Source organism: Bacillus sp. FSL K6-0994 (genome assembly GCF_038630815.1).
Lineage (GTDB): Bacteria > Bacillota > Bacilli > Bacillales > Bacillaceae > Bacillus > Bacillus safensis.
The window spans coordinates 1,666,763-1,723,781 of sequence record NZ_CP152043.1; the positions used below are offsets into that span (position 1 = coordinate 1,666,763).

65 protein-coding genes and 2 pseudogenes (2 of these 67 cut by a window edge) are annotated in these 57,019 nt (G+C 40.1%); 50 read left to right on the top strand and 17 right to left on the bottom strand.

Annotated elements, in window-relative coordinates; translation table 11 throughout:
• The 4 genes from hflX to glnA all read left to right on the top strand — a co-directional run.
• On the top strand, positions 1-607 hold the 3' portion of the coding sequence (hflX, locus tag MHB69_RS08465; protein ID WP_342489990.1) for a GTPase HflX. It extends 665 nt beyond the left edge of the window; 607 of the gene's 1,272 nt are visible here — the last part of the coding sequence; the start codon falls outside the window, past its left edge; the stop codon is at positions 605-607.
• A gap of 6 nt (positions 608-613) precedes the next feature.
• A complete protein-coding gene (locus tag MHB69_RS08470) occupies positions 614-1,894 on the top strand; it encodes an aminotransferase class I/II-fold pyridoxal phosphate-dependent enzyme (protein WP_342496165.1) in 1,281 nt (426 codons plus the stop codon).
• Positions 1,895-1,985: 91 nt separating this feature from the next.
• Positions 1,986-2,396 carry a MerR family transcriptional regulator gene (locus MHB69_RS08475; RefSeq protein ID WP_267586338.1) on the top strand — a complete coding sequence of 137 codons (411 nt, stop codon included), beginning with the start codon at positions 1,986-1,988 and terminating at the stop codon, positions 2,394-2,396.
• Positions 2,397-2,456: 60 nt separating this feature from the next.
• Complete coding sequence (glnA, locus tag MHB69_RS08480) at positions 2,457-3,791, top strand: type I glutamate--ammonia ligase (RefSeq protein ID WP_024427046.1); 1,335 nt, start codon at positions 2,457-2,459, stop codon at positions 3,789-3,791.
• 342 nt (positions 3,792-4,133) lie between these two features.
• Here the strand turns inward: glnA and MHB69_RS08485 are convergent, their stop codons facing one another.
• Positions 4,134-4,631 carry a GNAT family N-acetyltransferase gene (locus MHB69_RS08485; RefSeq protein ID WP_041117472.1) on the bottom strand — a complete coding sequence of 166 codons (498 nt, stop codon included), beginning with the start codon at positions 4,629-4,631 and terminating at the stop codon, positions 4,134-4,136.
• A 196-nt stretch (positions 4,632-4,827) separates the two neighbouring features.
• Here MHB69_RS08485 and MHB69_RS08490 point away from each other — a divergent pair.
• Positions 4,828-4,926, top strand: a pseudogene (locus tag MHB69_RS08490) (hypothetical protein); the annotation flags it as partial.
• A gap of 36 nt (positions 4,927-4,962) precedes the next feature.
• On the opposite strand, the gene MHB69_RS08495 reads toward MHB69_RS08490, so the two are convergent.
• Positions 4,963-5,208, bottom strand: coding sequence for a hypothetical protein (locus tag MHB69_RS08495; protein WP_241770687.1), 246 nt, complete (start codon positions 5,206-5,208; stop codon positions 4,963-4,965).
• 211 nt (positions 5,209-5,419) lie between these two features.
• Between MHB69_RS08495 and MHB69_RS08500 the strand changes: the two genes are divergently transcribed.
• From MHB69_RS08500 to MHB69_RS08530, 7 genes and pseudogenes are all read left to right on the top strand, one after another.
• Positions 5,420-6,259, top strand: a complete 840-nt coding sequence (locus MHB69_RS08500) for an SMI1/KNR4 family protein (RefSeq protein WP_342496166.1) — start codon at positions 5,420-5,422, stop codon at positions 6,257-6,259.
• A 557-nt stretch (positions 6,260-6,816) separates the two neighbouring features.
• Positions 6,817-7,926 (top strand): hypothetical protein, encoded by a 1,110-nt coding sequence (locus tag MHB69_RS08505; protein WP_342496167.1) that lies wholly within the window; start codon positions 6,817-6,819, stop codon positions 7,924-7,926.
• Positions 7,927-8,061 (top strand): hypothetical protein, encoded by a 135-nt coding sequence (locus MHB69_RS08510; RefSeq protein ID WP_254966822.1) that lies wholly within the window; start codon positions 7,927-7,929, stop codon positions 8,059-8,061.
• Positions 8,062-8,150: 89 nt separating this feature from the next.
• Positions 8,151-10,076, top strand: a complete 1,926-nt coding sequence (locus tag MHB69_RS08515; protein ID WP_342496168.1) for a T7SS effector LXG polymorphic toxin — start codon at positions 8,151-8,153, stop codon at positions 10,074-10,076.
• Positions 10,077-10,081: 5 nt separating this feature from the next.
• The gene (locus MHB69_RS08520; protein WP_342496169.1) at positions 10,082-10,564 is read left to right on the top strand and encodes an antitoxin YezG family protein; all 483 of its coding nucleotides are present in this window, start codon (positions 10,082-10,084) and stop codon (positions 10,562-10,564) included.
• A 170-nt stretch (positions 10,565-10,734) separates the two neighbouring features.
• Positions 10,735-11,461, top strand: a pseudogene (locus MHB69_RS08525) (DNA/RNA non-specific endonuclease); the annotation flags it as partial.
• A 3-nt stretch (positions 11,462-11,464) separates the two neighbouring features.
• On the top strand, positions 11,465-11,941 hold the full coding sequence (locus MHB69_RS08530) for an immunity protein YezG family protein (protein ID WP_268436442.1): 477 nt from the start codon (positions 11,465-11,467) through the stop codon (positions 11,939-11,941).
• A 63-nt stretch (positions 11,942-12,004) separates the two neighbouring features.
• Here MHB69_RS08530 and MHB69_RS08535 read toward each other — a convergent pair whose 3' ends face one another.
• Complete coding sequence (locus MHB69_RS08535) at positions 12,005-12,466, bottom strand: macro domain-containing protein (RefSeq protein WP_034283365.1); 462 nt, start codon at positions 12,464-12,466, stop codon at positions 12,005-12,007.
• Positions 12,467-12,694: 228 nt separating this feature from the next.
• On the opposite strand from MHB69_RS08535, the gene MHB69_RS08540 reads away from it, so the two are divergent.
• Positions 12,695-13,276, top strand: a complete 582-nt coding sequence (locus MHB69_RS08540; RefSeq protein WP_034283366.1) for an undecaprenyl-diphosphatase — start codon at positions 12,695-12,697, stop codon at positions 13,274-13,276.
• Positions 13,277-13,329: 53 nt separating this feature from the next.
• On the opposite strand, the gene MHB69_RS08545 is transcribed toward MHB69_RS08540, so the two are convergent.
• A complete protein-coding gene (locus MHB69_RS08545; protein WP_034621969.1) occupies positions 13,330-13,701 on the bottom strand; it encodes an iron chaperone in 372 nt (123 codons plus the stop codon).
• A 543-nt stretch (positions 13,702-14,244) separates the two neighbouring features.
• Between MHB69_RS08545 and MHB69_RS08550 the strand changes: the two genes are divergently transcribed.
• Positions 14,245-15,357: a tetratricopeptide repeat protein gene (locus MHB69_RS08550; protein WP_342496170.1), complete on the top strand. Its 1,113-nt coding sequence runs from the start codon at positions 14,245-14,247 to the stop codon at positions 15,355-15,357.
• Between the two features lie 455 nt (positions 15,358-15,812).
• Entirely contained in the window at positions 15,813-16,046 is a 234-nt protein-coding gene (locus MHB69_RS08555; RefSeq protein WP_041117487.1) for a hypothetical protein, read from the top strand.
• Positions 16,047-16,080: 34 nt separating this feature from the next.
• Here the strand turns inward: MHB69_RS08555 and MHB69_RS08560 are convergent, their stop codons facing one another.
• Positions 16,081-16,776 carry a YoaK family protein gene (locus MHB69_RS08560; RefSeq protein ID WP_061109901.1) on the bottom strand — a complete coding sequence of 232 codons (696 nt, stop codon included), beginning with the start codon at positions 16,774-16,776 and terminating at the stop codon, positions 16,081-16,083.
• A gap of 67 nt (positions 16,777-16,843) precedes the next feature.
• A complete protein-coding gene (locus MHB69_RS08565) occupies positions 16,844-18,676 on the bottom strand; it encodes a DNA ligase D (RefSeq protein ID WP_061109902.1) in 1,833 nt (610 codons plus the stop codon).
• 115 nt (positions 18,677-18,791) lie between these two features.
• Here MHB69_RS08565 and MHB69_RS08570 point away from each other — a divergent pair, with 115 nt between their 5' ends.
• Positions 18,792-19,640: a Ku protein gene (locus tag MHB69_RS08570; protein ID WP_342496171.1), complete on the top strand. Its 849-nt coding sequence runs from the start codon at positions 18,792-18,794 to the stop codon at positions 19,638-19,640.
• A 217-nt stretch (positions 19,641-19,857) separates the two neighbouring features.
• On the opposite strand, the gene MHB69_RS08575 is transcribed toward MHB69_RS08570, so the two are convergent.
• Positions 19,858-20,301, bottom strand: coding sequence for a DUF2188 domain-containing protein (locus MHB69_RS08575; RefSeq protein WP_342496172.1), 444 nt, complete (start codon positions 20,299-20,301; stop codon positions 19,858-19,860).
• Between the two features lie 160 nt (positions 20,302-20,461).
• On the opposite strand from MHB69_RS08575, the gene MHB69_RS08580 reads away from it, so the two are divergent.
• The 7 genes from MHB69_RS08580 to MHB69_RS08610 all read left to right on the top strand — a co-directional run bounded on the left by MHB69_RS08580 (position 20,462) and on the right by MHB69_RS08610 (position 26,476).
• Positions 20,462-20,935, top strand: a complete 474-nt coding sequence (locus tag MHB69_RS08580) for a VOC family protein (RefSeq protein WP_342496173.1) — start codon at positions 20,462-20,464, stop codon at positions 20,933-20,935.
• A gap of 48 nt (positions 20,936-20,983) precedes the next feature.
• Entirely contained in the window at positions 20,984-21,397 is a 414-nt protein-coding gene (locus MHB69_RS08585; protein WP_034283385.1) for an Rrf2 family transcriptional regulator, read from the top strand.
• A gap of 101 nt (positions 21,398-21,498) precedes the next feature.
• Positions 21,499-22,350 (top strand): SDR family oxidoreductase, encoded by an 852-nt coding sequence (locus MHB69_RS08590; RefSeq protein ID WP_327827753.1) that lies wholly within the window; start codon positions 21,499-21,501, stop codon positions 22,348-22,350.
• A gap of 189 nt (positions 22,351-22,539) precedes the next feature.
• Complete coding sequence (locus tag MHB69_RS08595) at positions 22,540-23,262, top strand: (Fe-S)-binding protein (protein ID WP_342496174.1); 723 nt, start codon at positions 22,540-22,542, stop codon at positions 23,260-23,262.
• Positions 23,263-23,277: 15 nt separating this feature from the next.
• Complete coding sequence (locus tag MHB69_RS08600) at positions 23,278-24,699, top strand: LutB/LldF family L-lactate oxidation iron-sulfur protein (protein ID WP_342496175.1); 1,422 nt, start codon at positions 23,278-23,280, stop codon at positions 24,697-24,699.
• Positions 24,699-25,421: a lactate utilization protein C gene (locus MHB69_RS08605; RefSeq protein WP_342496176.1), complete on the top strand. Its 723-nt coding sequence runs from the start codon at positions 24,699-24,701 to the stop codon at positions 25,419-25,421. Before MHB69_RS08600 ends, MHB69_RS08605 begins: the two co-directional genes overlap by 1 nt.
• A gap of 146 nt (positions 25,422-25,567) precedes the next feature.
• Positions 25,568-26,476, top strand: coding sequence for a DMT family transporter (locus tag MHB69_RS08610; RefSeq protein WP_034283398.1), 909 nt, complete (start codon positions 25,568-25,570; stop codon positions 26,474-26,476).
• A 12-nt stretch (positions 26,477-26,488) separates the two neighbouring features.
• On the opposite strand, the gene MHB69_RS08615 is transcribed toward MHB69_RS08610, so the two are convergent.
• Positions 26,489-26,680: a hypothetical protein gene (locus MHB69_RS08615; protein WP_081124440.1), complete on the bottom strand. Its 192-nt coding sequence runs from the start codon at positions 26,678-26,680 to the stop codon at positions 26,489-26,491.
• 110 nt (positions 26,681-26,790) lie between these two features.
• Between MHB69_RS08615 and MHB69_RS08620 the strand changes: the two genes are divergently transcribed.
• From MHB69_RS08620 to MHB69_RS08650, 7 genes are all read left to right on the top strand, one after another.
• Positions 26,791-29,007, top strand: a complete 2,217-nt coding sequence (locus MHB69_RS08620) for an RNA ligase (RefSeq protein ID WP_342496177.1) — start codon at positions 26,791-26,793, stop codon at positions 29,005-29,007.
• Between the two features lie 64 nt (positions 29,008-29,071).
• Entirely contained in the window at positions 29,072-29,782 is a 711-nt protein-coding gene (locus MHB69_RS08625; protein WP_342496178.1) for a DUF421 domain-containing protein, read from the top strand.
• A 228-nt stretch (positions 29,783-30,010) separates the two neighbouring features.
• Positions 30,011-30,589 carry a TetR/AcrR family transcriptional regulator gene (locus tag MHB69_RS08630; RefSeq protein ID WP_034283407.1) on the top strand — a complete coding sequence of 193 codons (579 nt, stop codon included), beginning with the start codon at positions 30,011-30,013 and terminating at the stop codon, positions 30,587-30,589.
• A 21-nt stretch (positions 30,590-30,610) separates the two neighbouring features.
• Positions 30,611-33,754, top strand: coding sequence for a bifunctional cytochrome P450/NADPH--P450 reductase (locus MHB69_RS08635; protein ID WP_342496179.1), 3,144 nt, complete (start codon positions 30,611-30,613; stop codon positions 33,752-33,754).
• 193 nt (positions 33,755-33,947) lie between these two features.
• The gene (locus MHB69_RS08640) at positions 33,948-34,856 is read left to right on the top strand and encodes a trypsin-like serine protease (RefSeq protein ID WP_024425124.1); all 909 of its coding nucleotides are present in this window, start codon (positions 33,948-33,950) and stop codon (positions 34,854-34,856) included.
• A gap of 258 nt (positions 34,857-35,114) precedes the next feature.
• Entirely contained in the window at positions 35,115-35,495 is a 381-nt protein-coding gene (locus MHB69_RS08645) for a NucA/NucB deoxyribonuclease domain-containing protein (RefSeq protein ID WP_051149980.1), read from the top strand.
• Between the two features lie 145 nt (positions 35,496-35,640).
• On the top strand, positions 35,641-36,489 hold the full coding sequence (locus MHB69_RS08650; RefSeq protein ID WP_342496180.1) for an STAS domain-containing protein: 849 nt from the start codon (positions 35,641-35,643) through the stop codon (positions 36,487-36,489).
• Between the two features lie 32 nt (positions 36,490-36,521).
• Here MHB69_RS08650 and MHB69_RS08655 read toward each other — a convergent pair whose 3' ends face one another.
• Positions 36,522-37,064: an IseA DL-endopeptidase inhibitor family protein gene (locus tag MHB69_RS08655; RefSeq protein WP_024425127.1), complete on the bottom strand. Its 543-nt coding sequence runs from the start codon at positions 37,062-37,064 to the stop codon at positions 36,522-36,524.
• 295 nt (positions 37,065-37,359) lie between these two features.
• Here MHB69_RS08655 and MHB69_RS08660 point away from each other — a divergent pair, with 295 nt between their 5' ends.
• On the top strand, positions 37,360-37,803 hold the full coding sequence (locus MHB69_RS08660; protein WP_034283419.1) for a hypothetical protein: 444 nt from the start codon (positions 37,360-37,362) through the stop codon (positions 37,801-37,803).
• Positions 37,804-37,848: 45 nt separating this feature from the next.
• On the opposite strand, the gene lexA is transcribed toward MHB69_RS08660, so the two are convergent.
• Complete coding sequence (lexA, locus tag MHB69_RS08665; RefSeq protein WP_034283422.1) at positions 37,849-38,469, bottom strand: transcriptional repressor LexA; 621 nt, start codon at positions 38,467-38,469, stop codon at positions 37,849-37,851.
• 158 nt (positions 38,470-38,627) lie between these two features.
• Here lexA and yneA point away from each other — a divergent pair, with 158 nt between their 5' ends.
• The 6 genes from yneA (at position 38,628) to MHB69_RS08695 (ending at position 43,043) form a co-directional block, all read left to right on the top strand.
• Positions 38,628-38,939, top strand: coding sequence for a cell division suppressor protein YneA (yneA, locus tag MHB69_RS08670; RefSeq protein ID WP_024425130.1), 312 nt, complete (start codon positions 38,628-38,630; stop codon positions 38,937-38,939).
• Positions 38,940-38,956: 17 nt separating this feature from the next.
• Positions 38,957-39,604: a recombinase family protein gene (locus MHB69_RS08675; protein ID WP_034283427.1), complete on the top strand. Its 648-nt coding sequence runs from the start codon at positions 38,957-38,959 to the stop codon at positions 39,602-39,604.
• Between the two features lie 69 nt (positions 39,605-39,673).
• A complete protein-coding gene (locus tag MHB69_RS08680) occupies positions 39,674-39,904 on the top strand; it encodes a DUF896 domain-containing protein (RefSeq protein WP_024425132.1) in 231 nt (76 codons plus the stop codon).
• Positions 39,905-40,091: 187 nt separating this feature from the next.
• Positions 40,092-42,095 carry a transketolase gene (gene tkt, locus MHB69_RS08685; protein WP_024427083.1) on the top strand — a complete coding sequence of 668 codons (2,004 nt, stop codon included), beginning with the start codon at positions 40,092-40,094 and terminating at the stop codon, positions 42,093-42,095.
• Between the two features lie 198 nt (positions 42,096-42,293).
• The gene (gene sirA / locus MHB69_RS08690) at positions 42,294-42,740 is read left to right on the top strand and encodes a sporulation inhibitor of replication protein SirA (RefSeq protein WP_024425134.1); all 447 of its coding nucleotides are present in this window, start codon (positions 42,294-42,296) and stop codon (positions 42,738-42,740) included.
• An 84-nt stretch (positions 42,741-42,824) separates the two neighbouring features.
• Positions 42,825-43,043 carry a YneF family protein gene (locus MHB69_RS08695; RefSeq protein ID WP_003212379.1) on the top strand — a complete coding sequence of 73 codons (219 nt, stop codon included), beginning with the start codon at positions 42,825-42,827 and terminating at the stop codon, positions 43,041-43,043.
• 261 nt (positions 43,044-43,304) lie between these two features.
• Here the strand turns inward: MHB69_RS08695 and MHB69_RS08700 are convergent, their stop codons facing one another.
• A complete protein-coding gene (locus MHB69_RS08700) occupies positions 43,305-43,472 on the bottom strand; it encodes an aspartyl-phosphate phosphatase Spo0E family protein (RefSeq protein ID WP_008343814.1) in 168 nt (55 codons plus the stop codon).
• A 214-nt stretch (positions 43,473-43,686) separates the two neighbouring features.
• On the opposite strand from MHB69_RS08700, the gene MHB69_RS08705 reads away from it, so the two are divergent.
• Entirely contained in the window at positions 43,687-44,394 is a 708-nt protein-coding gene (locus tag MHB69_RS08705) for a cytochrome c biogenesis protein CcdA (RefSeq protein ID WP_024427084.1), read from the top strand.
• A 94-nt stretch (positions 44,395-44,488) separates the two neighbouring features.
• Positions 44,489-44,971: a CcdC protein domain-containing protein gene (locus tag MHB69_RS08710; RefSeq protein ID WP_024425136.1), complete on the top strand. Its 483-nt coding sequence runs from the start codon at positions 44,489-44,491 to the stop codon at positions 44,969-44,971.
• A 222-nt stretch (positions 44,972-45,193) separates the two neighbouring features.
• Here the strand turns inward: MHB69_RS08710 and MHB69_RS08715 are convergent, their stop codons facing one another.
• The 4 genes from MHB69_RS08715 to sspO form a co-directional block, all read right to left on the bottom strand.
• Positions 45,194-45,622, bottom strand: coding sequence for a DUF2621 domain-containing protein (locus MHB69_RS08715; RefSeq protein WP_024427086.1), 429 nt, complete (start codon positions 45,620-45,622; stop codon positions 45,194-45,196).
• Between the two features lie 262 nt (positions 45,623-45,884).
• Entirely contained in the window at positions 45,885-46,286 is a 402-nt protein-coding gene (locus MHB69_RS08720) for an Hsp20/alpha crystallin family protein (protein ID WP_041117524.1), read from the bottom strand.
• A 102-nt stretch (positions 46,287-46,388) separates the two neighbouring features.
• A complete protein-coding gene (locus tag MHB69_RS08725; RefSeq protein WP_003211331.1) occupies positions 46,389-46,535 on the bottom strand; it encodes a small acid-soluble spore protein P in 147 nt (48 codons plus the stop codon).
• A 16-nt stretch (positions 46,536-46,551) separates the two neighbouring features.
• Entirely contained in the window at positions 46,552-46,698 is a 147-nt protein-coding gene (gene sspO / locus MHB69_RS08730) for a small acid-soluble spore protein O (protein WP_034283440.1), read from the bottom strand.
• Between the two features lie 220 nt (positions 46,699-46,918).
• Here sspO and acnA point away from each other — a divergent pair, with 220 nt between their 5' ends.
• From acnA to MHB69_RS08765, 7 genes are all read left to right on the top strand, one after another.
• The gene (gene acnA, locus MHB69_RS08735) at positions 46,919-49,648 is read left to right on the top strand and encodes an aconitate hydratase AcnA (protein ID WP_120206952.1); all 2,730 of its coding nucleotides are present in this window, start codon (positions 46,919-46,921) and stop codon (positions 49,646-49,648) included.
• A 66-nt stretch (positions 49,649-49,714) separates the two neighbouring features.
• Complete coding sequence (locus MHB69_RS08740; RefSeq protein WP_024425141.1) at positions 49,715-50,218, top strand: TlpA disulfide reductase family protein; 504 nt, start codon at positions 49,715-49,717, stop codon at positions 50,216-50,218.
• Positions 50,219-50,291: 73 nt separating this feature from the next.
• Positions 50,292-50,417 carry an FbpB family small basic protein gene (locus MHB69_RS08745; protein WP_003211002.1) on the top strand — a complete coding sequence of 42 codons (126 nt, stop codon included), beginning with the start codon at positions 50,292-50,294 and terminating at the stop codon, positions 50,415-50,417.
• Positions 50,418-50,467: 50 nt separating this feature from the next.
• Positions 50,468-50,611, top strand: a complete 144-nt coding sequence (locus MHB69_RS08750) for an acid-soluble spore protein N (RefSeq protein WP_008357830.1) — start codon at positions 50,468-50,470, stop codon at positions 50,609-50,611.
• Positions 50,612-50,624: 13 nt separating this feature from the next.
• Positions 50,625-50,867 carry a small acid-soluble spore protein Tlp gene (tlp, locus tag MHB69_RS08755; RefSeq protein WP_024425142.1) on the top strand — a complete coding sequence of 81 codons (243 nt, stop codon included), beginning with the start codon at positions 50,625-50,627 and terminating at the stop codon, positions 50,865-50,867.
• Between the two features lie 107 nt (positions 50,868-50,974).
• Positions 50,975-51,400: a thioesterase family protein gene (locus tag MHB69_RS08760; protein ID WP_065214407.1), complete on the top strand. Its 426-nt coding sequence runs from the start codon at positions 50,975-50,977 to the stop codon at positions 51,398-51,400.
• 3 nt (positions 51,401-51,403) lie between these two features.
• Positions 51,404-51,715: a hypothetical protein gene (locus tag MHB69_RS08765; protein WP_101677141.1), complete on the top strand. Its 312-nt coding sequence runs from the start codon at positions 51,404-51,406 to the stop codon at positions 51,713-51,715.
• Positions 51,716-51,754: 39 nt separating this feature from the next.
• Here MHB69_RS08765 and MHB69_RS08770 read toward each other — a convergent pair whose 3' ends face one another.
• Positions 51,755-52,042, bottom strand: coding sequence for a HesB/YadR/YfhF family protein (locus MHB69_RS08770; protein ID WP_342496181.1), 288 nt, complete (start codon positions 52,040-52,042; stop codon positions 51,755-51,757).
• Between the two features lie 97 nt (positions 52,043-52,139).
• Positions 52,140-52,721 (bottom strand): glycerol-3-phosphate 1-O-acyltransferase PlsY, encoded by a 582-nt coding sequence (plsY, locus tag MHB69_RS08775; protein WP_024425146.1) that lies wholly within the window; start codon positions 52,719-52,721, stop codon positions 52,140-52,142.
• 75 nt (positions 52,722-52,796) lie between these two features.
• Here plsY and MHB69_RS08780 point away from each other — a divergent pair, with 75 nt between their 5' ends.
• The 4 genes from MHB69_RS08780 to parC form a co-directional block, all read left to right on the top strand.
• A complete protein-coding gene (locus MHB69_RS08780; RefSeq protein ID WP_257995200.1) occupies positions 52,797-52,925 on the top strand; it encodes a hypothetical protein in 129 nt (42 codons plus the stop codon).
• Positions 52,876-53,289 carry a CoA-binding protein gene (locus MHB69_RS08785; RefSeq protein WP_034283453.1) on the top strand — a complete coding sequence of 138 codons (414 nt, stop codon included), beginning with the start codon at positions 52,876-52,878 and terminating at the stop codon, positions 53,287-53,289. The genes MHB69_RS08780 and MHB69_RS08785 overlap by 50 nt, the downstream gene beginning before the upstream one ends.
• Before the next feature lie 417 nt (positions 53,290-53,706).
• The gene (gene parE, locus MHB69_RS08790) at positions 53,707-55,674 is read left to right on the top strand and encodes a DNA topoisomerase IV subunit B (protein ID WP_034283454.1); all 1,968 of its coding nucleotides are present in this window, start codon (positions 53,707-53,709) and stop codon (positions 55,672-55,674) included.
• 2 nt (positions 55,675-55,676) lie between these two features.
• Positions 55,677-57,019: the 5' portion of a DNA topoisomerase IV subunit A gene (parC, locus tag MHB69_RS08795; RefSeq protein WP_342496182.1), read on the top strand. Its footprint extends 1,096 nt past the window's final position; the window shows 1,343 of its 2,439 coding nt (coding positions 1-1,343); the start codon lies at positions 55,677-55,679; its stop codon lies beyond the right edge, outside the window.

Genomic DNA, 57,019 nt, shown 5'->3' on the forward strand with positions numbered 1-57,019 from the left:
GGATAGTCATGAAGAGGACCTGCTGTTTGCGACACTTGATCCAATGACACGTAAGATGACATTAGAATCTGGCTACAGTGTGCTGATTTCAGATACGGTTGGCTTTATCCAAGACCTTCCGACCACACTGATTGCCGCATTTCGTTCCACCCTTGAAGAAGTGAAGGAAGCCGATTATTTGCTTCATGTCATCGACTCTTCTAATGAGGATTATGAAGGACATGAACGAACGGTTCATGAGCTTTTAGAAGAATTAGAAGCGGACCGAATTCCGATGCTGACTGTTTATAACAAAGAAGATCAAATTAGACCAGATTTCATCCCATCTTCAAAACATCGCCACATCTTAATCAGTGCTAAGCGCAAAGAAGATGTAAAAAGGTTAAAAGCGGATATTATGGCCGAGCTGAAAAAAGCCTTTTTAAAGCCATATCATGTAAAGATTCCAGCGCATGAAGGCAAGCTCATCTCCGCATTAAAATCAGAAACGCTTGTGGAATCACTAGAATTTCAAAAAGAAGCAGAGATATATGACATCACCGGATATAGTGGTGAGGATCAGACCATTTTAGGTCAAATCAAGAAGTATATGTTGGAAAGGAATTAAATCAAGATGTTTCACACATTAAAACACGGCAGTATTTTAGAAAAAGCAGCAGCAGAAACAGAACAAGAGATTTTACACGTGCATCAGCAAATTGATCAAACGAGTGAACAAAATGAGTGGCGGGTGCTTGAAAGCTATCGAAAGCACAAAGTCAGTGACTCTCACTTTAATCCGACGACTGGATATGGCTACGATGATATGGGGAGAGACACATTAGAAAAGATTTATGCGGATGTCTTCGGCGGAGAAAGCGGGCTTGTGCGTCCGCAAATTATTTCTGGTACACACGCAATTTCCATTGCCTTATTTGGTGTGCTGAGACCTGGCGATGAATTGATCTATATGACGGGAAAACCATACGATACGCTAGAAGAAATTGTCGGGATTCGCGGGAAAGAAGGGACAGGCTCATTAAAAGACTTCCAGATTGACTACAAAGCCATTGATTTACGACAAGATGGATCCGTTGATTATGAGAAAGTTAAAGAGTCAATTTCCTCTAAAACAAAAGTCATCGGCATTCAGCGTTCGAAAGGCTATGCGTCAAGACCATCCTTTACAATAGAAGAAATTGAGCAAATGATTTCATTTGTGAAAGAGATGAATGAAGAAATCATTGTGTTTGTAGATAACTGTTATGGTGAATTTACTGAATTGCAAGAGCCGTGTCATGTCGGAGCTGATCTCATGGCCGGTTCACTCATTAAAAACCCAGGCGGAGGCCTTGCCAAAACAGGCGGCTACATCGTTGGAAAAGAAAAATGGGTAGAAGCTTGCTCTTATCGAATGACTTCTCCAGGCATCGGCAGTGAAGCGGGTGCATCGCTGTATGCGCTTCAGGAAATGTATCAAGGCTTTTTCTTGGCGCCGCATGTTGTAGCTCAAAGTTTAAAAGGCGCAGTATTTACGGCTCGTTTTCTTGAGAAGCTCGGATTCCAAACAAACCCAGCGTGGAATGCGAAAAGAACGGATTTGATTCAATCAGTCGAATTTGGGGATCCTAAAAAAATGATTGCGTTCTGTCAGGCAATCCAGTATGCATCTCCGATTAACAGTCACGTCACACCACATGCAAGCTATATGCCGGGCTACGAGGACGATGTCATTATGGCAGCGGGCACCTTTGTACAAGGGGCCAGTATCGAATTATCAGCCGATGGTCCGATCAGACCGCCTTATACTGCCTATGTTCAAGGCGGACTCACGTATGCCCATGTGAAAAATGCGATTTGCAGTGCTGTCGATGCCTTATTGGAACAAGGTTTTATTGAAGTACCTGCTCAATAAAAAAATCCATGTTAATATTCCTAACATCTTGTTGACACATAATATAACATGACATATAATAAATTTAAGCAAAGAGGAGGAGACAGTTGAGATGAGTGATAACATTCGCCGCTCAATGCCTTTATTCCCAATTGGGATTGTCATGCAGCTAACAGAATTATCTGCAAGACAAATTCGCTATTATGAGGAAAATGGTTTAGTATTTCCAGCAAGAAGTGATGGAAACCGCCGATTATTTTCTTTTCATGATGTTGATAAATTACTAGAAATTAAAAACCTCATCGAACAAGGTGTAAACATGGCAGGAATCAAAAAGCTTTTTGCCAAAGCTGAGGCAGAAAATCCATCGTCTGATACAAAGACGGAGGAAAAAACCACAGCGAAGCACAACTTGACAGATGATGAACTCAGGAAGCTACTGAAGAAGGAACTCATTCAGGCTGGACGTTTCCAACAAGGAACGACCTTTAGGCAGGGGGATATGTCAAGGTTCTTCCGTTAACCAATTAGCAAAAGCATTGCTATACACATTTTACCTTTTGTAGGGGAGGAGTTTTACGAAATGGCAAAGTACACAAGAGAAGATATCGTAAAATTAGTAAATGAGGAAAACGTAAAGTACATCCGTCTGCAATTTACAGACATTCTCGGAACGATTAAAAATGTTGAGATTCCTGTGAGCCAGTTAGAAAAAGCTCTCGATAACAAATGTATGTTTGACGGTTCATCTATTGAAGGATTCGTACGTATCGAAGAATCAGATATGTATCTATACCCAGATCTAAACACATTTGTTATTTTCCCTTGGACAGCAGAAAAAGGTAAAGTTGCACGCTTTATTTGTGACATTTATAAGCCAGACGGGACACCATTTGATGGAGACCCGCGTAACAACTTAAAGCGTATCTTAAAGGAAATGGAAGAACTAGGATTTAGTGATTTCAACCTTGGACCTGAGCCAGAATTCTTCTTATTTAAATTAGATGAAAAAGGCGAGCCAACGCTTGAACTAAACGATAAAGGCGGATACTTTGACCTTGCACCAACAGATCTAGGCGAAAACTGCCGACGCGACATCGTGCTTGAGCTTGAAGAAATGGGCTTTGAAATTGAAGCATCTCACCACGAAGTAGCACCAGGGCAGCACGAAATTGATTTCAAATATGCAGGCGCAATCCGTTCTTGTGACGACATTCAAACGTTTAAACTTGTAGTTAAAACCATTGCGAGAAAGCATGGTCTTCATGCGACATTCATGCCAAAACCATTGTTCGGTGTAAACGGATCTGGAATGCACTGTAACCTATCATTATTCAAAAATGGTAAAAACGCATTCTTTGATGAAAAAGCAGATTTACAATTAAGCGAGACGGCTAGACACTTTATCGCAGGTATCGTCAAGCACGCAACAAGCTTTACAGCGGTCACAAACCCAACGGTTAACTCTTACAAGCGTCTTGTACCTGGCTATGAAGCACCTTGCTATGTGGCATGGAGTGCACAAAACCGCAGCCCATTGATCCGTATCCCGGCATCACGCGGCATCAGCACACGCGTAGAAGTGCGCAGCGTAGACCCATCTGCAAACCCATACCTTGCACTAAGTGTATTACTTGCAGCAGGTCTAGACGGAATCAAAAACAAACTAGAAGCACCAGCACCAATCGACAGAAACATCTATGTCATGGACAAAGAAGAGCGTCTTGAAAACGGCATCTCTGACCTTCCTGCAACACTTGCAGAAGCACTCGAGCTGCTGAAATCAAACGAAGTCATGATCAACGCACTAGGCGATCACCTATTCGAGCACTTCATCGAATCAAAAGAAATCGAATGGGATATGTTCCGCACCCAAGTACACCCATGGGAACGCGATCAGTATATGTCTCAGTATTAATAATAAAAACCCCTTGGAGCCATTGGCTTCAGGGGTTTTTATTTTGGTCAAAAAATAACGGAATAATATTTTTGGTCTTTGACCAAAATATGAACAAGAAAATTTGAAGTTATGAATTTAGGCTCACACTGCGAAGCAGAGTGGGTTTGATTTTATTAAATGGTGCGTTTTATCTTAGCGCTATAGCTTTAGGTGGTCTAATTATTGCTGTAATTAAAATAATAAAGAGCCTCTGTCATTTTTGAGAGGCTCTTTATTTTAACCGTAGTACTTTCTAAATTTAAGGGAACCTATACAGCTCCTTTTTTATAATGAAATAAAGCGTATTGTAGATTGAAAACTTCAAGTCATATCTTTTCTTAATTTAAGTAGATTGTACCAAGTGAATCCACCGTGTTGCGAGTGTGATCTTCCATGATTTTTAAAACCAAGTTTTTCATAAAAGGGAATCAATTCTTTCTTACAAGTTAAAGTAATTCCTTCTCTCCTATTTTCTTTAACTAGTTCTTCCATTTTCTCTACTAATAATTTTGCTATCCTTTGGTTTCTAGCTGATTTTGAGACGACCAATCCTAAGATGCTTTGGTATCCACCTTTTGAGGTATTTTCCTTAATTTCTTCAAAAAGATCATCTGTAATATAAGGTTGATTAATAACAGGTCCATTAATATAGCCGACAATATTACCTTCTTTTTCTGCGACAATAAAAGTATCATTTATTAATCGAATCCTCTCAATTATAGCTTCTTTTGTAGCGGCCTCTTCTGTGGAAAAACCCTCATTTTCAATAACTAATAACTCATCTAAATCATCAAGTTGAACATTCCTTAAAATAACCATAATAGTTAGGACTCCTTTATATAATAAAAAATGTTTAAACTATAAAATTTTAGAACCCAAACAATAATTTGTCAAGAAAATCTTATACATTCGTTGTATCCAATAAGCATACTCTTTCATAATTTTATAAAATAAATCAATTTCACTTTCAGTAAAACTGTTACGTAGTAAATTATTTGCCTGTGTAAGTGCTCTAATTATCTTAGTCTTTATAGTTGTGAAAATAAATGAATGGTATAAAATGATTTGGCAATTCAGCGTTCCAGACGCAGAGATTTTGAAAGCGGAAGTTGAATGAGAAATAGATAGATTGGAAGAGGATCAAGATCTTCTAATCTATTATCAATTCATTTCCGAATTTAAAAATCCTTCCACCAGCATTTTCACCTAAGGAAGGAATAAGAATTCTTTTTCCATCTTCTCTTATATTTCCAAACTCTTTTTGTTTAAGAGCAGATGGTTTTTCTTCTGCTTCAAGGCCAGCATTTTTAAAAGCTTCAATAATATTGGCTGTCGTGAGCTGTTTTTCATTAGATGCTGCGCTACTGCAAGGCAAGCTGTTAGCATAATGAGACAAGTAAAAATGAATACAAAGAATTTCTTCATCATTGATCCTCCTGATTTTTAGGTGCAAAGGAAATTTTAGATGAAGTACCTTCTTTTTACTATTGTTTCGACAAAAATAGACAGCGTGAATAACTAATTAATTCTTTTATTTTGACTAAATTGTTAAAAATAATCATCTGGATGGTATACTTATGTGCATATTGTACTAGGAGGTATTCACCTTGAAACCATTTTGGGAAATAGACGAGGAAGGTTACTATACGTTAAAAAAGATCAACGAAGCAGAAATATCTAAGGCTGAAAAGAAACTTGGAGTCAATTTGCCAGATACATATAAAAAGCTCATTTTAGAACAAAATGGTGGTTATATATTTCATAATGCTTTTCCAACCCATCACTCTAATTCATGGGCTGAGGATCACATTCAATTTAATCACTTGCTGGGAATTGCTGAAGATGAAGGAATTATGGATAGTGCCTATTTAATAAAAGAGTGGGAGTTGTCAGAAGGGCTTGTTCTAATTAGCGGGGATGGCCATACTTGGGTAGCGATGGATTATCGAAAAACGAAAAAGAATCCTCCAATTCATTATTTTGATGTTGAGATGGAAGAAGACTTTAAGTTAGCAGATTCTTTTGACGAGTTTATTGAAGGTCTTTATACAGCTGAGTACACTGTTGATGAGGAAGCAGCAGAGGGTGAATATGAACTTCATGAAGATCATTTAAGTAAAGAAGAACTTGAAGCCATATTAGAGTTGGACGTTCTTGATGAAGGAAATCTGCATAAAATTCAATATTACCCAATGGTTGATTTGAACGAAATTGAATGGTTTTTTAAAAAGATGCAATATCATATTGAAAAAACAAAAGATGAAGATGCGCTTTATCAAGTAGCTGATACGATTCTCTGCATTTTCTTATTAAATCAAAATATGCCGATTAACGAAAAAATTAGTGAGATTCTGGATCAAATTGTTAAATTTTTAGAAAAAAATGATAACCCACTACTAGTGAATCTCGGAGAAAATATTGCGATTGAAACAGAATTTCTATCTTAGTAGAACGATCTTAAGTTGTCCTTTCTAGAGAAATTATCGGAAATGGCTAAAGAAGAAAAAGTGAAAAAGCTGATGAATTTAAATTTTGTATTTTTTTCTATAAATATCTGTTAATTTATGCCGAATTCCACGCCTCTTTTTCCGTTAATAGGATTGTGAAACTTTGAATCTCTATCTATATGTAGGTCTAATTTTAGATGTACGATTAAACCAATCGGCAAATAAAATAAGGGGGCTGAGCTTTTTGTAGTTGAGAACAAATGTTTAATTATCTACTTTGATTTCATTATGATAAGAATATGATTGACCCCTTCATGAACCTGGCTGAAACTCAGTCAGGTCTTTTTTATATCAATTTTAAAACATGAAGGCGGTCATTCTAAAAGAAATAAGTAGGCAGCTCCTCTCTTATAACCAACTCTTCTAATTACACACCATTCAATTATTATCATATTTGCGGGATACCGAAAATTTCTATTATGAGTAGACTCACTTTACATATGTTGTAAATCACGTGTTAGAATATACAAGGGATTTGTTTTGAAGGGGGTAAAGGGATGACAGAATTAATTGCCTCTCAGGAGGTAGGAAACATGTTAAACACCTGGAATCTTGCCATACAAAAAGGGGATTTGTCGACAGCTATTGAAATGCAAGATGACATAGACAAGGCAATCGAACAAATGGAAGAAAATCAAGATATTCTTTTGTATTATCAACTATTAAGCTTTAGACTTAAGCTGAAACTTCAGAATATTAGCAAAAACCTAGATAAGCCATTCTTTGAGAGGAATGCACCAGACGAAAAAGAAGAGAAGACAAACAAACTCATGTCCTATTACTTCTATTTCTATAATGGGATCTATCATGACTACTTACAAGATTATGATAAGGCGCTAAGTTATTTCAGAATAGCTGAAAAGAAGTTGGCCTATGTTGATGATGAAATAGAAAAAGCAGAATTTCATTATAAATTAGCTGTTCTATTTTATGATTTGAAAATGACTTTCTTATCTAAATATCATGCTCAAATTGCTTGTGACACATTTAATGCACATGAATCATATATCAAAAGACAAATTAACTGTAGAATGCTGCATGCGCTGAACTTAATTGATCAATTTGAATATGAGAAAGCAAGTGAACTTTTTAACGAAGCAGAGAACATGATCCGAAGTATCAATGATAATCATTTAATTATTCATCTCTATTACAGCATGGGTTTTTTGGAAAGCAAAAGAGAGAATGCTGAGAAAGCATCTGCATTTTTTAGACGCACACTGAGTTATGAAGAAATTGAGCAACAAATGTTATTAAAAATGAGATGTTTATATGAACTAGCCAGAATAGAAGTATCAAATCAAAGCAATGAAGTGATTGAGTGGGTTGATCTAGGCATTTCTTTGTCGGAACAAGTGAACCATCACATTTTTCAAATTAAATTTAAATTGTTAAAAGAACTATTATATGAAACAAATGACACTCAACAAGCCAATATCAGTAATTTGTGTGCAGAGCTTGAAGAAAGAAGAGTTTGGGTTGATTTAGAGGAAATCTTGGTTGATGTGGCGAAATATTTAGAGGAAAAAGGCTTGTTGCAACAATCATTGAGTTATTATAAAAGAGCCTTACAAGCAAGTCAATTTGTAGGAAAAGGAGTGAATTAAATGAAAAAGTCTTTTTTTATTCCATTATCAATAGCTGTAGTAGCATTAGGTACACTTTTCTTTACAAATGGTTTCATTCAACCTCAACATGATGATGTCCAAACCGTCGCATCAAGAGGGAGCTCTGGAGGATAATTGGTTAAAAAACGATAAAGTGGATTAAAGTGTCAGACTCCTTATGGTATTCTAGTAAAAGAATATTCCATAAAAGGAGTCTTTTTTATATGAAAATATTAGATGCTCCATCTTTACTGTCAGCTGTCGAACAAAGATCAAAAGTCTATCAGGAGCTTCGAGACGAAATGCAGCATGTGAAAAAAGCATTAAAAAGTGTGTCAGGATTAGGTGATGAATTTACTGGAAAAGGTGCAGACAATATCAAAGCCTTTTATGAGGATCTTGCGCTTTACACGGACACTTATCTTGATTTTATCGATATGCAAAAAGCTTTTTTAGATGGGGTAAAAGGAAAGCTTGATGATGAATCGTTAGGCGGGAGTACATTTATTGATGAGCATTTCTTAGACGCTCAACTGAAACAAGGGATTCAGAATAATAAAGATATGGTCAAGGAACAAAAAGAAGCCCTATCCACTATTTTTGATGACATCAGTGATCTCATAGAACTGAATGTATTTTCAAGTAAAGAGGTCAATGAACATTTAGACGATGCAAACAAAAAAAGAAAAGAGGCAATTGATGCTGTACATAAATTAGATCATGCCCTAAAAACAGAGTACGAAAAATCAGAAGCGATTGAGAAACATCTTGCAACCTTTTATGCAAAAATGATGGCTGCTACAGGAAAAGGGAAAAATGCGCAGCCCATGTATTATGATGCAAAAGCATTTCATGAGACAGATGTGTACAAGAATCATGATAAAATCGATTCACAGGTGAAAGCATATTTAAAGGTGAAAAAAGAAGAAAAAGAGAAACGAAGAATCAAAGAATTAAAAGAAAAACTCAACGATCCTTCGTGTATATCAGAAGAAAAATACTTTGAGATTGTAGACGAAATTGGATATGAAAATCTTTCTTACGATCAAAAAATGTATTACAGCCAGCTTCTCCAGATCAAAGCGCAGGAAGAAGCATCAGAGGGATTCGTTGATGTTGTAAAAGGTGCAGCAGTTGGTCTATATGATGTGGCCAAAGATACAGTAGTTGGCATCTACGATCTTGTGACAGACCCTGGGGGTGCCGTTGAATCGGTCGTAACGGCTGTTTCACATCCAATTGAAACGTCGAAAGCGATTGGAAAGTCGATTTCAGACTCATTCCAAAAAGAAGTCGTCAATGGTGATGCATATTCTCGATCACACTGGTTCGCCTATGCGACTGGCTCTCTAGCAGAAATCGTCTTTGGTTCTAAAGGGGCAGGTGCCATCACAAAAACGGGGACAACAGCGGCCAAAACAACGGTGAAGAAAGGACTTGAACAAGGAGCAAAATCATTAGACAGAGTCTCTATTCCGAATCTATTGCCATACTCACCAAAGTTTCAAATGGCTGGCGGCCCGAAGCTGCCGTATAACGTGTTTGACGGAGAAAATCTCAAAAATAAACTCCTCTCCATGGCGAAGCGTCTAGACAACAATTCAGGATACGGCATCTCTAAGACAGGCAGACGCTTACCAGCACCAAAATCACCACCAACCGTTGTCAGTTACGGAGACCACTATGTGAGATGGAAACGTAAGAAAGTATTAAAACCGAATGTCGTTTATTCAACAAAGCAAGGCTACACCTACACAACCGATCACTACGGACGTATTGTCAAAGTCGAAGCAAGTGATTTAAAATACGGAGAGGTCAAAAGAAACCAATATGCCCAATCCAATTCAGGGAAGCCGGATCGATTACTAGATGATGATGGAGGTCACTTGATTGCAACTATTTTTAAAGGTTCAGGGGATATTGATAACCTACTTCCGATGAATTCACAAATTAATCGTAGTGGTGGGAAATGGTATCAGATGGAGCAGGAATGGTTGTCTGCACTCAAGGAGGTTCCGCCTGAAAAAGTCTCTGTCTATATTGAGGCAGTCTACCATTCAGACTCCTTAAGGCCTTCAGCTTTCGAAGTGAAATATAAAATAGGGGAAAGCACAGATTATATTTATATAAAAAATGAGTATGGAGGTTAACCTTAGTGGAAACAAATAAAATGTCAGAACTCTATAAAGAAATTGCCGAGAATATACACGAAATCATACCAACTGAATGGCATAAAGTTTGGCTTTACTCCGAAGTGTTAAATGATTCATCAGAGGTTGCTTTTTATTTTTGCACTGATGAAGAGAAATATTTCTATGGCCATAATATTCCTGACGACTTTCAAGTTAGTGAACGAGTATACGTTAATATTTTAATTAGAATGCAAGAGTTATTCATACAATTGAGAGAAGAATTTATAAAACATAATGAACAGGTATGGACAACAGCTACCCTTGAACTAGATCACACAGGAAAGCTATCAATTGAATTTGGTTATGATGATGTCTTAAATTCAGGTTTAAATGGATCACAAAGAAAAGCCATATGGGCATATGAGAATTTAGGAATATACCCAAAAAGAAAATCGGTTAGGGAATTTCTCGAAGATTATATAAAAAATAAAGAAGAAAACAACTAACACATTGCCCTCCAAATTTAAGGAGGGTTATTTATTGTTGAAGAAGATGTTGAAAGTGATACAGGAGCTTTTGGAATCTTACTTAGTGACGTTTTCTTGAAAGTGTTTAAGGAGAGAGGTTAAAAAACACCCTCTATTGGGGTGTCTTATTTTTATTGGCTATTTTCTGTACGATGAAGAAAGGCCTTGAACAAGGAGCAAAATCATTAGACAGAGTCTCTATTCCGAATCTATTGCCATACTCACCAAAGTTTCAAATGGCTGGCGGCCCGAAGCTGCCGTATAACGTGTTTGACGGAGAAAATCTCAAAAATAAACTCCTCTATGGCAAAGCGTCTAGACAACAATTCAGGATACGGCATCTCTAAGACAGGTAGACGCTTACCAGCACCAAAATCACCACCAACCGTTGTCAGTTACGGAGATCACTATGTGAGATGGAAACGTAAAAAAGTATTAAAACCAAATGTTGTTTATTCAACAAAGCAAGGCTACACTTACACAACCGATCACTACGGAAGAATTGTCAAAGTCGAAGCAAGTGATTTAAAATACGGAGAGGTCAAAAGAAACCAATATGCCCAATCCAATTCAGGGAAGCCGGATCGATTACTAGATGATGATGGAGGTCACTTGATTGCAACTATTTTTAAAGGTTCAGGGGATATTGATAACCTACTTCCGATGAATTCACAAATTAATCGTAGTGGTGGAAAATGGTATGAGATGGAGCAGAAGTGGAAAAAAGCATTAACGGCTGACCCTCCAAAGCATGTAGAGGTTAAAATTGAACCTGTCTATATGAATGATTCATTAAGACCTGCAGAGTTTCTTGTAGAATATAAAATCGGAGACCAAAAGAGATTTAGAACTATTAAAAATAAGCCAGGAGGTTGAAGTATGGAAAAAATAGAAGAAAACTATAAAGAAATAGCGGAAATAATAAATGAAATGATTCCTGTAGAATGGGATAAAGTTTGGATGTATGCAGAAATCGTGGATGATTCGTCAGAAGTGAATTTTTATTTCTGCAACCCAGGCAATGAAGAATTAATATATGGTCATAATATTCCTGAAAAGTATAGTGTTAGCAACTCTATTTATAAAGAGTTATTATTAAAACTTCTCCATTCTTTTGAAGACTTAAAAAAGGAATATGTAAAAAATGGATTTGGAGATTGGTCGACAGCAATTTTAAAAATGGAGCAACCAGGGAAATTCTCGATTGAGTATGGGTACGAAGATATTTATTCATTAGGCATTGATGGTGATCAAAGAATTGCAGTTTGGGAATATGAAACGTTCGGATTTTTACCCGACGATGAAGAAGATAAAGAAGCCGTATTAAATTATATAAAAAATAAAGACGATAACTAACGCACAATACCCTCCGATTAAGGAGGGTATTTGTCATATATGTTTCATAAAACCTCATTTCCATTATCTAAACCGATAAACCGTCACTTCACAATCACCCAGCACCTCTTCAATCATCTCTTCCACAATCGTCCAATCGCCACCAGCCAATCCGCAGCCGATCCCGTATGGAATGGCGATGGATGTTTGGTTTTTCTCAGCAGGTGATTGTGTCACTGTATCCTTTAGGTGTTGAAAGCAGCTGCGTAAGGCATCGTAGTCTGTTTGCTTTCTTGTTCTTCCGTATCCAGCTTGGGCAAATAAGTTGGCAATTGTTTTTCCGTCTTTTGTTGTGATGAGTTGAACGGAGCTTAACAAGTCATCTCCTTGTTCTGTACATAACTGTTTATAATCTTTGTACACATTCGGATATTTGCTTTTGATCTGTTTTGCTAATCCAGCGCCCATGACTCCTTTACAGTTCACCTGGTGACAGATGATGTCTTCGCTTGCCTCTAAAATGTTGCCATCCACCGTTTTGATCATATGATGTAACCCCTTTTTGATAAAATGCAAACTTATGTTCTATTATAACAGTTTTGTTCCTGTGATTTAATAGCTTTTGATGAGTTTTTAGTTAGTACACGATGTTCAGGTGACAGCAAAGTGACAAACATGTCATATGATTCCATAGTTTGTTCGTTCGATCGATGGAGGCAGACATCTCATTTCAATTATCTTTATCATAAATCAAGTAAAAAGGGATGAAATGAGATGCAGAGACTTAATGAAGATTTATTTAGGTGGGTGAATCAGTTCAGTATCGATCATGGTTACTTGAATCCGATATTTATTGGACTAGCTGAATATACAGTGCTGCTGGCAGCGCTCATGTGTCTGTTCGTATGGTTTCAAAATCGCAGCAGGTACAATAGGGCGATGGTCGTATCTGCCGGAGTGACCTTCATATTGGCAGAGTTACTTGGGAAAATCGCAGGGCTCCTTTATTTCAATCAGCAGCCCTTTGCAGAAATGAGCCACGTCAATCTTTTGATTCAAAAGGAAGTGAATAACTCGTTTCCAAGTGATCATACCATCTTTATTTTTTCAATTTGCCTGATCTTTTGGCTGTTTCACAAACGCCATATGTATTGGCTGATCATTGCGTGTGCTGTTGGTTTTTCAAGGATTTGGGTAGGTGTTCATTATCCATTAGATGTCTTAGCAGGAGCTGCTATAGCGTGTTTAACAGCCGCCGCCGTTGTATATTTGCCGCTATGCCAAAAGAGCGTAGATGCCCTCTTGTCATGTTATGAATGGCTTGAACAAAAATTGGTAGGGAAGAGAACAAAATAACATTGTTGCAGCAAAATACCCCGATCTGTTTATGGCTCAGATCGGGGTACTGTTTATTTTCGCCAAAACGTTGAACAATCCGCTTTGTCTTCTATATTAAATTCGATGATTTTTTTTAGGAGAGGATAATCAACTGGCAAGCTTTCTTTCATGCGAAACAGATTTTTCCCATGATCGTACCCAGCTTGTACAATGTCAGCTGAAAATTGATCAATTCCTTTTGCTTCTGGTGCGACAGAAATGTGATGTTTTGCCACGCTAAACCCAATAATAAATGTGCCGTGATCTGTGAACATGGGCTGATTCCAAGCAATTCGTGGCTCTAATTGAGGGAATGTGTCTTCTACCCATTGTAAGATGTCTTGAGTGCGCTGCTTCAGCTCTGGGTTACCGATTTTGCTGATATATTCTTCAAACACATGCATGATATTTTATCCTCCCAATCCATCTACCTCATAAGCCTCAGACGGGATTCGAACCCGCACTCCTTTCGTAAGCATAGGCTAGGGGCAACACGCTTCCCTACGGAATTTCACCGACAGGAATTTCACCTGTCTCAGCTCATGTGCTTTTCGGTGCTTCTGAAACCCTTGCCTTGCGACCCGCCAGCTACAATTTGTTTTACGGCGCTCTTCCCTTCTAGAGCTACTGAGGCGTGTAAGTGATTGATCATATTATATAAAGAAATTGGATAAATGAAAAGCTGCTATGAACCATCATAAGATTAGAAAGCCTCGACATTGGGCTTTTTTCATTTCATCTCGAGATGTTTATTTTAAAAAAAGGCGGAATTTTTTCGCAAATATCATTGACTAGGAGAAAGAAACGCACTTTCAATGGAAACGGTTATTGAAGATTCAAGTGATTCATATTAAAATGATGTCAAATGGACTAATTAGCAATTGCTAATAGAAGTTCCATATTTAGTGAAATCATGTGTTTTAGCTGAAGGTGATTGGGGGTGTAGAATGAGCAAAGTTCCTGTTGCGGAATTGGCATCACTATTAAATGACTGGAACATGGAAATCAAAAAAGATCATGCAGATGAGGCAGAACGGTTATTTGCCAAAGCGAAACAAGCGGTAGAGGAAATTGACGATGCGGATATTCTCATTTACTATTCTCTTCTTGAGAAGAGGCATCACATTCTTATGTACAATTTAAGAGGGCAAAAGGGCAATGTTTCAACGAAAAGCATAGAGGGTAATTATGGAAAAAAAGAAGATGACCTGTCTAACCGTCTTGCCTATTATTTTGATTTTTATGAGGGTGTGTATGAGCAGCATCAAGGTAATTATGAGGTTGCATTGCAAATGTATCAAAGTGCTGAAAAGCTCTTAGATAAAATTCCAAGTGAGATCGAACGTGCTGATTTCGATTTTAAAGTGGCATGGCTTTATTACCGGCTCAGTCATATCATGCTCTCATTAACCTATATCCGCAGAGCGCTGCACGTCTATAAGCGGCACAAGCAGTATGAAAGAAGAACGGCCCTTTCATACTCCCTCATAGCAGCGAATCTAACAGAGATCGGCCGGTATGAAGAGGCGCTTGAGAATTATCGTTTGGCAGAAGAGGTTTTGACAAGCGAGCAGGATGATTTTATGCTGGCTCAGCATCATCACAATGTGGCCATTTTATATTCATTTTGGAACAAACCGAAGGAATCGATACGTCATCTTGAAAAAGCACTGTCCCATCAAGAGTATTATGATTCAGATTTCTTTTTCCATTCTACGTATCTGATCAGCCGGGAACTCTGTGTGATTGGTGAAAAGCAGCGTGCAAGCCAATATATAGAGGCTGCATATGCCAGAATGAAAGATGCTTCTCATGAAGTGTTTCAGCTAAAAATAGGCATCGTACATGATCTTTACTTAACGCATGCACCGCAAAGATTTCAGCAAATTGATGAGAAATTAAGAAAGTTAGAAGAGAAGAATGAATATCATGAAGTAAAAGAGCTATCACAATTTGCAGCAAAATATTGTGAAAAGCAAGCACTTTATGAGCAGTCTGTTTTTTACTTGAACAAAAGTTTAGAAGCGGATTTACATATGAAAAGAATGGGGTTGATTTAAGATGAAAACAGGATTAAAAGTATTATTCGTTGTAGGTTTAGCGGTCGCTGCGACTGTTCTGACGCAAAACGTTGCAGGTTCTTTCGAAGTTGCAGAAAAAATCATTGGTGGTTAATACCATTTATCTCTCGCCCTTGTTGATATCGTCAGCAAGGGTTTTTTGTGTTTTAATAGGCTCTTCTTATTAAACGCTGCAAGAACGTTTAATAAGAAGAATTCGCAACAAAGGGGGTGTGCAAATTTATTACCTGCTCCATTATTCTAAATAAACATAGGGCAGAGCAACAAGTTAAAAAGGTCACTTTTCTTTGCTTAATTTAATTTTTTGCAGGACTTTTCATTCAAATTTTATCAAATTGGTCTAATGTACATAGAAGGAAAAGAAAAAGCAGGGGCACCGCCCCATTTGTCATGCATATGATGAGATAAGGTCTGATTCGAAGGCAGGTGATTGTATGTATCCACGGGTTTATGGTGGTTTTCATGGAGGCGGATTTACAGGAGGCGGGGCTCATATTGGGCCGGTTGGTTCCCATATCGGCTTTGGCGGGTCTTATTTGAGCCCAGGTGTGTTCTCTGGCTTGGGAGGTTTTCCGGGGTACGGGGGATTCGGGACATTTTCTGGATATCCGTATGGCTCTACGTTCATCATGGGACGCCCTCCTGGTTTTTATGTGAGGAGTTATTAGTTTAAGAGCACAATAATTGAAATAGCCAGAGAGGCTATTTCAATTGGTGAAAGTGCTTTAATGCAGCAGTTATCACAATGACCCCTAGGATGATGATAGGCAGCCAGATGATGATAAATGGATCGTAACGATCTGTATATGCAGCAATAGCTGCACCTAGGCAGTAGAAGACAATAGAGCCTATTCGCATCAAGCTTACAAGCTGGATAGGGGCCTTTCTTTTTTTCCGGTATGATATACGCTGAGCTGCATCTTCAAATAGGTTAGCAAGTGTACTCGTGAGAACGGTTGTGGAAATGCCAGCAACATTCAATTTACGAGCGGCTGCTGTCTGCATGCCCATAGCCATACTTAAAAGGATGATCAGCATAAAGTAAGCACCTTGTGTATGAGGGAAAACGGTCATGAGAGCAAATAGAAGCAAAATCATCAATTCGATGATAAAAATGCGTGTAACGGCTTTTGGCCAAAACGTTTTCTCATGCTTTCCGCCTATCACAACTGCAAGTAAAACCCCTAAAACGAACCCACTTAGAGCAATGATGGAATGAAGGGCTGTTAGCTGCAAGGAGCTTCCTGCTGCAATGCCAAGCAGCACAATATTACCTGTCATATTGGCTGTAAACACATGCCCTAGGCTTAAATAGCCAATCACATCCACAATTCCTGCGGAAAGACATAAGAAAACCAAAGCTGTATTTCGAAATGAATGTGCGGTCAAAATAGTCATCCCTTTCTTCCTCTCTAATGAATAAGTGTAACGCTTTATGACCGCGAATGTCCATCTGATGAGATGGTCACATGTGTGCAAGCTGATGTAAGACTTGTCTAAAAGTATCATCATTCACAAGGTGCCTCATGCGGCGGAACGGATCGCCCTTTTCCTTTAAACGCTCTATAACAGCCGGCATCGTAAAAAGAGAAGGATGAAGCTCATCATGATAGAGTTCGTCCCATTCAAGCGGTGTCGCAACAAGTCCAAGCTCATTTCCTCTTGGGGAATATGGAGCGATGATTGTTTTCCCAGCATCATGCTGAATGTAGTCTAAATACAAGCGATTGCCGCGGTTTTTCTTAAGACGTTCCAGAGTAAAAAGATCCGGTGCTTGCTCACATAAAAATTGGCATATAAACGCGGTGAATTGTCTTGTTTCTTCGTATGTGAAGGCGTTTTTCTTTAAAGGAATATAGACTTGAAGCCCTTTACCTCCGCTTGTTTTAATAAAGGCTGTGAGAAAAAGCCCGTCTAAAAGCGCTTTTATGCGTTTAGCCGCTTCTATGGCTAGATGAAACTCATTTACAGATGGCGGGTCCAGATCAAAGACGATTTCTGTCGGCCGATTCGTATCTCTTGTTTCAAAAGGGATATGAAATTCCATTGCCAGCTGGTTGCCAAGCCAAAGAAGCGTACGAGGATCATTACAGACCGTGTAAGAAATATCATCAACTTCATCTGTCAAAACAAAATCCGGCGCATAATCAGGTGTCGACTTTTGATAAAAGAATTCATCTCCAGTGCCGTGTGGATACCGAATTAAAGTAAGACGCCTTTCACGTAAAAAGGGCAAAAGGTAGGGAGCCGCTTGTCTTAAATAAAGTAAGTAATCTGCCTTGTTTAGTTGAAGAGCCGGGACAATCGGTTTCTCAGGGTGAGTGACGTCTATAGCAGCAGGGAGTGGATACAGCTGTTTGAGCATGTGCTGAAATGTACATGCTGCTGGATCAGCATCTAGTAAAAAGGAAGAAAAACGCGGCTCTCTTAACGCCGATCCATCAAAGGATATACAAGCAATGCTGGCAACGATAGAAGGAGGGATTTCGTATAATGATCCTCCTGTTAACTGGCCTTTTGTCTGAAATAGCGTACGCAGTGTTTGTTCTTCTTCTTTAGAAAATCCATGCTTGAATTGTACAACCTCGATGAGAGCCGCATCTTGATAAATGGAACCTTGGAAATAGCCATTTTCCTTGTCAAAACGGGTGACAATGACAGAGACATACCGCCAGTTTTTCATTTTCAGCCATTCTTTTGAACGAGTATTGTCATGCCATTTACTCATCTTTTTTTTCGCTACTAGTCCTTCTGCTAAATACATCGTCATCACGTTTTTCATGTATTCAGAGTCTGGATCTGTATGAATGACCTGCAAAAGGGAAGGGTGCTCAAGCTGAACTGATGAGGGGAGCTTTGCTTCTTGGAATAATTGCTGCAGCTGATTTTTTCTTTCCATCAACGGTGAATCAACGATAGGTTTCCCTTTGCAGCTTAATAGATCGAATGCAATAAAATGACATGGAAATCGTTCAGCCTGTCTTTGGATGGCTTCTTTGTTTTTCAGCCTGCCTCTTTGCTGAACCTTCGCAAACTCGCTTTGCTGTTCACTCAGTAAAAAGACCAATTCTCCGTCAAGCGTCAGCGGTAAATAAGGAGCAAATTGGTCTCTTAATTGTTCGCACTGCTCCATCACTTCAGGAAATTGCTCATTTAGCCGTTTTCCGGTCCTGCTTTCTAAACGAATCTCGTCTTCTTCCCATACAAGAATAGCCCGAAAGCCATCATATTTTAATTCATATACCCAGTCTGCACCGGCAGGTATATCATGTGCAGGTGTTAATCGCATAGGTTTCATTGTGCATGTCACTTCCTTATATCATGTGTTCTTAGAGTGGGATGAAATTTTCAATCACATACATAAGTCTGATGAAAACATTACATAGTAAGGAGAAAAGAACGGAGGAAGCGCGATGCATACAGTATGGAAAGGCGGCATTAGTTTCGGATTGGTCAATATTCCAGTCAAGCTGTTTACCGCTACAGAGAACAAAGACATTAAATTAAGACAGCTGCATAAAGAGTGTCACACGCCCATTAACTACAAGAAAGTATGTGCCAATTGCGGTGAAGAGGTAGCGCCGGAACAAATCGTCAAGGCGTATGAATATGCGAAAAATAAATTTATTGAATTGGACGATGAAGAGCTGGAAAAACTGCGAAAAGAAAATGAAGAAAAAGCCGTTGAAATCATTGATTTTGTGAAGATTGAAGAGATTGATCCCATCTATTATGAAAGAAGTTACTTCTTATCACCGAATACTGGCGGAGCAAAGGCTTATTCATTATTAAGAAAAGCTTTAGAGGAATCGGGAAAAATTGGTGTCGCAAAAATTATGATCCGCTCAAAGGAGCAATTAGCGATCGTTAGGTGCTATGAACATATTTTGCTTATGGAAACCATTCATTTCCCTGACGAAATTAGACAAGTATCAGATGTACCGAATATCCCCCAAGAGGAGAACATTGTAAAGAAAGAGTTAGATACAGCGCTCCTTTTAATCGAGCAGCTGACCACGACATTCGATCCAGCGGCATATCAAGATGAATACAGAGAACAGCTGATGAATTTAATTGGCGATAAAATATCTGGAGAACATACCGTTCAGCCAGAAACGACAGGCAAAAAAGATCCTGCAGCCAATGTGACAGATTTAATGGCCGCACTACAGGCTTCGATCGACCGATCAAAACCAGCCAAAGCGAAAAAAGCAGCACCTAAGAAAAGAAAAACACCAGCGAAAAAAGAAAAGAATGCATAAAAAAGACCGCTGACAAGCGGTCTTAAATTGTTGACAAAAGGCTAAAATGATCTTTATTTTAGCCTTTTGTTTTCATTCAGCGTGATAGAAAACCTTTGCAGCCCTAGGAAGGACGAGTACCGGAGTGGAGCGAATTTGACATTCGTGAGCACCGGAGCGCAGACCTGACAAAGAATGCGAGGGTTTGTCTACACGCTAAGACCGCTGACGAGCGGTCTTATTGCGGCTTTAACACATCCTGAATCGTCCCATCTTTTCGGTGAATGACAACGGAAGTTCCTTTATTAGCTGAAATCTCCTTGGCCCGGTCAATTGCTTCTTGTTTTGTTTCTTTGACCTCACTTGCTCGTTTCGCTTTCTCTGTTTGAACCGCCCAGCCTTCCTTGTGTTTCACAACATGCTGCGCCTGATCCATGAGCTCTGGTCTTGCGGAGCTGCTGTTCTCAGAAGGTTTGACAGAACCATGAGAGGAGAAATTTTCTACCTCTTTGTCCGTTGCGTTCTTTTTCCACTCTTTCGCTTGACTGATTGCAATTGGAATGGCTCTATTTTCCTCATAGCCTTCCTGAATCATTTTATTAGCAATCTCAAGCGCTTTTTTTCGAATGACGTTGTCTAATGATTGAAATGAAGCTGGATAATCGTTCATTGTCCAAGGCATAAGAAACGCTCCTTTCTTTTATTTGAACACCTTCCCCCATCTGTAATGGATCAAACATTCAAGTTCTCTCAATCCAATGTTGGGGATAAAATACATCGTTTTGCTGAGGCAGAATCTCATCAATTCCCGCAGAATAGAAGGTAGAAAAGGAGTGATTTTGATGATGATGAAAGGTTTGTATGAAGCACATTTACCTGTGAGTGATTTGAAGGCATCGATTGCGTTTTATGAAAAATTGGAATTGACACTTGCTCATGAAAATGAACGAGTTGCTTTTTTATGGATTGAGAAAGGAAAAAGCTGGCTTGGCCTGTGGAAAGTAGATATAAACAATTTTCCATACCATCCCTCGACTCGGCACGTTGCCTTTCAAATTACAACGTCCAGTATCGAACAGATTAAGACTTGGCTGATTGAAAGAGACATCAGCATTCACCCAATGTTTGGTTTTTCAGAAGAAAAGCAGCCTTTAGTTCTCGATAATCCGCCGCAATTTCATGCAGCGATCTATTTTCTTGACCCAGATGAGAATCTGCTTGAATGCATTGCGCCGCTTGAACTTGATACAGCAGACAACTACGATATCATGACATATGAGAACTGGGATCGAAAGAAAAATCCGTTTATTGATTGACAAAATCACTCATTGTAACTATATTGATTACAACGGTGGTGAAAGATTGTGAAACAAATTAGCAGTAGGTATCCGATTGCTGTTCATATTGTGTCATTTATTGCAGGTGTTCCAAAAGAGTGTACAGGTGATTTTATTGCAGAGAGCGTGAATTCAAATCCAGCCATTGTTCGAAAAATGATGGCAATGCTCAAACGGGCGGGTCTTATTGAAATTCGCCGCGGAGTAGGCGGTGCTTATTTAAAAAGACCGGCTGAGGACATCACGCTCTTAGATGTGTACCGTGCTGTGGATGTAAGCGAGGATGAAGAATTATTTAACTTTCATCAGCCCGTCATCGCATGCCCGATTGGTCAAGCGATGGATACGAGACTGCGGCATGAACTAAAAGAAGCACAAGCTGCACTTGAGAATCACCTAAAGCAAGTGACAATTCAGCAATTATTAACAGAGGCGGAATAAAAAAGCTCGTACTTTGGAGCTTTTTTTACACCTTTGTTGTAACCATTTTGATTATAACGTATGCACATCACCGTTGAACGAAAAATGAGGAGGTCAAACAAATGAAATTATTAGTAACAGGTGCAACAGGACAACTTGGGACGCTCGTCGTCAAGCATTTGCTCACAAAAGTACCGGCTGAACAAATTGCAGTCAGTGTTCGAAATCCGCAAAAAGCAGCACATTTGAAGGATGCTGGGGTGGATGTACGCCGTGGAGATTTTACTCAGCCAGACACTCTGACATCAGCATTTAAGGGCATTGATCGTCTGTTGATCATTTCAACAGCGGATGGTGACCGCGTCGAGCAGCATAAAGCGGCAATCGAAGCGGCAAAAGCAGCAAATGTGGCATTTATTGCTTATACAAGTGTTGTCAATGCAAGAGAGAGTCAGCTTATCCTTGCAAATGACCATGCTAAAACAGAAGAAGCCATTGTGGCCTCTGGCATTCCTCATGTATTTTTAAGAAACAACTGGTATGTTGAAAACGAAAAAGATACGATTCTGGCGTCAGTCAGCGGCGCACCATTTTTAAGCCCTATTGGCGAAGGAAAGGTTGGCTGGGCAACAAGAAATGACTACGCAGAAGCGGCAGCAAATGCGTTAACACTTGCCGTACATGATCAGGAGATATATGAACTGTCAGGACCGCTTCGGACGCATAGTGAACTTGCACAAATTGTTAGTAAGGTGAGTGGAAAAGAAATCAAAGTAGAAAAAATAGATGTAGACACATTTGGAGACTTTTTAGCTTCAAATGGTGTACCAAAAGAAGCAGTGCCATTTGTCAAAGCCATTCAAAGCGGCATACGCGATGGTGCTTTAGCCGTCGAAAGCCAAGATTTCGAAACATTACTAGGCCGGCCTTTAACACCTATTGAAGAGAGAATCCGTGAATTGATTTCAGAATAAACAACAAAAACGCCCTATGAAAAGGGCGTTTTTTCATTTAGTCACATGAATCATAAGGACAAATTTTAGACAAATCACTTCGTTGAAATTTCAGAAATTTGGGATTAAAATGAAATTAAGGTCTGATATTGAGTCATCAGATGACCAGAATGATGAATCAAAATGCAGCAATAGAAGGGAAGTTCGCCGATGAAAGTCCATTTATTCGTTACTTGTTTAATTGACACGATGCAGCCAAATGTAGGAAAGGCGACAGTGGAAGTATTGGAAAGACTCGGTGTTGAAGTGGAATTTCCAGAAACACAAGTGTGCTGCGGGCAGCCAGCCTTTAACAGCGGCTATACAAAAGAGGCAATCAAAGCAGCGAAAAACATGATCAAAGCTTTTGAATCAGCTGAATATGTTGTGACACCATCAGGTTCGTGCAAGGCGATGTTTTTAGAATACCCTCATCTTTTAAGAGAAGACCGAGTGTGGTCGGCCAAGGCTGAGGCACTTGCCGCAAAAACATATGAATTAACAGAGTTTATTGTTGATATATTACACGTGACAGATGTAGGCGCGAGCCTGAAAGGAAACGCAGCCTATCACACCTCTTGTCATATGACGAGACTGCTGCGCATTAAGGAGGCGCCTTTTACACTGTTGTCAAATGTCAAAGATTTGACGATGAAACCATTGCCCCGCGCAGAAAATTGCTGCGGATTTGGAGGAACCTTTTCAGTGAAAATGACCCCTATTTCTGAGCAGATGGTTGATGAAAAAGTACAAAGCATAGAGGAGACAGGCGCCGAATATATCATTGGTGCTGACTGCGGGTGTCTGCTGAACATTGGCGGGAGGCTGAACCGTCTTAATAAACCCATTCAGGTCATGCACATCGCAGAAGTATTAAACAGCCGCGGACTTTAAGAGGGGGAACGGCACATGAGTATGAAAATTGGAGAAAAGGCCTTTAAAGAACGGATCGGGGATGGCTTAGAAGACGCTGTCATGAGAGGAGCTGTTTCCTCAGCGCAGGAACGCCTGTATAAAAGAAGGCTAACTGCAAGCGAGGAGCTTGGCAATTGGGAAAAGTGGCGTGAGCTTGGCGAGGAAATCAGGCAGCATACGCTGACGCATCTTGATGATTACTTATATCAATTAAGTGAAAGTGTAAGTGCACGCGGAGGCCATGTCTTTTTTGCGAAAACAAAGGAAGAGGCATCAGCATATATTCAAGACGTGGCACAGAAAAAAGCAGCCAAAAAGGTCGTCAAATCAAAATCAATGGTCACAGAAGAAATCGAGATGAATCAAGCGCTTGAAGAGATCGGCTGCGAGGTAGTCGAAAGCGATCTTGGTGAATATATTCTGCAAGTGGATGACCATGAACCGCCTTCACATATTGTGGCACCCGCCCTTCATATGACGAAGGAACAAATACGGGAAGTATTTCATGAAAGGCTTGGGTATGAGATGTCAGACACACCTGAAGAAATGACGAGTTTTGTGAGAGCCATCTTGCGTGAAAAATTCCTCGAAGCTGATATTGGTGTGACCGGCTGTAATTTTGCAGTGGCCAACACAGGGTCCATCTGCCTTGTGACAAATGAAGGGAATGCAGATCTTGTCACGGCTATACCGAAGACGCATATTGCCGTTATGGGAATGGAGCGGCTTGTTCCAACAATGGAGGAACTGGATGTCCTTGTGGGTCTTTTGTGCAGGAGCGCAGTCGGTCAAAAATTAACTAGTTATATTTCTGTCGTGGGACCAAAAGGAGAAGGGGAAGTGGATGGACCAGAAGAATTTCACTTGGTCATTGTGGACAATGGGCGGTCAAATATATTAGGAACGGCCTTTCAGCCTGTTCTCCAATGTATCCGGTGCGCAGCCTGCATCAATGTATGCCCGGTTTACCGGCATGTTGGCGGACATTCGTACGGTTCGATTTATCCGGGACCAATCGGAGCTGTTCTTTCGCCGCTTCTTGGCGGCTATGATGACTATAAAGAGCTCCCCTTTGCATCAAGTCTGTGCGCAGCCTGCACGGATGCTTGTCCAGTGAAGATTCCGCTTCACGAGTTATTGATTAAACATAGACAGGTGATCGTAGAAAAAGAGGGCAGAGCGCCTAAAGCTGAAATGATGGCGATGAAAATGTTTGGTATGGGGGCATCGTCTCCTGGAATGTATCAATTTGGAACAAAAGCAGCCCCTGCGCTCTTGAATCGTATGGCTTCAAACGGACAAATTTCAAAAGGAATAGGCCCTTTAAAGAATTGGACAGATATTCGTGACCTGCCAGTTCCAAGTAAAGAAAGATTCAGGGATTGGTTTAAAAAGAGACAAAAGGAGGAGCAGTGATGAAGGGGACCATATCTCGCCGAGAGTCGTTTCTATCTCATATCCAGCATCAATTAGGCAAAAACTCCTCCCCATCTGCATCTATTCAGCGTCCGGAATGGAGGCATCAAGTCCAGTGGGAGACAAACGGAAGTTTGTCTAAAGAAGAGCTAGTCGAGCAATTGAAAAAGCAATGTCAGCAAATTCACACAAGAGTGGTCGAAACAACACCGGAGGAAGCGCCCTCTGTATTGCGATTATTGATGACAGAATATGGTGAGGGTTCTGTGATGACATCGCGTGACCGGCGTTTTGAACAATACGGTTTCCGCCCTATGTTTGACAGCTTGCAACAAGAAGGAATTTCCATCACCAGCTGGAATACAGATGCATCAAGAGAAGAAAAATTAAGGCAGGCAGAACAAGCAAAATATGCAGTTGTGTTCAGTGATTATACCCTTGCAGAATCAGGTACAGTTGTCCTTTCATCCCACCAAGGTCAAGGAAGAGCGCTGCATTTTTTACCGATGATGTATATCGTGTGTATAGAGAAAAGCTCAATTGTTCCGCGGATGATTCAGGCTGTTTCGGCTCTCAATCGCTCAGTAGAAGAGGGGGAGCAGCCGAAAGGCGCCATCCATTTTATATCAGGTCCAAGTAATTCTGCCGATATTGAAATGAATTTAGTGGTGGGGGTTCATGGCCCAGTTCAGGCCGTTTATCTGTTAATAGATGATGAATGAAGGCTTTCGTCATGAAAGTCTTTTTTTCATCCAAAAAGCTCACGCCAGTTTTAAAAAATCATCTTGCCACTAGGTGAATGGACATAGTAAGATGACGACATACAAGATGAACTGCTCATCTACTGCTGATGTAAAGGAAGCTGCTAATGGAAATGAAGACAACTGCTCAAACGAAATCAATTGCACTACCGCTTGTGATTTCAATTATTGCCATTTCGTTTTCTGCAATTATTGTGAAATGGTCAAATGCACCTGCTGCTATTTTAAGTATGTATCGAATGATCTTTGCGGCGGCTCTCATGCTGCCGTTTATCCTGCCAAGAAAAAAAGAATTTCTCTCGATAAAGCGAAGAGACTGGTTTTTCTTATGTATGTCAGGCTTCTTTTTAGGGCTCCATTTTGTGTTGTGGTTTGGCTCACTGAAGCTGACGACAGTGGCAAGCTCTACCATTATTATCGCCCTTCAGCCGATGGTCTCCTTATTAGGCGGATTCCTCATCTTCCGTGAACGAACAACAATGTCTGCTCTATTGACGATGTGTGCAGCGATTGTTGGTGCCCTCATGATAGGCTGGGGAGATATTGGTCATAGCAAGGAAGCCATCTTAGGAGATATTTTATCCTTTTTGAGTGTGATTGCTGTTGTTTGTTATTTGTTAATAGGCCAACAGGCTGTAAGAAAAATATCTCATTGGATTTATAGTTTTTGTGTATTTGGTTTTGCCGGTCTTTTTTTAATTTTATTCAACCTGCTTCAGCAAACCCCTTTCACAGGCTATCCGGGTAAAGAGTGGGGAATCTTTTTATTGCTCGCCATCATTCCCACCATGTCTCATGTCATTAATAATTGGCTTTTAACCTATGTGAATGCGACGACCATTTCAATGAGTATTCTTGGTGAACCTGTTGGGGCAACGATCCTTGCTGTATGGCTGCTTGGAGAAAAAGTCACACTGCTTCAAATGCTTGGCGGCCTGCTTGTTCTTTTAGGCGTCTTTTTCTTTTTGATGCAGCAGCGTCAAGGAATCGTGATGAAAACAAAAAAATCCGGTTAACGCCCGGATTTTTTACTCTTTTAAATCGTTTTTTTCAATCACTTTGTTTAATCTTGCCTCGATTTTTTTCAATTCCATTCGTTTTCTTCTGATTATGCGAAACGCGATGACAATGATTGTCACAATAAAGGCAATGAATAGAAGAGAGAACACTTGAAATAGAAGATCTCCCATGTTGAATGCCATATTCTCGCCATTAGGCATGCTTAAAACCTCCTTTTCTATCTATATATTACCATAATCAATAAAAGATTGAGATTTATCCATAATTTATCTATAATAGGTAAAATATCACTCATTAAAGGAGAACCAATATGAGAACTTTAGTCCTTTTACGAGGTCTCCCAGGCGTAGGTAAATCAACATGGATTAAAGAACAAGGCTTAGAGCCTTACACTTTATCAGCGGATCAAATCCGGCTGTTGACGCAGCCGCCGCAGCTATCAGTCAATGGGAAACTAGACATTTCAAGCAAGCATGACCACAAAGTTTGGTCTTTATTATTCGATCTACTCACGGCCCGTATGGAACGTGGAGACTTTACTGTGATTGATGCGACACATATTTCAAGTAAATCGATTTCTCAATATAAGTCTTTAGCGACTTCGTATCGTTACAGGGTATATGTCGTCGATTTCACGCAGGTGCCCCTTGAAACAGCTCTTTTGCAAAATCGCTCACGTGAATCTCACAAAGTGGTGCGGGAATCTGTTTTGTATCAAATGAACGAGCGGTTAAAAACAGAAAAGGTCCCGTCATGGGTGACTGTTTTGCAGCCGGAGGAATATCCGCAAGTGATGACCTATCAGCCTCGATCCTTTGATCAATATGAGGCCATTCATGTTTTCGGAGATATTCACGGTTGTTACACCGCACTTACCACCTATTTGCAAGGAGACATCAAAGAAAACGAACTTTATATCTTTACAGGGGATTTACTTGATAGGGGAATAGAAAACAAAGAAGTATTAGATTGGATGCTCGCCCATAGAGAATGCCGGAATGTCATCGTCATTGAAGGCAATCATGATCAGCATTTATACCGATTTGCACATGGTGAAAAAGTCAGAAGCAATATGTTTAACAGGCATACTGCGCCTGAAATTGAAGCAGCAGACTTTGATTTGAAGGAAGTACGAAAGTTTGTCAGAACCTTTCATCAGCTGACTTATTTTACGTACCATGATCAGACATTTCTTGTTACCCATGGCGGACTTGCTCATTTGCCGAAAGAGCTTCTTCATGTCTCAACACAGCAGCTCATTCACGGCGTAGGAGAATATTCAGATGACATTGATCACTTATTTGTTCAAAACACAGCTGGGCTGGATATCATCCAAATTCACGGGCATCGCAATTTATACAGACTGCCTATTCACGCAGCGGAAAGATCTTATAACCTAGAAGGCCAGGTTGAATTTGGGGGGCAGCTGAGGGTGTTGAAAATCACAGCTGACGGGATTGAGACTCATGAAATTGACAATCCAGTCTACAGAGCCTCTGAGAAAAAACAATCGGCTGCTGTTCAGCCAGATATTTCACTGGATGACTTTTTAGCTCATTTAGATCAGCATGAATACGTACAGGAATTAAAGCTTCCACACCATATTTCATCTTTTAATTTTACGAAAAAGGCTTTTAGTGAACGTCAGTGGGATGATGTGAATGTGAAGGCAAGAGGTTTGTTTGTCAATATGGTTTCAAAGCAGATTGTGTCTAGAAGCTATAATAAATTTTTTAACATTGATGAGCGTCCGGAGACAAGAATGCAGCATTTAGTGAACCATCTTCAATTCCCTGTCGCCGTATATGATAAAGCAAATGGATACTTAGGCACTGTTGGGTATAACGAAATGGAAGATGAATTGGTGTTTACGTCCAAATCGTATACATCACATGTGAAACAAAATCAGCATGCTTCCTGGGTCGAAGAGCTATTTTTTAAAACCTTCGGTGATGTGCAGGCTGACTACATCAAATCATACGTCCGTGACCACCATGTATCTCTTGTGTTTGAAGTCATTTTGCCAGAAAAAGATCCGCATATTATCACATATGAACAAGATCAACTCATTTTACTCGATATAGTGAAGCGGCAGTTAAGCTATGAAAAGGCACCATTCGCTGAAGTGAAAAGATTAAGTGAACAGCTGGGAATATCCTGTAAGCAGGAAGTGGCTGTTTTCCATGATTGGACGTCTTTTTATAAATGGTATCAGGCGGTCTCTCATGATGACACAATAAAAGAAGAGGGATATGTCATTGAGGATGCTCGCGGCTTTATGACCAAACTCAAGCTTCCTTATTATCAATTCTGGAAGCAGATGCGCGGGATAAAGCAGCGCGTTGCAGAGAAGCGTTCCTCGCAAAAATATATGCAGGCGTTGCAGACAGCGGAGCAAGCTAGGTTCTATACGTGGCTTCTTGAGCAAGAAGCAGATCATGTGAGGAATAGTTCAATTATTGAACTGCGGTCACAATTTGAACAAAGCGGTACTGCCCAATTGAATAATGATGGGATAAATGCATAGTCTAACAAAGAGTCTTTTCTAAGGAAAAGGCTTTTTTTGATGCAATTGAAAGGTGGACACTTGCATGCCTGACCATATTGAAGTCATTCTTCGGACGATGTTTGCTTTTGCAATTTTATTTGGAGGAGCACGTCTTTTAGGAAAACAAACCATTGTGCAAATGAATATTTTTGATTTTATAGCAGCCATCAGCTTAGGTTCAATTGCAGCGAACCTGGCGTTTAATACAACGCTCCCGCTTCAGCACACAACGATTTCCTTTGTGTCACTTGTCATGATTATTTATGTGATTTCCCTGCTTGCATTAAGAAGCCGGACGATGAGAGGGTTTATGGCTGGTAAACCAACCCTTGTCATACAAAATGGAAAAATTCTTGAAGGAAATATGAAAGGGATGAGATATACCCTTGATTATTTAAATCAACAGCTGAGAGAAAAAGACATCTTTGATATTAGCGAAGTTGAATTTGCGATGATTGAAACAGATGGGCATATGTCAGTGAAAAAATACCCTTTGTTTGAAAAAGTCACGCGGAAAGACCTTCATTTATTCATGGAGGCAGAGTGTTACATGCCGATTGAAGTCATCATGGACGGGAAACTCATCCAAAAGAACATACAAGAAAATCAATTAACAGAGCAATGGATAGAAGAAGAGCTTAAAAAAAGGCAGCTGTCCTTAAAGGACATTGTTTATGCTGTCCGTTCAAGTAATGGAAACTTATATATTGATACATATGACGACCATATTCATTCTCCAATCGATCAGGAATGAATGTGTAGTGCTGATGACACCTGTGTGACACACATTTGACAATCTTTATAAGTCCTTTGGGTATCATACGACTAGGTAGCATTTCTTAATTATTATTATTTTCAGAAAATGTGATGACGGATTAAAATAAGTATGTTTAAGTATAAATAGATGAAATTAAAATATTAATATAATATACCGAAGGCGGAATGAACGTTCATTCCTATATTTTTATAAGGAGGGGATGAAATGCCAGCAGTGACTGATAAACAAGAACAGATCATGAAGGCTTCGCTGGAACTATTTATTGAACGAGGCTTTGACGGCACCACAATGCCGATGATTTCAAAAAGAGCAAACGTCGGAGCGGGCACCATTTACCGTTATTTCGACAGCAAGGAGGCGCTCGTCAATATTTTGTACCAGCGCAGTCTCTCAGCATTTATCGAAAAAATGAACACAAACAGTCCAGATCCAAAGTTAAGTATCCGGGCGTACTTTAAGCATGTATTTTATTGCTTGGTTTTATTTACAAAGGAGAATCCAAGCGGCCTGTATTTCTTAGAGATTGATAAACGGTCTCATTACTTAGACGAGACGAGCAAAGAGAAAATGCAGCATTTGTTACATGAGCTATTCCTTATCTTTGAAGAAGGGAAAAAGGATGGAATACATCCAAATCTCTCAGGCAGAACCATTTTATCTATTGTATTTGGTGCCTTCGTGCAGTTGCATAAACAAATTCTTGCAGAAGAAATAGAGCCAACGATTGATTTTTTAGAGGATATTGAGCAATGTTTATGGCGCGCCATCAGCGTTGCATCTTAAAGAGATAAAGGGAGTGGGCATATGAAGCAAACATCAATCATTCCAAAACCAAAAACATACGGACCTTTTAAAAATATTCCCCATATAAAAAAGGGAGAGCTTTCTCAAACCTTTTGGCGGCTGGCAGATGAATTAGGACCGATCTTTCAGTTTGAATTTTCAAATGCAACAAGTATTTTTGTTTCCAGCCATGAACTTGTCAAAGAAGTATGTGACGAGAGCCGTTTTGATAAATATATTGGGACTAGTCTGAGTAAAGTTAGAGCATTTTCAGGGGATGGACTATTTACAAGCTGGACAGAAGAAACGAACTGGAGAAAGGCGCATCAAATTTTGATGCCTGCATTCAGCCAGCAGGCCATGAAGGGCTATCATGAAATGATGCTCGATATTGCCACTCAGCTTGTGCAAAAATGGCAAAGAACAGGCCGCGATGAAGAAATTGAAGTAGCTGAGGATATGACAAAGCTGACTTTAGATACAATCGGCCTTTGCGGTTTTGATTTTCGCTTTAACAGCTTTTATAAAGAAAATCAGCATCCGTTCATCGACAGCATGCTGAAAGGCTTAAATGAAGCAATGGAGCAGTCGAGCCGATTGCCAATTGCAGATAAACTGATGATCAAAAGAAGAAAAGAATTTGACCAGCATGTCGATTTTATGAAGAAATTAGTAGATGACATTATTCAGGAACGAAGAAAACAAGATAAAACGGGCGATGATTTACTGTCTCTTATGCTGCATGCAGAGGACCCTGAAACAGGTGAACGTTTATCCGATGAAAATATCCGTTATCAAATCATCACCTTCTTAATTGCAGGACACGAAACAACAAGCGGGCTGCTATCATTTGCGATTTATTTCTTACTGAAGAATCCAGAGAAATTAAAGAAAGCCGTCCAGGAAGCAGATGAGGTGCTGCAGGGCGGGCTTCCGGCATTTAAACAGGTGCAAAAGCTAAGCTACACTCGTATGGTGTTAAATGAAGCTCTCCGCCTCTGGCCAACAGCGCCTACGTTCTCTCTTTATGCGAAAGAGGACACAGTAATCGGGGGGAAATATCCGATTCAAAAGAATCAAAGTGTCTCTGTTCTGCTCCCTAAACTACACCGTGATCAAGCGGTATGGGGAGAGGATGCAGAAGACTTTAAACCAGAGCGGTTTATGCACCCTGAGAAAATTCCGCAGCATGCCTATAAACCGTTCGGAAATGGCCAGCGTGCATGTATCGGTATGCAGTTCGCCCTGCATGAAGCTACGATGGTTCTCGCGATGGTTCTGCACAATTTAGAGTTAATTGATCACACATCTTATGAGCTAGATTTAAAAGAATCTCTCACAATTAAACCTAACGATTTTAAAATCAAAGTGCGGCCAAGGAAGCAGCAATTCTTTATGGCACCACCGAAGGAAGAACCGAAGAAAAACACCAATTCTAGTGAGTCAAAAGTGGCGAGTCACGGTACACCGCTGCTAGTTTTGTACGGATCAAATCTTGGCACAGCAAAGCAAATAGCGAACGAATTGGCTGAAGACGGGAAAGCAAAAGGGTTTGATGTGACCACTGCACCGCTTGATGACTTTACACGCCAATTGCCAGATACAGGTGCTGTCCTCATCGTGACCGCTTCATACAACGGACATCCACCTGACAATGCGAAGCAATTTGTGGATTGGCTGGCGCAGGATGAGGAGCAGGATTTATCAAACGTGATATTTGCGGTCTTTGGATGCGGAGATCGAAATTGGGCGAGTACGTACCAGCGTATTCCTCGTCTGATTGATGAAGCACTTGAAAGAAAAGGGGCGAAGCGTGTAACGGATATAGGTGAAGGCGATGCAGGCGGTGATATGGATGAGGATAAAGAAATCTTCCAGAAAACTGTCTTCGAACAGCTTGCAAAAGAATTTAAGCTCACCTTCAAAGAAAAAGGTAAGGAAAAACCAAACCTATCATTTGCTTATACTAATGAGCTAGTGGAACGTCCTGTAGCTAAAATATATGATGCCTTTTCAGCTGTTGTATTGAAAAATGAAGAATTACAATCAGAAAAAAGCACACGGCAGACAAGACATATTGAATTAAAATTACCTGCTGGAAAAGCATACAAAGAAGGCGATCATATTGGGATTGTACCGAAAAATAGTGATGCACTCGTTCAGCGTGTGACCCGCCGCTTTAAACTAGATCCTGAACAGCACATTAAGCTTTCATCTGAGAAAGAGGCAAGTCATTTACCATTAGATCAGCCGATTCCAATCAAAGAATTACTTGCCTCGCATGTTGAGCTTCAAGAGCCTGCAACACGTACACAGTTAAGAGAGCTCGCAGCACATACTGTATGTCCGCCTCACCGCGTGGAGCTTGAACAAATGGCTGGTGAAGCATATCAAGAAGCCATCTTAAAGAAACGAGTAACCATGCTGGATTTATTAGATCAATATGAAGCGTGTGAGCTGCCGTTTGTGCACTTTTTGGCGCTTTTACCAGGTTTGAAGCCGCGTTATTACTCGATTTCTAGCTCGCCAAAGGTAGATGAAGAAAAAGTCAGTATCACAGTGGCGGTTGTCAAAGGTAAAGCATGGAGCGGAAGCGGAGAATATGCCGGAGTCGCATCAACCTATTTATGTGGTCTGAAAGAAGGGGAAGAAGTAGCCTGCTTCCTGCATGAAGCGCAAGACGGATTCCAGCTGCCCCCTTCATCAGACATACCGATGATTATGATTGGACCAGGTACAGGAATCGCTCCATTTAGAGGATTTGTTCAGGCAAGAGAAGTGTGGCAGAAGGAAGGGAAGCAGCTAGGCAAAGCCCACCTATATTTTGGCTGCCGTCACCCTCAGGAAGATGATCTGTATTATGATGAAATGCAGCTTGCAGCGCAAAACGGAGTTGTCCATATCCATCGCGCTTATTCTCGTTACGATGAGCAAAAAGTATATGTCCAGCATTTGTTGAAAGAAGACGGCGGCATGCTGATCGAATTGCTTGATCAAGGTGCTTATCTGTACGTGTGCGGAGACGGAAAAGTTATGGCCCCAGATGTAGAGGCTACACTGATCGATCTTTATCAAAACGAGAAACAATGCTCGAGAGAAACAGCTGAAAAATGGCTGACAACCCTCGCAAATGACAATAGATATGTAAAAGATGTGTGGAGCTGACAAAGAGGAAAGACCGCCTATTAGGCGGTTTTTTTTGTTCTCATAGAAAGAGATCGATAGAATGAAGATTGGGAAGATACAAAACACCTAATTTGGAAATGAAATATTTTGTAAAAAATAAGAATATTCTCTCATTTACTCCAATATGAAACAATCGTATGATTTTTGATATAGGACATAAAGGAGGAATATGATGAAAAAGGTGAAAATGTTACTCCCTTCTCTTCTCGTTTTTGGTGCTTTAAGTGTGCCTAGTTTTGCCCATGCCGCATCGGATTCAGTACTAACGTCTGATTATGACATGGTGACTTCTGATGGTAAAGTGATTTCTTCAAGTGATTTCCACAATGATACGAAAGCCCCCTCATCCTTTGACAAAGTGGATGATCTTTCTTCTACTGTTGGCGAAAAAGTAAAACCACTATCAAAATATTTAAAAGATTTTCAAACGAAAGTCGTCATTGGAGACGATGGTAGAACCAAAGTAGCAAATACAAGAGTGGCACCATACAATTCGATTGCTTATATTACATTTGGCGGCTCAAGCTGTACGGGAACACTCATTGCTCCTAACAAAATTTTGACAAACGGACACTGTGTGTACAATACGGCATCGAGAAGCTATAGTGAGAAAGGGACTGTATATCCTGGTATGAATGATAGTACTGCGGTGAACGGTTCAGCAAAAATGACTGAGTTCTATGTGCCAAGCGGGTATATTAATACTGGTGCAAGCCAATATGACTTTGCCGTGATTAAAACCGATACGAACATTGGCAATACGGTCGGCTACCGATCCATCCGTCAGGTGACAAACTTGACTGGGACAACCATTAAAATCTCAGGATATCCTGGTGATAAAATGAGATCGACTGGCAAGGTGTCACAATGGGAGATGTCGGGTCCTGTGACGAGAGAAGATACGAATCTAGCATACTATACGATTGATACATTCAGCGGAAATTCAGGTTCTGCCATGCTGGATCAGAACCAGCAAATCGTTGGAGTTCATAACGCTGGGTATTCAAACGGAACGATAAATGGCGGGCCGAAAGCGACAGCTGCCTTTGTTGAGTTTATAAACTATGCGAAAGCGCAATAAAAAATAGAGCTTGTTTCCTTCATAGGGGACAAGCTTTTTTGTATGAATCGATTTGATAGGATTCATATTTCTAACCTGAGAGATTTGAGATTGAGAGCCTCATCATTTTTTTCTCATGTCATCTGCGCACCACTCATACATTAAAATGACACATTTCCTTTAAGTCAAGATGATGCTGAAGATGGATGAGGAGGTCACACGCTTTTGAAGATGAAAAGAGGCTGGATCGCTGCTGTCGCCTTATGTTTTGTGATATGGATGGGCACGTTGTTTGGCGGATTTGGAGAGAAGCAGGCAGCAAAAGGGGCTGATCGATATGATCATGTCGTTCAATTTCCAAAGGAAAGGTACCCTGAAACAGGCAGTCATATTCAAGAAGCCATTCGAAAAGGGCATTCAGATGTGTGTACCATTGACCGAAATGGAGCAGATGCCCGCAGGCAAGAATCATTAAAAGGAATTCCGACAAAACCTGGCTTTGACCGGGATGAATGGCCAATGGCGGTTTGTCTTGAGGGAGGAAAAGGCGCAAGCGTTCAATATGTCAGTCCATCTGATAATAGGGGGGCAGGCTCATGGGTCGGGCATCAAATCAGCGGGTTTCCTGATGGGAAAAGAATATTATTCATTGTGAAATAAATCGGAAAGAGTCTCCCTTGAGTGGGGAGCTCTTTTGTTTATCATCAGAGCCTATTCGAGCTAGCAGGGTCAAAAGATTCAGTGGTACAATCAATCTATAAGGTACAAAGACTGACAAGAAGAAAATGTGAAGGGACATTTGCTTATGGATAAGAACCGTGCATTATACGATTTTTTTATGCAGCATGCAGAGAAGCTGACTGAAACATGGTATGAATCAATTGAGGACGATGATCCAGAATCCATATATCGTTCAACAGATTCCAGCATCATAGCTGAGCTAAAACGGCAGAATCAAGATTATTACCAGCATTTTATACGAGCTATTATTGAAGATAAGACGTATTTACATACTGAATTTAAAAAATGGTCTGAGGATTTAGCCAGTGACCCAAAGCATTTAAATACACCATTAGATTATGTCGTGAGAGAATACATGTCCAATCAAAGAGTGGTTCTGCATTACTTAAAAGAATTTATCAAACAGCGTCAAGATGAAATTGATATTGAGCGCATCTTTTATTGGTATGATTTAATTTCCGAAGCGTTTAATATTTCAATCCATGTGTTTATCCAGCAATATGTGAAAAATACAACCGAAAAACTCGTGGCTCAAAGAGATATGATTTATGAATTGAGCTCGCCGGTAATTGTCCTAAAAAGCCAGATTGCGTTATTGCCATTAGTAGGTGACATTGACACAGCGAGAGCCAAGATTATTTTAGAAAATACGCTAAATCAGTGCTCGCAAAAAGGTGTTCAGCATTTATGTATTGATCTATCGGGTGTCGTCATGATTGATACAATGGTGGCTCATCAAATCTTTGATCTTGTCACGTCACTTCGGTTAATTGGAGTAGAGACGACCATTTCAGGGATTAGACCAGAAATTGCCCAAACAGCAGTGCAGCTTGGGCTTCCTTTTAATGAATTTCGCACGGCATCATCACTTGCTCACGCGCTGGACCGAATGACTGAATTTTCTTCAATATAAAAACCAGGCCGATGAAAGGCCTGGTTTTTTATTTAGATGACAGCGTCAATTTGTGTGACTTTCCAATTTTTTTGTACTTTTTCGTACGTAACAGTTCGTTTTACTTTGCGTCCATCAAGTGTTGGGACAGTAAATTCATATGTGCGGACCGTTTGTTTTTTAGAAACAAGTTTAGGTGTGGCTTTTTCCCAATTGAGCATGTTGTCTCCATCACCGACTGGAACAGCCATTTTGCCTTTATGAACAATGAACTGATAATCTTTTAAACCATGTTTGATGGCATCTGGAGTGAAAACTTGAGATAGGTAGCTGTTTAATTTTTTCTTTGTATCAAATGTTTTAGAAAGATAGTTGTACGTCATATCTTTATAGGTAAATGATTTTAATTTGACATTAGAATGGTCTTTAATTTTGTAGCCTGACATTGCACTCCAAAAATGTTCTCTTGCATCAAGGGCAATATGTAACGCTTCTTTATTTGTCAAAGCGGCTGATTTCTTGGAAGCGGCCAATGTTGTTGTTTGTAATGAGATCATAAGCATAATAGCAGTTAATAAAACAAATAATTTTTTCAAGGCGATTGCCTCCTTTTCTCAATGAAAACTTCTTATGTTACAAATGTTACAATAATTACAGTGATATTACAAGTATTAAATCTAAATGTTTTTTATTTCTTTTGTTTCTAATTATATAACGTTTGAGGGAGACAAAAAGTTTTCATTTTTTTTATTTTTCTTCTTAATCATTATTTAACCGTTCTAAAGAAGAACGAAACGTCTTTTGGAAAAATTTCTATTTAGACGTTTAACACTCTTTTTTATTTATGACATATACTGTCGTGATGAAAGTCTAAAGAAAGTGGTGTTTCGTATGTATCAACCGTATGAAGATATGTGGAATGGTTACTCATATGATAGGCAGATGCAGGGATTGCCATCGATTTCTATTCCTCAAATTGGAGGTTTTCCTGGGTTTCCGATTGGAGGAGGTACTTGGCCAGGTCAAGGGTCAGGCGGGCAATCGGCACCGCCAGCTCCGCCGCAGCATATCATTTCGCAGTATCAGCAAGCACTCTCTCAGCCTCAAAGTATGCAGTCGCTTATATCTGCGCAAAGTGCAGGAGGCCATCAAGCTGTTCATTTTGCAGCGGGCTGTAATAGAAGATGGACGATTGTGCTTTTGAGAAACGGTCAAGTATTTTTAATGTTTGTCCTTTCCTCACAGCCATTTGGCAGAACAACTGGCTTTATATGGCCGAACTTTACTTTTGGCTCCTTCCCAAGTTCAAGTATTCTTGCATATTCCTGTGCATAAGAAAAAGCCGGTTCTCATCAGCAGCTGATGAAATACCGGCTTTTTTTAATGAATATTTCGAAATACGCCAATCACTTTACCTAGTATACTCACATTCTGTAAAATAATCGGTTCCATAGATGGATTCTCTGGCTGTAATCTAAAGTGTGTATTTTCTTTATAGAAACGTTTCACTGTCGCTTCATCTTCCTCTGTCATGGCGACCACAATATCTCCATTGTTAGCGGTGCTTTGCTGACGCACAATGACATAGTCCTTGTCCAAAATTCCTGCATCAATCATACTTTCTCCCATAATTTCAAGCATAAACACTTGTTCGTCTGGTGCTGCAAAAGTCTCTGGAAGAGGGAAGTATTCTTCTACATTCTCAACAGCTGTGATAGGAAGGCCGGCGGTTACTTTTCCGATGACTGGAACGTTCATTACAGCACTCTTTGGAATATTCATTTCCTCTTCATCTAGTACTTCGATCGCTCTAGGTTTTGTCGGGTCTCTTCTTATTAAGCCCTTTGTTTCCAGTCTAGCTAAATGTCCATGGACCGTTGAACTGGATGCTAGACCGACAGCTTCTCCAATTTCACGGACGGATGGGGGATAACCCTTGCTTTTTACTTCATCTTTGATGAATTTCAGGATATCGAGTTGTCTTTTTGATAGCTTCGTCATCTTTTGCACCTCAAAACGTCAATTTTAAAGAAATTATAGCATGTTTTTCCTAACAGTACAAACATAGGTTCGAAAAAACGTTTGACAGAAACGTTTGTTCGTATTTATAATGAGAGACAGAAAGAGCGAACACACATTCTATTAGGAGAGATGACATTATGAGGTTAAAAGAATCTATTATTTTTATTGGGGTATTCTCATTCATCGTTGGCATATTTCTCTCACTTATTGCAGTCACAAGCCATAATGATTCAAATCAATATGTTAAAATAGAGGTTCAATCAGGAGATACTCTTTGGGGATTAGCTGATCAAGTAAATGACAGCAAATCAATCGACAAAAATGCATTTATTGACTGGGTAACAGAACACAATGATCTTGCTTCAACAGAAATCCAGCCTGGAGACATTCTTGTCATACCCGTGAAAAAAGAGCATCCAGTCGTATATCAGCTTGCAACAGTACAGTAGAAAGGTCGATTGAAGACATGAACGCAATCATTTATGCGAGAGTAAGCACTGTGAAAGAAGAGCAGGAAACCTCGCTGAAAAGACAAGAAGAAGAACTGCTGGCTTTAGCTGCCATGCACAAGATGAATGTGGTCAAAGTCATCAAAGAAAAAGCAAGTGGATATGAGCTAGATCGTGATGGCGTGTTTGAAATGCTTGCTGCACTGAAGGAAGAGTCGATCGATGCCGTTCTTATCCAAGATGAAACACGTCTTGGAAGAGGACAAGCTAAAATTGCGCTTCTTCATTGTCTATTTAAAGAGAACGTAAAGGTATACAGCGTGTTTCATAGAGGAGAGCTTGAGCTTTCAGAAGCAGATGAAATGGTCATCGAGATTGTAGGAGTCGTCGAAGAGTACCAACGGAAAATTCATAACCTGAAAATCAAGCGGGGGATGAAAAGGGCTGTTGAGCGCGGATATCAGCCTGAACTAAATTTAAGGCAGCAGGACCATGCACCTGGCCGTGAGCGTATTGAAGTGCCTATTTCAGAAATTGTTCGATTAAGAAAAAATAACATGACGTTCGCCGAAATTGCCGCAACTCTTCAGGCATTAGGTTTTGACATTTCAAAAGCAACAGTGCATAGAAGGTATCAAGAATATGAAAAAGGCCTTACCACCTAAAGCGTGATTTGTTGTCAAAATGATTGATATTTAGTAGTATGTAGAGAAAATGCTTTAAAGGAGTTTGTCATGATTTCTAAAGAACAGCTTGCAAGAATAAATGAGCTTTCAAAAAAGTCGAAAGAAACCGGTTTATCAGACGCTGAAAAAACAGAACAAAAGCAGTTGAGAGAAGAGTATTTAAAAGCTTTTCGTTCTTCTATGAAAAATACACTTAAAACTGTCAAAATCGTTGACCCTGAAGGAAACGATGTCACACCAGAAAAATTAAAAAGAGAAAAAGATCAGAACCTTCATTAAGGCTGTGATTTCTTGAATTTTGAAAAGATGGGAAGAATATTCTCGTCTTTTTTCATATTTGCATAACTTTTTAGGTGATCGATAAACTAAATGTGACAAAATCCTTCTTTTTCAGCGTGAAATAGTTGTGAAAAAAGGACAGTAGATTTATGATAATGGTGTACACAAGATACGGAAGGGGATTTATATGGAAACGATTGAATTGAAATCTATTGCAACAATACGTACTCTCTCCATAGACGCAATTGAAAAAGCGAATTCCGGTCACCCAGGAATGCCGATGGGTGCTGCACCAATGGCATACGCTTTATGGACGAATCACTTAAACGTAAGTCCGCAAAATCCAAATTGGTTTAACAGAGACCGCTTTGTTTTATCTGCGGGCCATGGTTCTATGCTTCTATACAGCATGCTTCATTTAAGCGGATACAATCTGAGCATTGAAGATTTAAAACAATTCCGCCAATGGGGAAGCAAAACACCTGGACATCCTGAATTTGGACACACAGAAGGCGTAGACGCGACAACGGGTCCTTTAGGCCAGGGAATTGCTATGGCAGTAGGAATGGCACTTGCAGAAAGACATCTTGCGGAAACGTATAACAAAGACAACTTTCATGTTGTAGACCACTATACATACAGCATTTGTGGAGATGGAGACTTAATGGAGGGAATTTCCTCTGAAGCAGCTTCACTTGCTGGTCATTTAGGCTTAGGCCGTTTAATCGTTCTTTACGATTCAAATGACATTTCTTTAGATGGCGATTTAGATCGTTCATTCTCTGAAAATGTGAAGAATCGTTTTGAAGCGATGAACTGGGAAGTTCTTTACGTGAAAGACGGCAACAACATCGAAGAAGTAACAGCTGCTATTGAAAAGGCGAAGCAAAGCACAGACAGACCTACATTAATCGAAGTGAAAACAACGATCGGTTTCGGATCTCCAAACCGTGCGGGAACGTCTGGTGTGCATGGTGCACCGCTTGGCAGCGAGGAAGCAAAGCTGACGAAGGAAGCTTACTCTTGGACGTTTGAAGAAGATTTCCATGTACCTTCTGAAGTGTACGATCATTTCAAAGAAGCTGTCAAAGACGCTGGACAGAAAAAAGAAGCAGCGTGGAATGAATTGTTTGCGCAATACGAAAAAGAATATCCAGAGCTGGCAGCACAGCTGAAGCTTGCGATTGAAGGAAAGCTTCCTGAGAATTGGGATCAAGAAATTCCTGTTTATGAAGCAGGTTCAAGCCTTGCTTCCCGCGCATCTTCAGGTGAAGTGTTAAATGGCATTGCAAAGCAAGTACCTTTCTTTATTGGCGGGTCTGCTGACCTTGCTGGATCAAATAAAACAACGATTAAAAACACAGATGATTTCGGGAAAAATAATTATGCCGGCAAAAACATTTGGTTCGGGGTCAGAGAATTTGCAATGGGTGCAGCGCTCAATGGTATGGCACTTCACGGCGGTCTTCGTGTATTCGGCGGAACGTTCTTTGTTTTCTCAGATTACTTAAGACCAGCGATTCGTCTTGCTGCCTTAATGGGACTTCCAGTCACTTACGTCTTTACTCATGATAGTATCGCTGTTGGTGAAGATGGTCCAACGCATGAACCGGTTGAACAGCTTGCTTCACTGCGTGCGATGCCTAATCTTTCCGTTATCCGCCCAGCAGATGGAAATGAAACAGCTGCAGCGTGGAAACTAGCTGTATCTTCAACGGATAAACCGACAGCACTAGTTCTTACTCGTCAAAACCTTCCAACAATTGACCAGGCACCAGAGAAGGCATATGAGGGAGTAGAAAAAGGTGGATACGTTGTGGTTGAAGCAGCTGATGCACAGCCGGAAGCACTTCTACTCGCTTCAGGATCTGAGGTTGGTTTAGCCATTGAAGCACAAAAGGCACTTGAAAAAGAAGGTATCCGCGCGTCTGTTGTCAGCCTTCCTGCATGGGATCGCTTCGATCAGCAGTCAGACGAATACAAAGAATCCGTTCTTCCTAAAGCAGTACGTGCACGTATTGCAATTGAAATGGGTGCTTCACTTGGCTGGGAGCGTTACACGGGGCTTGATGGTGACGTGATTGCAATTGATAAATTTGGCGCTTCTGCACCAGGAGAAACCATTATCGAGAAATACGGCTTTACTGTCAGCAATGTAGTCAGCCGTGTGAAAGCGAAGCTGAATAAATAAACGAACTCCAAGCATCATGCTTTTTTGCTATCTGTTTGCAGAGCATTTTCATCCGCTCTGCAAACTTTTTTCTTTTTTCTTGTTTTTTTGACAAAACTAGTTTCTTCTTGCTTCATATATAGACAATTCTTTCTTTCACATTTTTGTATAATACAAGCAATAAACGAGATTGACGAAATGTGAAAGGAAGGGATAGACATGGAACGTCATTATTATATTTATTGGATTGAGGATGAATTTGCGCATCACTATTTTGGCAGAGAATCGATTTTGTTTCATTTGTTTGAGTCGTTACATTGGACGAACCGCACTGACGATGAACTTGTAATGCTTGTGAAGCAAGTGGATTATGTGACGAAACGAATCCCTGCTTTTCATATGCACCAGCGTCTAATGAATAACTTAACGAACATTCACTATACACAAATAGGCTCGATTTACAGCGCTTCCTTACCAGATGGAAAAGGAACTGCAGCATTTATTATTAAAGACCGGTATATTCAAATGTCTGCCACTGGCAGTTATGAGGCAGAAGCGGTGTTTTTTGAAGTGCTGAGAAAAATCAGCCCTTGTTTTCTTGCGATGGACTTTAGTTCAAAGAAACACGGATGGCTCAATCCAGTAAAAGTGAGGAATTTTGTTTAAAAAAATAAAATTGAACGTGAAATGTTGTATAATAGCCTTTTGTTTAGTACACTTTATACGAGACAACATGAAGGAGGAAGAATTATGGATTTATGGGTTGTCATCCTTGTAGGCGTTGTTGCACTGCTTGCAGGAGTTGCACTCGGATTCTTTATTGCTCGTAAGTATATGATGAGCTATTTGAAAAAGAATCCACCGATTAATGAACAAATGCTTCGAATGATGATGATGCAAATGGGCATGAAACCGTCCCAGAAGAAAATCAATCAAATGATGAAAGCCATGAACAACCAAGCGAAATAATACGTACGATATTATGATCATAGATGGAACATGGTTTTAAAGAATGGACAAGCATTGTCCTTTCTTTATTCAATTCACCTTCATCAGACGCTTAAAACCACTGTACTTGCATGAATGAAGCAGGGAAGGTGGTTTTTATTATGGCGTCAAGAGTATGTAAAAAACAAAAAACCCCTATGTTAGAGGTTTTTGTTTCGTTTATGGTCACACATATCAACTGTTCTAAAAATGGTGCGGCATGTTTGATATCATGAAGTATGATTAGTTGGCTGAGTTTGAGTGTAAGTGTCGTTGATATTGTAAGAGGAGATGATCTAGCTGCTGGCTATGTTCGATGGTCACTGTTGATGTCATCCCATTATGCAAGACAACTTTCATCAGCTCTTCTCTTTTTTCTTCGATTTGAGTTAATAATGATGTTTTTACCAAAGTCATGTTCCTTTCATGCAAATCTTGATAAAAAGAATCGATTCTATTATATCCATTTTAAGGTTTATTTTCAAATTTAAAGGATTCATTATCTTGATGTCAAATTAAATTATATAAGGTTTTAAGAGAATAGACCATCTTTATTGAGGTGATGTAAAAAAAATGAAATGATTTTGTCATCTCTTATTGTATATTGTAAGAAGGGGGTGTTCTTTTGACAGATTTGAATTACTTTTTAGCATTTGGAGCAGGATTTCTTTCTTTTATTTCACCGTGCTGTCTGCCGCTTTATCCAGCATTTTTATCGTATATTACGGGCGTTAGTATAGATGAAGTGAAATCCGAGAAGGTGATGCTGAGAAGAAGAAGTCTGCTTCATACTTTATTCTTTTTAGTTGGGTTCTCTATTATATTTATTGCGATTGGCTTTGGGACATCGTTTGTCGGGAAGTTTTTTAATGATTATCATCAAGCGATTCGTCAAATTGGAGCCATCCTCATTATTTTCTTTGGTTTTATGACTCTTGGTGTATTCAAGCCCTCTTTTCTCATGGGCGAAAAGAGAATCCAGTTCAAAAATCGTCCTGCTGGTTTTTTTGGATCCATTCTCATCGGTATGGGCTTTGCCGCTGGATGGACACCTTGTACTGGACCTATTTTATCCGCTGTTATCACACTGGCGAGTAACCATCCTGAGTCGGCGGTTATGTATATGATTGCGTATGTTTTTGGATTTGCCGTCCCGTTTTTTATTCTCTCCTTTTTCATTACGAAAATGGCGTGGATCAGAAAACGTCAGCAGCTCATCATGCGAATTGGCGGAATCATTATGATTGTGGTAGGGATTTTGCTGTTCTTTGATCTTCTGACATGGATTATCATCATGTTCTCATCATTGTTTGGCGGCTTTACAGGCTTTTGAAATCGTTTTCTACAGTCGCGGCGAATGGTTTTTTTTCGTCAATTGGAGTATATTATACATAGGCTGACCTTAAAGAATAAAGGAATGATTTGATATGATGATCTTGATCTCTTCTATAATTGCGGTATGTATGGCGGTGGCCGTCATGTTTATTCGCATTAAGTCATCTGCAAAACCTGCAACTGCGAAAAAAATTATCTTACCTCCTATTTTCATGAGCACTGGTGCATTGATGTTTTTTGTTCCTATGTTTCGGGTAACTGGAGCTGAATTTCTAGAAGCGATCACAGTGGGGATGTTTTTCTCCATATTTTTAATCAAAACATCGAAGTTTGAAATTAGAGGTAATGACATCTACTTAAAACGGTCAAAAGCATTTGTGTTCATTCTCATTGGACTTCTTGTCCTTCGTATCGGGATGAAGACCATCTTGAGTTCTTCTATTGATTATGGTTCATTAAGCGGGATGTTTTGGATTCTTGCCTTTGGCATGATCGTGCCTTGGCGGGTTGCCATGTATTTATCGTTTAGAAAGCTGTCTAAACAATTAGATCCGCAGCAGATTCAAATGAATTAAACCTCCTTTTAATAAAGGAGGTTACATATTGTTGACAAAGAGCTAAAATGATCTTTTATTTTAGCCCTTTGTCTTCTATTCAGCGTTATTGAAAACCTTTGAAGTCTAGGAAGGACGAGCACTGGCGCGGAGCGAATTTAACATTCGTGAGCACCAGCGCGCAGGACTGACAAAGAATGCGAGGGTTTGTCTAAACGCTGAAACCTCCTTTATAAAAGGAGGTTATTTTAATAACGATTCATATGGCGAGTGATCAATGTTTTTTTCTTGAAGGCGCTTCAGTAAAAACTTATGATCCCGCTTTGGTGTGGCCATAATGTAGCCGCGAATGATTAAGTCTAAATTAATGCTGGCAGCCTGTTCTTTTAATGCCAGCTCACCGATTTTACCTGCAATTTTTTCTTTGGCAACATCTCTAAACAGCTCTGGAACAGGTAATACGAGTTCATTTAACAGCTGTTTGTCCTCATCCCGCCATAGGTGAAGGCTCTTTTGAATATATTCATCCTGCCAATCAAGCTCTGATTTCCCATCTTCCTTTGGCAATCGTTTTAAAAACTTGCGAAACATAAAAAAGCCACCGATTGCGAGTAATCCGATCATCACTGTACCCCAAAATAAAATGAACCACAAAAACCAGCCGCTTAACATGTTCTCACTCCTTATACCCCTTATCTCTCTATTTTATATTACATGAAGAGAGGATAGAAGAAAATAACAAAAATGTATGTCTATGATCTCTATAAATGCCCTTTTTCATTGATAGCCGCCCATTTACTAGAATGACCCAAACCAATTAATAGAAAAAGAATACATTATCATATAGCGACTCTACTATTTGGCCATGGTGGTTCGCAAAAGGTATTGACTTGAAACGAACGGGAAGAGAGCCCACCTATATAAAGGTGGGCTCTTAATGTTTGAAGTGCGGGATTTGAAAGGAAAATGCACCGTTTGGATGGTCGGAACATTTTTTAATTTTGATCGATATGACTCGGTTTTCATAATCTGTTTCAATGTCTTTGTCGTTTAAATAAAAAGGGAGCATCACGCTTTTTTCAATTGGCTGTTCGCCTTCACCATTTGCATGTTGTACTGTGTAAGTCAACGTCAGCTCATGTCCAGCGAAGGTCAGCTTTACATCAGTGATCGATAAGGTGGAGACATCGATTTCGATAATATAATCACGGCTTGTTTCATAAAGATCAATTGGGAGGTGTTCATCATACCAGGCAAATGGATCATCCATTAAAACATTGAGCCAATCATCTATTTCAATAAAATCAGAGGAATTCGATTGCTTTTCATTCTCCATAAACACTCCTCCATCACATCTCATAATAAATCATATGATGAAAATAGAAATGTGTGAAAGACCTAAAACATCCCGTGTGGTCACGGGATGAGAGGGGGATAATTACATATCATGATGAGAATTGTGCTTTTGTCTTGTATGGTTGCGGTTTTTCACTTTTTTACTGCCTGATAACGGCTCAGGCTGACCGCCTTGATGCTCCTTAGGAGAGTTTTGACGGATGTCTTTCCCTGTGTTTTTATTCGTCATGATGTTTGGCTCCTTCTTATTGATTCTTTTTACGTTTTTTATTGTTTTGCCTTTGTTCTTCTGTTAAAACGAGCTGATCATCTTCCGTATAGCCTGCGCCATTACCCTGGCTTTTGGCTGCGTTCATGCCATTAATGACATGATTCGCTTTGCGTTTTGTCATGTTTTATCACCTCATTTGTAGTATGAGCCCGCCCCGCTTCGTTTATGAAGAGTAATCATTTCCTAATGATAAGTTAAACTTATTGAATTTAATAAAAGCATTGTTATTTACTTATGTATGAATTTGTTTTAAGATGAAATTGTGAGAAAATTGTGGTGAAATACGACGATTTTTCTGAGAATTGAAATTGATCTTGATCATCAAAAGGGGGATTTTGGACATGTCGAAACAGCAGCAAGTCGCTAAACAAGACGCTTTTCAATCTAGAAAAACGTTTTCGACAAATGGGAAAACGTATCACTATTATTCGTTAGAAGCACTAGAGAAACAAGGAATTGGAAATGTTTCTAAGCTGCCTTATTCCATTAAGGTACTTTTAGAATCAGTGCTTCGGCAAGTAGACGGTAGAGTGATCAAGAAGGAACACGTTGAAAACTTGGCAAAATGGGGAACTGCCGAGGTAAAAGAAATTGATGTTCCATTTAAACCTTCTCGAGTTATTTTACAAGACTTCACGGGTGTACCAGCAGTCGTTGACCTTGCTTCTTTAAGAAAAGCAATGGCAGATGTAGGCGGGGATCCGGATAAAATCAACCCTGAAATTCCAGTTGACCTTGTGATTGACCACTCAGTACAAGTTGATAAAGCTGGAACTGAAGATGCATTAAACATTAACATGGACTTAGAATTCGAACGTAACGCAGAGCGTTATAACTTCCTTAGCTGGGCAAAGAAAGCGTTTAATAACTACCAAGCTGTTCCGCCTGCAACAGGAATTGTTCACCAAGTGAACTTAGAGTATCTTGCAAGTGTTGTTCATGCGATTGAAGAAGATGGCGAGATCATCACTTACCCAGATACATTAGTTGGAACTGACTCTCATACAACGATGATTAACGGTATCGGTGTACTTGGATGGGGCGTTGGCGGTATCGAAGCGGAAGCTGGTATGCTTGGTCAGCCTTCATACTTCCCAGTACCAGAAGTGATTGGTGCTAAATTAGTTGGAGAGCTTCCAAACGGAACAACTGCAACTGACCTTGCATTAAAAGTCACACAAGTCCTTCGTGAAAAAGGCGTAGTGAACAAGTTCGTTGAGTTCTTCGGACCTGGTGTTGCACAATTGCCATTAGCAGATCGTGCAACGATTGCGAACATGGCGCCAGAATACGGTGCTACTTGCGGATTCTTCCCAGTAGATGAAGAAGCCCTTGCTTACCTTCGCCTTACTGGACGTGATGAAGAGCAAATTAATATCGTTGAAGAATATTCTCGCGCAAATGGCTTATTCTATACGCCAGATGCAGAAGAGCCAATTTTTACTGATGTTGTGGAAATTGATCTTTCTAAAATTGAGTCAAACTTATCTGGACCAAAACGTCCACAAGATTTGATTCCACTTTCTCAAATGAAAGAAACGTTCCATCAACACATCGAAAGCCCAGCTGGTAACCAAGGTTTTGGCTTAGATAAATCAGAGCTTGATAAACAAATCGAATTTGATCTTGCAAACGGTGAAAAAGCTGTGATGAAGACAGGTGCGATTGCCATTGCAGCGATTACGAGCTGTACAAATACATCGAATCCATACGTGTTAATCGGAGCAGGTCTTGTTGCGAAGAAAGCAAGTGAGCTCGGTATGAAAGTGCCAAACTACGTCAAAACGTCACTAGCACCGGGTTCTAAAGTTGTAACAGGCTACCTTGTGAATTCGGGACTTCTTCCATATTTAAGAGACCTCGGATTTAACATTGTTGGATATGGCTGTACAACATGTATCGGAAACTCAGGACCGCTTGAGAAAGAAATTGAAGATGCAGTTTCTGAAAATGATCTGCTGATCACTTCTGTTTTATCAGGTAACCGTAACTTTGAAGGTCGTATCCATCCGCTCGTGAAAGGGAACTACCTTGCATCTCCACCATTAGTTGTGGCTTATGCACTTGCTGGTACGGTGAATATTGATTTAACAAAAGATCCTATCGGTGTCGATAAAAATGGCGAGAACGTTTATTTCAATGACATTTGGCCATCAATGGACGAAATCAACAGCGTCGTTAAAAGCACTGTCACACCTGAGCTATTCCGTTCAGAGTATGAAACTGTTTTTGACAACAATGAACGATGGAATGAAATTAAAACGACGGATGATGCATTGTACAAATGGGATGAAAATTCCACATACATTGATAACCCGCCATTCTTTGAAAACTTATCAGTTGAACCTGGTAAAGTTGAACCGCTTAAAGGCTTGCGCGTCGTTGCGAAGTTCGGTGACTCTGTCACAACTGACCATATTTCTCCTGCTGGAGCGATTGGTAAGGACACACCGGCGGGCAAATACTTGCAAGAAAGAGGCGTATCGCCTAGAGACTTTAACTCATATGGATCCCGCCGTGGTAACCACCATGTCATGATGAGAGGGACTTTTGCAAACATCCGTATTAAGAACCAAATTGCACCAGGAACAGAAGGCGGTTATACAACTTACTGGCCAACTGGTGAAGTGACATCGATTTATGATGCATGCATGCGTTATAAAGAGGATGGAACAGGTCTTGCGATTTTAGCAGGTAAAGACTACGGAATGGGTTCTTCACGTGACTGGGCAGCAAAAGGAACAAACCTTCTTGGAATTAAATTTGTTCTAGCTGAAAGCTTTGAGCGTATCCACAGAAGTAACCTTGTCTTCATGGGCGTACTTCCTTTGCAGTTTAAAGACGGAGAAAGTGCAGAAACTCATGGTCTAACAGGAACAGAAACATTTGAAGTTCATGTTGACGAAACAGTTCGTCCACGTGATCTCGTCACTGTGAAAGCAATTGACACAGATGGAAACGAGAAAACGTTTGAAGTGGTGGTTCGCTTTGACAGTGAAGTCGAAATTGACTACTATCGTCATGGCGGTATCCTTCAAATGGTACTTCGCGAAAAATTGGCAAGCAACTAATACAGCAAAGAAGAGAAGGCGATCCAACAGCTTTCTCTTCTTTTTTAAAATAGTGGAGGATCAATCATGTGGAAAAAAGGAATGGCAAGCGCTGTTTTACTTGTGTTGATTGGTTTACTTGCGTGGAATTTATTTGGGCCAAAAGAGCCCGCAATCGGTCTTGAAAAAGGCGATCAGGCCCCTGATTTTGAACTGAAAACCCTTGACGGCAAAACCGCCTCGTTATCTGATTACCGAGGGAAAAAGGTGCTCGTCAATTTTTGGGCGACATGGTGTAAGCCGTGCAGGACGGAAATGCCGGATTTAGACGCGATTAGGAGCGAAAATGACCAAGTTGAAGTACTAGCGGTGAATTTAACGACCACTGAAAAGAGTGTGGATCATGTGGCAGCATTCACAAAAGAATTAAAGGTGAGCTTTCCTGTTTTATTGGACCAAAAAGGCATTCAAGCAAGATATCAGGTGCTCTCATACCCAACGACATACATATTAGACGAAAAAGGACGCATCATGTCTGTGAAGCATCAAATGCTGACAAAAAAAGAAATTGAAAAAGAGCTGGATCTATAATGATTCAGCTCTTTTGCTTATTTTCTAAATGTTTTGGCGAAAATGTAATCATACATATATGGAGGTGAGTGGAATGAGAAGAAGAAAACGACGCACATTTGAAGAGCTTGTGCTTGAAAATAAAAAAGAATTATTAAGCAATGAGGAATTTTTAAACCAGCTTGAAGAAAAGTTGGAAGAGCGATTTAGACAGAAATAAGTTATGAATTATCCGTTTTCGTTCATCCTAAAGAAGAGGGAGGGATGATAATGGGTAGAGAGCATGATAAACAAGCGCAGTTTACACCAGACCATTTAGGGACAAAACCTGTAGCATACAAACGGAATAAAGGTAAAAAGATGCATAATAAATCAAATGAACAGCCTGATGTGATACAGACGAAGGGCGAATAAGGAGGGAATCATGATGAATGACAAGTCCTATCAATCCAATCCAGATGATCGTTCTGATAATGTTGAAAAGCTGCAAGATATGATCGAGAACACTCTTGACAATATTGATGAATCTGAAGCAGCGATGTCCGTTTCAACAGAGACAGAAAAGCAAATGATCAAACAAAAAAACGAAAACCGCAAAATGAGTATTGACGCGATGCGTTCTGAGATCAAGGACGAAGAAGCGGCAAGAAAGAATGGCTATACCGAATAAACCAGGGATTCCTGGTTTATTTTATTGCCTCTTTTTAGAAGAACCATTTGGAATGTGGTAAAATGGCAGAGACAGACCTTAGGTTTTGATAGGAGAGCGATGAAAACGTGTATGTATCCAAAAAAGAAATAGAAGTCCGTTATGCAGAAACAGATCAAATGGGCATCGTGTATCATGCCAATTATTTAATTTGGATGGAAGTCGGCAGAACAGCATTGATTAAAGAATTAGGGTTTTCCTATGCACAGCTAGAAGCAGACGGCGCTCTTGCACCTGTGATAGACTTGCAGGTTCAATATAAAAAACCATTGCTGTACGGTGAAACAGCAACCGTTCATACATGGATTGAAGAATATAATGGTGTCAAAACGGTGTATGGCTATGAAATTCAAAAACCTGATGGACAAACAGCGATTACAGGGACAACCTCACATATATGTGTGGATAAAGACACCTTTAGACCTATTCAATTTAGAAAAGCCTTTCCTGCCTGGCATAAAGTATATGAACAGTCGAAGAAGAAGCAGGTTTAATTTATGGCTTTTGGTATTAAACGAAGCGATTTAAACGCTTGGAAATCAGCTGTCCAGCAAGGAAAAGTTGCTTTTTTAACACACTACTGGCTTGATGACCGTTTTCCAAATGCCAATACTGTCACAAAAGCAGCCTGTCAGGATATGAAGCGGTTAGTTGAGTGGGGAGAAAGACATGGACTAAAAAAAGAATGGATTCATGACCGCGAAGGGTTTCCTCATTTTGACTTGATCGGTGAGCCGCAAAAAAGAATTCTGCAAAAGGAACGATCTTTAGGGAACATTCAGGAGTTTGGGCTGTATATTGAAGTGTAAAACAAAAAAGATACCCGAGGGATGAGGTATCTTTTTTGTTTATTCATAATGAAATTCTGGTTCTTTCACGGACTCGTTATAATCAATATGCAGATCATGGTTGTCAAAGTACCAAATATCACTTTCCTCAATAAAGAAAGTAATACCTTCTATTTCAGCGGTTGCGCCGGCATTTTGAGGTTCATCTTTTGCGACGCCTAGAGAAAAGCCTTTTTGTACATTACTGCACCCGCCATATCTCACAAAAAAGCGAACTTGATCACCTTTTTCTAAATCTAATTCATCCTTGTACCAACTGAGTGCATCTTTTTTTATCGTTAATTTCAATGTGATCGCCCCTTTTTGAAGTCATGCTGTTTTTAAAATGCAGGATGCAAAAACAGCTTTTCTTTACTTTTACCACATATTTAAATGGATGAAACGGCTAGAGCCATTTGATTTTCGGTTCAGTTTTGTTGAGAATTCGTTTGAGGTTGGCGATGTGTCTGTAGATCACAAAGCCAGCAAGAACGGCAACAACAATGATTAAGAAAAGGTCTTTGGTGAATATGCTGTAAATGAATGTATAGATCCCGGTCAGCATAGATGATAGTGAAACATATTTACTAATGTATAAAAATAAGAAAAAAGCAGCGATCATCGTGATAAATAGGAATGGGGCATAAAATAGCAGCACACCGCCTGATGTAGCGACTGCCTTTCCCCCTTTAAATTTTGCAAAGACAGGAAAGCTGTGACCGATAACAGCAGCAACTCCTGCTAATAAGGGATGGATGTCCAGCTGCATGAAAAACGGTAGAGCTGAAGCAAGCGTCCCTTTTAGGATATCAGCAGTAATCACAATAGACCCTGCTTTTACGCCAAGTGTACGAAATGCATTCGTCGCACCTAGGTTTCCGCTGCCATGTTCACGGATATCGATTCCCTTTGCAGCTTTCCCGACAATGAGACCGGATGGAATACTGCCGAGAAGATAAGCCAAAATAAACATCAAAGCAATTAACATCTGCATAACTCCTTTATATTCTCCCTCTTGTCTTACATTTTAACATGATCTTGTGAAAAACATGGGGAACTTTTTTTGAAAAAATCGAAAGCAGATGGATTCAGCTTTGTTTTTAAGCAGAAATTCGCTAAAATAGAGGAAAAGGAGTGTCTTGATGAACAATCCTACGAAAGAAGAAATTGGCCGTATATTAAAGAGCAGTAAACGAATTGCTGTTGTTGGTTTATCAGATCAGCCGCACCGGACGTCTTATATGGTGTCTAAAGCGATGCAGGATGCCGGGTATGAGATCATTCCAGTGAATCCAACGATTGATGAAGCTCTCGGTGTGAAAGCAGTCGCTTCTTTAAAAGACATAAAAGAGCCTGTTGATATCGTCAATGTTTTCAGACGTTCAGAGTTTTTGCCAGAGGTGGCAGAAGAGTTTCTCGAAATAGACGCACCTGTTTTTTGGGCGCAGCAAGGCATATATCACGAAGAAGCGAAAAGGCTGATTGAGGAAAATGGCAAGGTCGCCATCATGGATTTATGTATCAAGGTGGCTCATGCGATGACAAAAACTCATTAAATCGTCAAAAATCCTTGGTTTTTCAAGGATTTTTGCTTTTTTGTTGAAGAAATATATTTGCGATTCTGAAAGAAAGCGATAAAATAAGGCGACAGGGACATATCGGCGGCCTTGCATATCGAGAAAAAGAGCGATAAGATAAATATAGAACATTTGTTCTGATTTGCTAAAACCATCATATGATTGCATTTGGCTTATGAAACAGTCTTGTTTATAATGGACTTCTAGTTCTGATTGCAGAATGTAGAATGATTCTCATAGCTGTGCAAAAGAGCATGTATTGGTGAATTACACATGCATGATGATGATGCAGCTTATTAAAGTGGACAGTAATGAGCAGCATGATCATCATTAAAATCTAGAGAGATCATTTGATGATTAGCCGGTTATGTTTGTTAGTGAAAGGGGATTAAGCATTTGGTTAAAAAGCAGCAAGTAGATTATAACGATGATTCTATTCAGGTGCTAGAGGGGCTTGAAGCGGTCCGTAAACGTCCAGGGATGTATATTGGATCTACGGATTCACGCGGTCTTCATCACCTTGTCTATGAGATTGTAGACAACTCTGTCGATGAAGTGCTCGCTGGCCATGGAGATCATATCATTGTCAAAATACATAAAGATAACAGCATTTCCGTTCAAGATAAAGGGCGTGGAATGCCTACTGGTATGCATAAGCTTGGAAAACCGACACCCGAGATCATTTTAACGGTCCTGCACGCAGGCGGAAAATTTGGTCAAGGCGGATATAAAACAAGTGGTGGACTTCACGGAGTTGGGGCATCTGTTGTGAACGCGCTGTCAGAATGGCTCACTGTCACAATTGAACGTGACGGATTTATTTATCATCAGCGCTTTGAAAACGGCGGTAAACCTGTCACATCACTTGAAAAAGTCGGAAAATCGAAAAAAACGGGAACACTGATTCATTTTAAGCCTGACCCTACCATGTTCAGTGTTACGACTTATAATTTCGATACATTATCAGAGCGTTTAAGAGAATCTGCCTTTTTATTAAAAGGGTTAAAAATAGAGCTGATCGATGAACGGCATGATGTACAAGAAACGTTTTATTATGAGACAGGCATTGAAGCCTTTGTTGCTTATTTAAATGAAGAAAAAGATGTTCTGAGTGAAGTCGTCTCATTTGAAGGAGAGCATCAGTCCATTGAAGTAGATTTTGCTTTTCAATTTAATGATGGCTATTCGGAAAATATCCTTTCCTTCGTTAATAACGTCAGAACAAAAGATGGCGGTACACATGAGTCTGGTGCCAAAACGGCCATGACGAGAGCCTTTAACGAATATGCTCGCAAAGTCGCTCTTTTAAAGGAAAAAGACAAAAATTTAGAAGGCACTGACATTCGTGAGGGACTGTCTGCTATTATTTCTGTCAGAATTCCTGAAGAGCTGCTTCAATTTGAAGGACAGACAAAAGGAAAGCTTGGGACAAGTGAGGCTCGTTCAGCTGTTGATGCTGTTATTTCTGAAAAGCTTGCGTATTTCCTTGAAGAAAACCGGGAAACAGCCACTCTTCTTGTGAAAAAAGCGATTAAAGCGCAGCAGGCAAGAGAGGCTGCTAGAAGAGCACGTGAAGAAGCGAGGAGCGGCAAGAAACGGAAAAAGTCTGAAGCAACACTGAGCGGAAAATTAACACCTGCTCAATCTAGAAACCCAGCAAGAAATGAACTATATCTAGTAGAGGGTGACTCTGCGGGCGGGTCAGCAAAACAGGGGCGCGACCGTAAATTCCAAGCGGTGCTGCCGCTGCGCGGAAAGGTCATCAATACAGAAAAAGCAAAGCTTGCTGATATTTTCAAAAACGAAGAAATCAACACCATTATTCATGCAATTGGTGGAGGCGTTGGAGTCGACTTTAATGTAGAAGACATCAATTATGACAAAATTGTGATCATGACAGATGCGGATACGGATGGAGCGCATATTCAAGTGCTTCTCTTAACATTCTTCTACCGCTATATGAAGCCGCTGATTGAGCATGGCAAAGTGTTTATTGCACTCCCGCCTTTATATAAAGTCAGCAAAGGCTCAGGGAAAAAAGAGATTATTGAGTACGCATGGTCTGATGAAGAAATGGATGACGTACTGAAGAAAGTTGGAAAAGGGTACACGATTCAGCGCTACAAAGGGTTAGGTGAAATGAATGCCGACCAGCTATGGGAAACGACAATGAATCCAGAATCGAGAACACTTGTCAGGGTCAAAATTGATGATGCTGCACGTGTGGAACGCCGCGTCACAACTCTAATGGGTGACAAAGTAGAACCACGCCGTAAATGGATTGAAAAGAATGTCGCCTTTGGACTTGATGAGGAAAGCAACATTCTTGAAAATGAAAACTTGTCGCTAGCTGAGGAGGTTTAAACATGGCACAACAAGAACGATTTCATGATTTACCATTAGAAGAAGTAATCGGCGACCGCTTTGGCCGCTATAGTAAATATATTATTCAAGACCGTGCGCTTCCAGATGCACGTGATGGACTAAAACCTGTACAACGAAGAATTTTATATGCGATGTATGCAGAAGGAAATACGCAGGATAAAAACTTCCGTAAAGCCGCTAAAACAGTCGGTAACGTGATTGGTAACTATCACCCGCACGGAGACTCATCTGTTTATGAAGCGATGGTAAGAATGAGTCAGGAGTGGAAAGTACGAAATGTACTGATTGAGATGCATGGGAATAACGGGAGTATCGATGGTGATCCGCCTGCTGCCATGCGTTATACGGAAGCAAGGCTGTCTGCTATTGCTTCAGAGCTTTTAAAGGACTTAGACAAGGAAACGGTCGAATTTGTCGCAAACTTTGATGATACAAGTAAAGAGCCCGTTGTATTACCAGCGATGTTCCCAAACCTTCTCGTGAATGGATCAACAGGGATTTCAGCCGGGTATGCCACTGATATCCCGCCGCATCACTTGGGAGAAGTCATTGATGGCGTTATTAAACGAATCGAACAGCCGCATTGTACGGTTGGGGATTTAATGACGGTCATCAAAGGGCCAGATTTCCCAACAGGCGGTATCATTCAAGGTGTAGACGGTATTAAGAAGGCGTATGAAACAGGAAAAGGAAAGATTATGATTCGAGGCAAAGCGGAGATTGAAACCATCCGCGGCGGACGCCAGCAAATCGTGATTACAGAAATTCCTTACGAAGTGAATAAAGCCAATCTTGTCAAAAAGATGGACGAGTTCCGAATTGAAAGAAAAGTAGAAGGCATTTCAGAGGTCCGAGATGAGACAGACCGTACTGGGCTTCGAATCGTAGTAGAGCTGAAAAAAGAAGCAGATGCAAATGGTGTGCTGAATTTCTTATATAAAAACTCAGATCTGCAAATCCCATATAACTTTAATATGGTAGCGATACATAATCGCAGACCGACTTTAATGACGCTGACAACTATACTAGATGCATATATTGCCCATCAAAAAGAAGTGGTGACGAACCGCTCAGCGTACGAGCTTCGAAAAGCGAAGGAACGCCACCATATTGTCGACGGCTTAATTAAGGCACTTTCCATCTTAGATGAAGTCATTGCCACAATCCGCTCCTCTAATGATAAGCGTGATGCAAAGAACAACTTGATGGCGAAATATGACTTTACAGAAGCACAATCAGAAGCGATTGTTTCACTCCAGTTATATCGTTTAACCAATACAGATATTACGCAATTAAGAGAGGAAGCAAGAGAGCTAGATGTGCG

Coding starts and splice junctions, on each gene's coding strand:
- MHB69_RS08515 (WP_342496168.1), top strand. CDS start 8,151: ATGAAAATATTAGATGCTCCATCTTTACTGTCAGCTGTCGAACAAAGA.
- MHB69_RS08720 (WP_041117524.1), bottom strand. CDS start 46,286: ATGGAGAATGAAAAGCAATCGAATTCCTCTGATTTTATTGAAATAGAT.
- MHB69_RS08505 (WP_342496167.1), top strand. CDS start 6,817: ATGACAGAATTAATTGCCTCTCAGGAGGTAGGAAACATGTTAAACACC.
- MHB69_RS08680 (WP_024425132.1), top strand. CDS start 39,674: ATGATTTCTAAAGAACAGCTTGCAAGAATAAATGAGCTTTCAAAAAAG.
- MHB69_RS08645 (WP_051149980.1), top strand. CDS start 35,115: ATGGGCACGTTGTTTGGCGGATTTGGAGAGAAGCAGGCAGCAAAAGGG.
- MHB69_RS08535 (WP_034283365.1), bottom strand. CDS start 12,466: ATGATCAAAACGGTGGATGGCAACATTTTAGAGGCAAGCGAAGACATC.
- sspO (WP_034283440.1), bottom strand. CDS start 46,698: ATGACAAAACGCAAAGCGAATCATGTCATTAATGGCATGAACGCAGCC.
- MHB69_RS08750 (WP_008357830.1), top strand. CDS start 50,468: ATGGGTAGAGAGCATGATAAACAAGCGCAGTTTACACCAGACCATTTA.
- MHB69_RS08745 (WP_003211002.1), top strand. CDS start 50,292: ATGAGAAGAAGAAAACGACGCACATTTGAAGAGCTTGTGCTTGAAAAT.
- MHB69_RS08625 (WP_342496178.1), top strand. CDS start 29,072: ATGCCTGACCATATTGAAGTCATTCTTCGGACGATGTTTGCTTTTGCA.
- MHB69_RS08695 (WP_003212379.1), top strand. CDS start 42,825: ATGGATTTATGGGTTGTCATCCTTGTAGGCGTTGTTGCACTGCTTGCA.
- MHB69_RS08475 (WP_267586338.1), top strand. CDS start 1,986: ATGAGTGATAACATTCGCCGCTCAATGCCTTTATTCCCAATTGGGATT.
- MHB69_RS08630 (WP_034283407.1), top strand. CDS start 30,011: ATGCCAGCAGTGACTGATAAACAAGAACAGATCATGAAGGCTTCGCTG.
- plsY (WP_024425146.1), bottom strand. CDS start 52,721: ATGTTAATTGCTTTGATGTTTATTTTGGCTTATCTTCTCGGCAGTATT.
- acnA (WP_120206952.1), top strand. CDS start 46,919: ATGTCGAAACAGCAGCAAGTCGCTAAACAAGACGCTTTTCAATCTAGA.
- MHB69_RS08560 (WP_061109901.1), bottom strand. CDS start 16,776: ATGACTATTTTGACCGCACATTCATTTCGAAATACAGCTTTGGTTTTC.
- MHB69_RS08715 (WP_024427086.1), bottom strand. CDS start 45,622: ATGTTAAGCGGCTGGTTTTTGTGGTTCATTTTATTTTGGGGTACAGTG.
- MHB69_RS08615 (WP_081124440.1), bottom strand. CDS start 26,680: ATGCCTAATGGCGAGAATATGGCATTCAACATGGGAGATCTTCTATTT.
- MHB69_RS08550 (WP_342496170.1), top strand. CDS start 14,245: ATGAGCAAAGTTCCTGTTGCGGAATTGGCATCACTATTAAATGACTGG.
- MHB69_RS08530 (WP_268436442.1), top strand. CDS start 11,465: ATGGAAAAAATAGAAGAAAACTATAAAGAAATAGCGGAAATAATAAAT.
- MHB69_RS08710 (WP_024425136.1), top strand. CDS start 44,489: ATGATGATCTTGATCTCTTCTATAATTGCGGTATGTATGGCGGTGGCC.
- MHB69_RS08485 (WP_041117472.1), bottom strand. CDS start 4,631: ATGGTTATTTTAAGGAATGTTCAACTTGATGATTTAGATGAGTTATTA.
- yneA (WP_024425130.1), top strand. CDS start 38,628: ATGAGGTTAAAAGAATCTATTATTTTTATTGGGGTATTCTCATTCATC.
- MHB69_RS08590 (WP_327827753.1), top strand. CDS start 21,499: ATGAAATTATTAGTAACAGGTGCAACAGGACAACTTGGGACGCTCGTC.
- MHB69_RS08785 (WP_034283453.1), top strand. CDS start 52,876: ATGAACAATCCTACGAAAGAAGAAATTGGCCGTATATTAAAGAGCAGT.
- MHB69_RS08600 (WP_342496175.1), top strand. CDS start 23,278: ATGAGTATGAAAATTGGAGAAAAGGCCTTTAAAGAACGGATCGGGGAT.
- tlp (WP_024425142.1), top strand. CDS start 50,625: ATGAATGACAAGTCCTATCAATCCAATCCAGATGATCGTTCTGATAAT.
- MHB69_RS08635 (WP_342496179.1), top strand. CDS start 30,611: ATGAAGCAAACATCAATCATTCCAAAACCAAAAACATACGGACCTTTT.
- MHB69_RS08470 (WP_342496165.1), top strand. CDS start 614: ATGTTTCACACATTAAAACACGGCAGTATTTTAGAAAAAGCAGCAGCA.
- MHB69_RS08570 (WP_342496171.1), top strand. CDS start 18,792: ATGCATACAGTATGGAAAGGCGGCATTAGTTTCGGATTGGTCAATATT.
- MHB69_RS08640 (WP_024425124.1), top strand. CDS start 33,948: ATGAAAAAGGTGAAAATGTTACTCCCTTCTCTTCTCGTTTTTGGTGCT.
- MHB69_RS08555 (WP_041117487.1), top strand. CDS start 15,813: ATGTATCCACGGGTTTATGGTGGTTTTCATGGAGGCGGATTTACAGGA.
- MHB69_RS08725 (WP_003211331.1), bottom strand. CDS start 46,535: ATGACGAATAAAAACACAGGGAAAGACATCCGTCAAAACTCTCCTAAG.
- tkt (WP_024427083.1), top strand. CDS start 40,092: ATGGAAACGATTGAATTGAAATCTATTGCAACAATACGTACTCTCTCC.
- MHB69_RS08660 (WP_034283419.1), top strand. CDS start 37,360: ATGTATCAACCGTATGAAGATATGTGGAATGGTTACTCATATGATAGG.
- MHB69_RS08610 (WP_034283398.1), top strand. CDS start 25,568: ATGGAAATGAAGACAACTGCTCAAACGAAATCAATTGCACTACCGCTT.
- MHB69_RS08765 (WP_101677141.1), top strand. CDS start 51,404: ATGGCTTTTGGTATTAAACGAAGCGATTTAAACGCTTGGAAATCAGCT.
- MHB69_RS08605 (WP_342496176.1), top strand. CDS start 24,699: ATGAAGGGGACCATATCTCGCCGAGAGTCGTTTCTATCTCATATCCAG.
- sirA (WP_024425134.1), top strand. CDS start 42,294: ATGGAACGTCATTATTATATTTATTGGATTGAGGATGAATTTGCGCAT.
- glnA (WP_024427046.1), top strand. CDS start 2,457: ATGGCAAAGTACACAAGAGAAGATATCGTAAAATTAGTAAATGAGGAA.
- MHB69_RS08650 (WP_342496180.1), top strand. CDS start 35,641: ATGGATAAGAACCGTGCATTATACGATTTTTTTATGCAGCATGCAGAG.
- MHB69_RS08540 (WP_034283366.1), top strand. CDS start 12,695: ATGCAGAGACTTAATGAAGATTTATTTAGGTGGGTGAATCAGTTCAGT.
- MHB69_RS08620 (WP_342496177.1), top strand. CDS start 26,791: ATGAGAACTTTAGTCCTTTTACGAGGTCTCCCAGGCGTAGGTAAATCA.
- MHB69_RS08575 (WP_342496172.1), bottom strand. CDS start 20,301: ATGCCTTGGACAATGAACGATTATCCAGCTTCATTTCAATCATTAGAC.
- MHB69_RS08510 (WP_254966822.1), top strand. CDS start 7,927: ATGAAAAAGTCTTTTTTTATTCCATTATCAATAGCTGTAGTAGCATTA.
- MHB69_RS08675 (WP_034283427.1), top strand. CDS start 38,957: ATGAACGCAATCATTTATGCGAGAGTAAGCACTGTGAAAGAAGAGCAG.
- MHB69_RS08595 (WP_342496174.1), top strand. CDS start 22,540: ATGAAAGTCCATTTATTCGTTACTTGTTTAATTGACACGATGCAGCCA.
- MHB69_RS08565 (WP_061109902.1), bottom strand. CDS start 18,676: ATGAAACCTATGCGATTAACACCTGCACATGATATACCTGCCGGTGCA.
- MHB69_RS08545 (WP_034621969.1), bottom strand. CDS start 13,701: ATGCATGTGTTTGAAGAATATATCAGCAAAATCGGTAACCCAGAGCTG.
- lexA (WP_034283422.1), bottom strand. CDS start 38,469: ATGACGAAGCTATCAAAAAGACAACTCGATATCCTGAAATTCATCAAA.
- MHB69_RS08580 (WP_342496173.1), top strand. CDS start 20,462: ATGATGATGAAAGGTTTGTATGAAGCACATTTACCTGTGAGTGATTTG.
- MHB69_RS08740 (WP_024425141.1), top strand. CDS start 49,715: ATGTGGAAAAAAGGAATGGCAAGCGCTGTTTTACTTGTGTTGATTGGT.